The organism is Microbacterium wangyouchuni (genome assembly GCF_051546305.1).
Lineage (GTDB): Bacteria > Actinomycetota > Actinomycetes > Actinomycetales > Microbacteriaceae > Microbacterium.
The window spans coordinates 110,336-167,008 of sequence record NZ_JBPTMA010000005.1 but is presented as its reverse complement, the minus strand read 5'-3'; the positions used below and the strand labels follow the sequence as shown (position 1 = coordinate 167,008).

Sequence of the window (56,673 nt, the reverse complement as noted above, 5' to 3'; positions counted from 1 at the left end):
AGGTCGTCGTCTACGCCGCTCAGAACCGCGAGGAGAGCCGTGGCGGTCACATGCGCGACGACTTCCCCAAGCGTGACGACGAGAACTACATGAAGCACACCATGGCCTATCTGACGGGTGACCCGCACTCCTCGACGCCGGCCGATCACATCAAACTCGACTGGAAGCCGGTTGTCATCACCAACTACCAGCCGATGGAGAGGAAGTACTGACCATGTCGAACGCCGTCGCAGAATCTCCTGCCGCCGCAGAGCCGGCAATTCAGTCGTTCCTGGTCACGTTCATCGTGCGCCGCTTCGATCCTGAAAAGGACGCGGAGCCGCGCTGGGTCGATTATGACGTCGAGCTCTACGCGACCGACCGTGTGCTGGATGCCCTGCACAAGATCAAGTGGGAGGTCGATGGTTCGCTGTCATTCCGCCGCTCGTGCGCACACGGAATCTGCGGTTCGGATGCTATGCGCATTAACGGTCGCAACCGTCTCGCTTGCAAGACGCTGATCAAGGACCTCGACATCTCGAAGCCGATCTACGTCGAGGCCATCAAGGGCCTGCCCCTGGAGAAGGACCTCATCGTCGACATGGAGCCGTTCTTCGCCTCCTACCGCGAGGTTCAGCCGTTCCTGGTAGCAAGCTCGACGCCGGAGAAGGGCAAGGAGCGCGTGCAGTCGATCGCCGACCGCGCGATCTTCGACGACACCACCAAGTGCATCCTGTGCGCTGCGTGCACCTCGTCCTGCCCCGTGTTCTGGACCGACGGGCAGTACTTCGGCCCCGCCGCCATCGTGAACGCGCACCGCTTCATCTTCGACTCGCGTGACGACAACGCCGAGGTCCGCCTGGACATCCTCAACGACAAGGAGGGCGTCTGGCGTTGCCGCACGACCTTCAACTGCTCCGAGGCGTGCCCGCGTGGCATCGAGGTCACCAAGGCCATCGCCGAGGTCAAGCAGGCCGTGCTCCGCGGTCGCCGCTGACCGCTGGTCGCAGACATCGACACGCCCCCGCCCTGGATAGGGTGGGGGCGTGTCTGATTCCCCCGCCGGTACATCCGGAACCGATACCTCCGAGGCCCGGCGCCTCGATGCCGCAGTGGAACGTGCAACGGCACTGACCAAACGCACCCTGGAGCTCTTCCCGGTGCGCGTGTGGCGGCATTTCCTGCAGAACAACGGTTTTCTCCTGGCCGCTGGAGTGAGCTATCAGGCGCTGTTCGCGATCTTCGCGGCCATCTATGTGGCATTCGCCACCGCCGGGCTGTGGCTGGGCGGGAGCAAAGAGGCCGTCGACGCTCTGATCCGTGTCATCAACAGCTACATCCCCAGTCTCATCAGCGAAGATCACGGGCTGATCACCCCGGAGCAGGCGCACCACATCGCGCAGACCACGACCGGGGTGCTCACCATCACCGGTCTCATCGCCCTGATAGCGCTGATCTGGACCGCGATCGGATGGGTGACATTCTCGCGACGGGCTGTCCGCGACATTTTCGGCCTGCGTCCGGATCGCCGCAACTACCTGCTGCTAAAGGCGCGCGACCTGTTAGCCGCGGTCATCCTCGGCGTCGCGCTGATTCTGGGCTCGGCCCTGGCGTACGCGAGCGCGGCCGTGTTGAGCTGGGCGTTGCAGCTGCTCGGCTGGGATGCCGGATCGACCACGGTGAACGTGCTGATCCGGATCGGCACGATCGTCGTCTCGTTCGCGCTGATGTCATCGGCGCTGGCAGCGATGGTGCGGTTCCTGACCGGCACTTCCCTCCGCTGGCGCACGATCTGGCCCGGTGCCGTCCTCGGCGGCGGCGCCATGACGGTGCTGCAGTTCGGCGCGGGGTTCCTGCTGAGCTACACCCCGACCAACCCGCTGCTGGCCACGTTCGCGATCTTCATCGGACTGCTGCTGTGGTTCCGGATCAACGGTGTGGTCATGCTCGTCGCATCGGCGTGGATCGCGGTGACCGCGACCGATCGCGATGTGCCGTTCTTGGCGCAGACCGAACAGGAGCGGCGTCATGCGGCGCACGAGATGCTGCTGGAGGCAGCACGCATGCGTCTGCGCGATGCCGTCCGCGACCGTGAACAGGCGCCCTGGTATCAACGCTGGCTCAAGAATCGCGCGGTCAGAGCAGCCGCGACCGAACTCGCCAGCGTCAAGGCCGCGGCGCCGGACGTCGGAGGCTCTGGTTAGGCTTGAGATATGCCTCATCTGCGTATCGCATCGGTCAATGTCAACGGGATTCGAGCCGCCGCTCGCAACGGAATGAGCACCTGGCTCGACAGCGCAGAAGTTGACATTCTGACGCTGCAAGAGGTGCGCGGTCAGGACGAACACATCGAGTCGGCTCTGCCCGGCTGGCACTTCGTTCACGATGCCGCCACGGCCAAGGGCCGCGCGGGCGTCGCGATCGCCAGCCGCACGCCGGTGATCGCCAGCCGCACTGAATTCGGTCCGGACGAGTTCGATTCGAAGGGGCGCTGGATCGAAGGCGATTTCCTCCTCGGCGACCGCCCGCTGACCGTTGTGAGCGCCTATGTGCACTCCGGCGAGGCGGACTCCCCCAAGCAGGATGAGAAGTGGAAGTTTCTCGACGCCTTCGGCCCGCGTCTGCAGCAGCTTGGTGACAATGATGCCCTCGCCGTCGTCACCGGTGACCTCAACGTCGGTCACCGCGAGTTCGACATCAAGAACTGGCGCGGCAACCGCAAGAAATCCGGCTTCCTGCCCCGCGAGCGCGCCTACTTCGACCGTTTTCTCGGCGCAGCGGGCATCGACGTGACCGGCGTCGACGGCACCGTCGGCCCTGGCCTGGGCTGGATCGATGTCGGCCGGCGTTTCCATGGCGAGATCGATGGTCCCTACACCTGGTGGTCTGCGCGCGGTCAGGCTTTCGACAACGACACCGGGTGGCGCATCGACTATCACCTCACAACACCCGGGCTCGCGGAGCGGGTGCAGGCGTACAGCGTTGCGCGCGCGGCATCCTATGCCGAACGCTGGAGCGACCACGCCCCGGTCATCGTCGATTACTCGTACTGAGCCCCACGCCCACTCCCCGTAGGATTGATACGTGACCAAACCTCGCCTTTACTCCGGAATGCAGCCATCAGCCGACTCTCTTCAGATCGGTAACTACATCGGCGCGCTCCTGCAGTGGCGGGATCTGCAGAACTCCTATGACGCGTTTTTCTCCGTCGTCGACCTGCATGCCCTGACCGTCGCACAGAACCCGGCCGAGCTGCGTGAGAAGACCCGTCGCACGGCCGCGCAGTACATCGCCGCGGGCATCGAGCCGTCGCAGTCGACGCTGTACGTGCAGTCGCACGTGCGCGCTCACGCTGAGCTCGCGTGGATCCTGTCGACCTTCACCGGTTTCGGTGAGGCCGGGCGCATGACGCAGTTCAAGGACAAGTCCAGCCGCTACGGTGCTGACGCCACCAGCGTCGGCCTGTTCACCTACCCCGTGCTCATGGCCGCCGACATCCTGCTGTATCAGAGCGATGTCGTACCGGTCGGCGACGACCAGAAGCAGCATGTCGAACTCACGCGCGACCTCGCCGAGCGCTTCAACTCGCGTTTCGGTGAGACGTTCGTCGTTCCCCTGCCGGTGATTCAGAAGGACACCGCGCGCATCTACGACCTGCAGAACCCGACATCGAAGATGTCGAAATCTGCCGAGAGCGATGCCGGCGTGCTGTGGATGCTGGACGACCCGGCCAAATCGGCGAAGAAGATCATGCGCGCCGTCACCGACAACGAGGGCAGCGTGCGCTTCGATCGGGAGAACAAGCCGGGTGTCTCGAACCTGCTCACCATCTACGCAGCCCTCTCCGGGCGACAGGTCCCGGCAATCGAGGATGAGTATGCTGGCCGCGGCTACGGCGATTTCAAGAAGGGCCTGGCCGAGGTCGTCGTCGCAGAGTTCGAGCCGGTACGCGCTCGCGCTCTCGAGCTGCTCGATGACCCCGCCGAGCTCGACCGCATCCTCGCGGCGAACGCCGCCCGCGCCGACGAGGTCGCGGACGCGACCCTGACTGACGTCTACGACAAGGTCGGGCTGCTGCGTCGAGTCTGACGATCGGGTCGGTCACGCCCAATAGGATGGGGGCGTGACCGATCCGCAGTTTCCGCCGCCCGTCCCCCACGGCTCTGTGCCGCCGGTGCCGCCCGCACCGGGCTACCCGGCAGCGCCAGCGCCCGGATACGCGGCACCTGCGTACCAGCAGCCGTACGCCACACCTCCTGGCGCCTTTGCTGCTCCTGTCGGCGGCTACAGCGCACCTTCCAGTGGTTATCAGGCACCGCAGCCCACGCCACCGCAGTCCCCTCTCCTCGGCGTGATCGCTGTCGTGCTCTCATCCATCGCCGCGGTGGTCGCGCCGATCCTGGCCGGCACCGCCGGGTACCAGATCGGGGCCGGCCTACCTTCGATCATGATCGATATCGACAGCGCCGATGAGGATCTCTCCTTCCTGTCCCCCGTGCGCGATCAGGTGCTGTGGGGCGAGATCGGATTCTGGATCGGCACGCTTGCCGGCATCGCGGCGATCGTGCTCGGCATCATCGCGATCATCCAGCAGAAGGGACGAGGTTGGGGCATCGCAGCCGTAATCGTGAGCGTCATCGCTCCCGTGATCTTCTTCATCGTGCTCTTCATCGCACTCAGCGCCGGGGCTGCTGCCGGAGCAGTCTCGCTCTACGGCACCTAGGGACGCACCTAGCGCGGAGCGTGATGCTTCTGCTGCGCGGCAAGCAATCCCTCGGCGACGAGCAGCTCAACAGCATCCGCCGCATCCGAGACGAGAATGCCGAGCGTCTCGCGCTCCACCTTCCCGAAGGGTGAAAGCACCCAGTCAGCCGCGTCTTGGCGTCCGGGAGGACGCCCTATTCCGACGCGCACACGCGGGAAGTCTGCCGTGCTGATCGCCCGAGCGACATCGCGCACCCCGTTGTGGCCGCCGTGGCCGCCACCGACTTTGAGCTTGACTGTATCGAAGGGAATGTCGAGCTCGTCGTGCACGACGACCGTGCGCTCCGGCGGAACGGAGTAGAAGCGCGCCAGAGCCGCCACCGGAGTTCCGGAAACGTTCATGAACGAATTGGGCTTGGCCAGTACCAGTTTGTCGGCACCGGGACGCAGCCACGTCTCCACGACTCGTGCTCCGGCTTTGTGCTCACGGAAGCTCTCGTTGCGTCGCCCCGCCAACTCATCCGTGACGAGCTGGCCGATGTTGTGCCGCGTGGTCTCATAGCGGGGTCCGGGGTTACCGAGACCCACGATCAGCCAGGTATCAGCCATTTCCCTCTCGTTCCTCAACGGGCGTCAGCATACGACAGAGGGGACGCGATGTGCTCGCGTCCCCTCTGTGCACAGCGCTGGTGATTACTCGGCAGCAGGCGCTTCGGCGGGAGCTGCTGCCGCAGCTTCCTCGTCCTCAGCGGAAACTTCAGCAGCCGGGACCGAGACGGCGAGCAGCAGCAGCTCGGGCTCGTCAATCAGAGTCGCTCCCTTGGGCAGCACGACGTCGCCGGCCGTGATGTGAGCGCCCTCTTCGAGACCCTCAACCGAGACCTCGAGGCTCTGCGGAATGTGGGTGGCCTCGACCTCGAGCTTGATCGTGTTGAGCTCAACGGTCACGATCGTGCCCGAGAAGGACTCGCCGACGGTGTGCACCGGAACCTCAACCTGAACCTTCTCGCCCTTCTTCACGACGAGGAGGTCAATGTGCTCGATGATCTGGCGCACCGGGTCACGCTGCACGTCCTTGACCAGCGTGAGCTGGCCCGTGCCGTCGATGTCGAGATCGAGCAACGCGTTCGCGCGGCGGATGATGAGCGAGACCTGGTGGCCGGGCAGTGCCACGTGCACCGGCTCGGTGCCGTGACCGTAGATGACGGCGGGGATCTTGCCGGCAGCGCGCAGACGACGGGCGAAGCCCTTGCCGAACTGCTCGCGAACCTCTGCGTGGACCTTGGTGTCCTGAGACATGAATTCTCCTTCGGGGCACGCGACGAATTGCTCGTCGCGTGGTGGTCTAATGGTCAGATTCTCGGACGTCGACACACGAAAAAGCCGCGGAGCTCGATTCGCCGCGTCGATAACGGATGCGACGCACGCGAAGCATCCCTCGCCGAGGAACTCCTTTATCGTACCGGATGACCGGGTAGGCTGAAAGCCAGGCCCTCTTCCCCTCGCAGAATTTGGAGTCCGGCATGCTTGACGCCGCTTTTATCTCACACGCCATCTTCTGGCTCATCGGCGCGATGACGCTCGGCGCAACCGTTCTCACCATCGGGGCGCTGTTCGCGATGGGCCGTACCGGCTACCGCAAGGACTGACTGCTCGTAACCGGTAATGCGGGCCGGAGCTGCCCACACGCGGGACTAACCTGGAAGCGACCCGCACGCTTCTTTCACCTGCCGCGGGCTCTCCCTCACGGAAGGTGCATCAATGTCCTCTGCCGCTACGGCAAACATCGGAGTCGTCGGACTCGCAGTCATGGGTTCGAATCTCGCCCGCAACCTCGCCAGCCGCGAGGGCAACAGCGTGGCGATCTTCAACCGCAGCTACGAGAAGACACAGACCGTCCTGGATGAACACCCGGAGGCCGGTTTCGTTCCGGCATCCACCTATCAGGAATTCGCCGACTCCCTGCAGAAGCCGCGCACAGCGATCATCATGGTCAAAGCCGGCGGCCCGACCGATGCGGTCATCAACTCGCTTGTTGAGGTGTTCGAGCCCGGCGACATCATCGTCGATGGCGGCAATGCCTACTTCCCCGACACGATCCGCCGGGAGAAAGCGGTCCGTGAAACGGGTATCAACTTCGTCGGCGCCGGGATCTCCGGTGGCGAAGAGGGTGCGCTCCTCGGCCCGAGCATCATGCCCGGTGGCTCGAACGAGTCCTGGGTCACGCTCGGCCCGATCCTGCGCTCGATCGCCGCGGTAGCCGAGGGCGAGCCGTGCGTCACGCACGTCGGCCACGACGGCGCCGGGCACTTCGTGAAGATGGTGCACAACGGCATCGAGTACGCCGATATGCAGCTGATCGCCGAGGCCTACGACCTCATCCGCCGCGGCACCGGCAAGACGCCCGCTGAGATCGCCGAGATCTTCGCGGAATGGAACACGGGCGAGCTCGAGTCGTACCTGATCGAAATCACCGCCGAGGTACTGCGCCAGGTGGATGCTGAAACCGGCAAGCCGCTGGTGGATGTCATCCTCGACCAGGCCGGAGCCAAGGGCACCGGCGCATGGACGGTGCAGACCGCGCTCGCGCTGGGCGTTCCAGTCTCCGGTATCGCCGAGGCCACCTTCGCCCGCTCGCTCTCCTCTCACCCCGAGCAGCGCGCGGCCGCTGCGAACCTGCCCGGCCCGGAGACAGAGTTCGCGGTCACCGACCACGATGCGTTCATTGAAGACGTGCGTCTGGCCCTGTACGCATCGAAGATCGTCGCCTACTCGCAGGGGTTCGACGAGATCCGCGCCGGCGCCGAAGAGTACAACTGGAACATCGACCTCGGTGCGATCTCGAAGATCTGGCGCGGCGGCTGCATCATCCGCGCCCAGTTCCTCAACCGCATCGCCGACGCTTACGACGCAGCACCGGAGCTTCCCGCTCTGCTGACCGCGCCGTACTTCGCTGAGGCGCTCGGACGCGGCCAGGCCGCATGGCGCCGTGTCGTCATCGCCGCAGCACAGGCTGGGATCCCCGCTCCCGCGTTCTCGTCGTCGCTGTCGTACTACGACGGCATCCGGGCCGATCGCCTGCCCGCAGCCCTCGTGCAGGGTCAGCGCGACTTCTTCGGTGCGCACACTTACAAGCGCATCGACAAGGACGGCACCTTCCACACGCAGTGGTCGGGCGATCGCACCGAGATCGAAGCGGTCGACACGCACTGATCTGAACGACGAAGTCCCGGCCCCTGCGGCCGGGACTTCGTCGTTTCACATCAGCACGCATGAGCTCGGTCATCTCGTCACCAGTCGTGAACGGTGCCGTCGGCGAGTCGGTTATAAGGAAGGTAGGCGCGTTCGTACGGGTACTTGCCTGCCTCGTCGATGTCGAGGCTCACGCCGAGTCCCGGCTCGTCGCCAGGATGGAGCATTCCATCCGACCACGTGTAGGACTGCTGGAACACCGAGTCGGTCTGCGGCGAGTGCTGCATGTACTCCTGGATGCCGAAGTTGTGGATGCTGAGTCCCAGATGCATCGCGGCAGCCATGCCGACCGGCGAGATGTCGGTCGGTCCATGCATGCCCGATTTGATCTGGTACTGCGCGGCGTAGTCGAGCGTCTTCTTCAATGCCGTGATGCCGCCCATGTGGGTTACGGCGCCACGGACGTAGTCGATCAGCTGCTCGCGGACGAGATCCTTGAAGTCCCACACCGTGTTGAAGATCTCACCGATGGCCAGCGGCGTCGTGGTGTGCTGACGCACGAGCCGCAGCGCCTCCTGGTTCTCGGCCGGGGTGCAGTCCTCCAGCCAGAACAGGTCGTAGGGCTCCAGCGATTTACCCAGCTTCGCCGCCTGGATCGGCGTCATCCGGTGGTGTCCATCATGCAGGAGCGGCAGTGCGGGGCCGAACTCGTGGCGCACAGCCTCGAAGACGCCGGGCAAGTGCCGCAGATACGCGCGCGTGTCCCAGTCCTCCTGAACCGGCTGCGCGCCGCGCCGAGCCGGCTCGTGGTCGTAGCGGACGTCGCCGCCACCGGCATCCACCGCCTGCGATGCGATCCCGTAGATCGACTTGAGACCCGGCACGCCGGTCTGCACGCGAATCGCTTTGAACCCCTCCTCGAGATGGGCATGCACGCTGTCGAACAGCTCCGGCAGTTCCTTGCCCGACGCGTGCCCGTAGGCGAGCAGTCCGCTGCGCGAAGCGCCGCCCAGGAGCTGATATACCGGCATCCCCGCGGCCTTGCCCTTGATGTCCCACAGCGCCATGTCGACGGCGGCGATCGCGGCCATCGTCACGGGGCCACGGCGCCAATATGCCGAGCGGTACAGGAACTGCCAGGTGTCTTCGATGCGGTGCGCATCACGCCCCAGCAGCAGCGGCACCACGTGGTCCTTCAGATACGACACCACCGAGAGTTCGCGGCCGTTCAGCGTCGCATCGCCGAGGCCGACATGCCCGTCGCTGGTCGTCAGGCGCAGGGTGACGAAGTTGCGGCTGGGGCTGGTAACGATGACCTCTGCCTTGTCGATGATCACAGCGAGTGCTTCCTTTCGTGCGGTGAATGCTCGTCGATGACGGCGCGATAAGCGCCGGCGCGTGTGGCGAGCGCGGCCAGGTCGCCGCCGGGCCCTGCGGCGTCGCCCACCAGCGTGCCTCCGATGCCGAAGCCGAAGGCTCCCGCCGCGAGAAACGTCGGGATGGATTCCAGCGAGACTCCGCCGACCGGGATGATGCGTACGTCGGGGAGCGGGTCTCGAACGGCTTGGATGAATCCCGCGCCAAGAACGGATGCCGGAAACAGCTTCACTGCGGCAGAGCCGAGGTCCATCCCGCGTTGGATCTCGGTGGGAGTGAACACGCCCGGCAGAACTCCGATCCCCTGCGCGATCGCGTAGTCGACGGATGCCGTCAGCGTGGGGGTAACCATGAACTGCGCCCCGGCGGCGACGGCGCGGTCGACATCGCGCTCGGTGAGGACGGTTCCGGCGCCGACCAGCGCTTCATCCGGAGCATCCGACACGATCTGGGTGATCGCCTCTTCGGCGTCTGCCAGCGTGAGGGTGACCTCGAGCGTCGTGATGCCAGCGGCGATCAGGGTGCGCGCAGCGGCCACGGTGGCATCCACGTCCGTTCCGCGCAGAATCGCGATCAGGCGATCGGACGCGATCCGGTCACGGAGCTGTGCGTTGTCTACGGTGCTCATAATCTCCTCGTCACCACTGCGTCACCACTCCGCCATCGAACCATCGGCGTGCCGCCAGATGGGGTTCTGCCACGTCCGCCAGCGACCGGCGGCGGCACGCACGGCCTGCTCATCGATCTCGATACCCAAACCAGCCCCGGCCGGTCGCGCGAAACCGCCATCGACGAACTGCAGCGGGGTCGTGTCGAGAACGTAATCGAGCACCTCGGCGCCCTGGTTGTAGTGGATGCCGATCGACTGCTCCTGAATGAGATAGTTCGGCGTCGCAAATCCCACCTGCAGGCACGCGGCGAGCGCGAGCGGCCCCAGCGGGCAGTGCGGCGCAAGAGTGACATCGAAGGTCTCGGCGAGCGCGGCGATCCGGCGCACTTCAGAGATTCCGCCGGCGTGCGACAGATCAGGTTGCGCGATCGCGATCCCCGCTTGCAGCACCGGCAGGAACTCCTGTCTGCTGTAGAGTCGCTCCCCCGTCGCGATCGGAATGGTCGTGGCATCCACCATTCGCCCGATCACGTGCGAGTTCTCCGGGACGACCGGCTCCTCGATGAAGAAGGGATGCAGCGGCTCCAGCAGCGGCGCGAGCCGACGTGCGGTGGCCAGTGTGAACCGGCCGTGCAGATCGACGGCGACGTCCCGGTCTGGACCGAGCACTTCCCGCGCACTGGCGACGCGGTCCACCACGCCCTGCAGCTCGGCGACCGAGCCGTTGCGGCCCATCCGTCCCGAAGCGTTCATCTTCACCGCGGTCAATCCGACATCGAGCTGCGCGGCGATGTGGTCGGCCACCTCCAGCGGGTCGTCGCCGCCCACCCAGCCGTACGCACGGATGCTATCGCGAACGGCGCCGCCGAGCAGGTCGTGCACTGGCACCCCGAGGCGCTTGCCCTTGAGATCCCACAGCGCCTGATCGACGCCGGCCACGGCGCTGGCGAGCACCGCGCCGCCCCGGTAGAACTGCGATTTGGTGAGCACCTGCCAGTGGTCTTCGATGAGCCCTGGGTCGCGGCCGAGCAGGTACTGCGCGAACTGATCCACGGCTGCCCGCACGACATCGCCGTACCCTTCCAGAGAGGCCTCTCCCCAGCCGACCAAACCGTCGTCGGTCTCGATGCGCACGAACAGCCAACGCGGCGCTACCGGGAACGATTCGACCCTGCTGATGGTGGCGGTCACTGCATGGCCCCAATGCTCACGAGGTAGTCGGCGCAGATCTCGGCAACGATCTCGTCGGGTGCCGGAACCACGCTGACCCGGATCCCCTGCTCGTCATCTGCCAGCGGCTCGAGTGTCGCGTACTGCGACTCCAGCAGCTCCGGTGGCATGTACTCGTGGGATCGGGCCTGCACGCGCTCACGGATCAGTTCGATCGGCGCCCACGGGTCCACGAAGTAGGTCTGCGGTGCATGGGTGCGGATGAGATCGCGATAGCTGCGGCGCAGAGCTGAGCAGGCCACGACGACACCACCGGATGCGGCGTGCTCGATGAGGGTCTCCCCCACCTCGTGCAACCAGGGCTCGCGATCGGCGTCCGTGAGCGGTGTGCCGGATGCCATCAGGCTGATGTTGTCCGCGGAGTGCAGAGTATCCCCGTCGATGAACGGCACGTCCAGTCGTTCGGCCAGCAGACGTCCGATGGTGGATTTTCCGATTCCCTGCACGCCCATCACGATGATGGCAACGCTCGCAGTCACACGCATACTCAGCCTTTCGTGGCGCCGGCGGTCAGCCCGCTGACAATGTATCGCTGTGTGAACAGTGCGATCAGCATGATCGGTGTGGTCACGACGACGGATGCCGCCATGAGGGCTCCCCAGTCGATCGAGGCATACCCGATGAAGTCGAAGATCGCCACCGGCAGCGTCTTAGTGGAGTTGCCGGAGAGCACCAGAGCGAACATGAAGTTGTTCCACGAGAAGATGAACGACAGGATCGTCGCCGTGGCGATGCCGGGCACCGACAGCGGCAGGGTGATCCGGAAGAACGCCCCGATCGCGGTGAGGCCGTCCACCTGCGCGGACTCTTCGAGTTCCTCCGGCATCTGATCGAAGAACGACATCATGATGTAGAGGATCAGCGGCAACGACACGAACATGTGCGACAGGATCAGCGGCAGGTACCCGCCGGTCAGCTTCAACTGGGCGAAGATGAAGTACCAGGGCACCAGCAGGCTGACGCCGGGAATGATGCGCGCCAACAGCACGGCCATCGCGGATTTGTTCATCAGGAATCGGCTCATCGCGTATGCCGCCGGAAGGGCGAGCACCATGGACAGTGCGGTCGCCATGAATGCGACGAAGAACGAGTTCCAGATGTAGACGAGGTAGTTGCCGCGTCGCGGATCGAATACGGTGCCGTAATTGTCGAGCGTGGGATCGAAGATGAACGCCTTGCTCGCGTCGTAGATCTGCACGTTGTACTTGAAGCTGGCCAGCACCATCCAGACGATGGGCCCGAGGAAAGCCAGCACGATCACCACCAGGCCGATGATTCGTCCGACCGTGCCGATGCGGACCTTCTTGCGCCGGGTTCGCCCCGGCTTCTGGCCGTTCATGACGAGGGTGCGGGTGTCGGTCGTGGTGGTCATGAGTCCTTGACCTTTCGCTGCATCTGGATGACCCAGATCACGCCGAGGATGATGAGGAAGAACAGGATCAGGACGGCCGAGGCCAGGCCGTACTCGTTGTAGTCGAAGCTCAGACCGTAGGCGTAGATGTTGAGCGTCTCCACGTCGTGGAAGGCTCCACCGCCCTTACCCTTGGTGGCATAGAGCAGGTCGAAAGTCTTCAGCGCGTCGATACCGCGCAGGAGGACAGCCGCGACGATGACGCTGCGCATGAGCGGCACGATGACGTACCAGAACCGCTGCCAGCCGTTCGCCCCGTCGACCTTGGCCGCTTCCTGCGGCTCCTCGGAGAGGCTGGTGAGACCGGCCAGCAGGATGAGCGTGACCATCGGCGTCCACTGCCAGATATCGACGAACACCAGAGTCGCAAGCGATGTGGCCGGATCTGCCAGCCACGGCTGCGGCGGAATTCCGACCCAGCCGAGCATCTCGTTGACGAAGCCGATGTTCGGCTCGAACAGCAGCCGCCACATCATGCCGACCGCGACCGGGGTAGCCACCAGCGGCAGGAGAATGATCGTTCGCACAGCGCCCTGGCCACGGAACGGCTTCCACAGCAGCAGTGCGATGATCATGCCGAGGATCAGCTCGAAGAAGAGGGCGCCGCCGGTGAAGGCGAAGGTGCGCCACACCGCCGGCCAGAAACGCTCGGTGTCGGTGAGTACCTCGGCGTAGTTCTCGAGGCCGTTGAAGTCGAACTTGCGGCGCACCGATCGCTGGGCATCGGTGAAGCTGAGAAACAGTGTCCAGCCGAGCGGGATGACCAGCAGCAGCGTCGTGAACGCGATCGCGGGACCGGCGAACAGCCACTTGCGGTGCCGGTTGGCCCAGCGGCTGAAGCGCTCCTGCGTCCCGACCTGCTCGGGGCTCTGTAGTGCAGTCATGAGAGTTTCCGTGTTGGTTGGCCGTGCCCCGAAGCGTCGTTGCGGATGCTCCGGGGCACGGCGGACGGGAATGGTTACTCGGAGTCCTCGAGAAGGAACTCGTCGAAAGCGGTGTTCGATGAGTCCACGGCAGCATCCACATCGCCGCCAGCGATCGCGACGACAATCGGCTCACCGACGATCTCGCGGGCCTCGGACACCTGGATCACGAGCGGACGGTCCTGACCGATGCCGTTCTCGCCGTTGATCTTGATCGCCTCGACGAGCTCTTCGGGGTAATCCGCGGTCGCCTCAGGGTTCTCCCACACCGAGGTGCGGGCGCCGGAGACGCCGAGCTTCGCCATTTCCAGGGTGATGTCTTTCGACGTCGCCCACTGCACGAACTGCCAGGCGGCCGACGGGTTCGAAGCGGTTTCGTTGACCGCGAGGGCCCACGCCGCCACGTTGTACGGCTTGGATCCGGCCTCGCCCTCGGGGAACGGAGCAAAACCTACCTGCTCCGAGACCGTGGACTGTGTCGGGTCGGTCATGTTCTTGTAGAGGCTGTCGGCATCGGCGATGAAGGCTGCCTGCCCCTGCTGGAACACCGCGAACGCCTCGGCCCAGCTCATCTCGGGGTTGATCGTGGCGTCGGTGTGGTTGCGGATGAGGTCGCCGTAGTACTGGTAAGCACCACGAGCCTCATCACTGCCAATGGCCGAGGTGCCGTCGTCATTGATCCACTGTCCGCCGGAGCTGAACAGGAATGCGCTGAACTGAGTGACGGCAGCTGACTTTCCGGTGCGGCCGATGTAGCCGGCGACGTCGGGGTGCAGTTCATGAATGGCGGCAGCTGCCGCATCGAGCTCTTCCAGTGTGGTCGGAACCTCGAGGCCGGCCTCTTCGAGCAGGTCCTTGCGGTAGTACAGCACGGTGCGCTCGGTGATGATCGGAACGCCGACGATCTGGTCATCGTAGGTGGTCAGGGATGCCGGACCCGGCTGGAAGTCGGACCAGTCCCAGTCGGCGTCGGCCTCGGCCAGTTCGGTGAGGTCGGCGAGGTATCCGTTGCTGGCGAACAGCTTGTTCTCCTGCAGCGGTCGATACATCAGCACGTCGATCTCATCGGTGCCGGCGTTGAGCTTGACGTTGTACTGGTCGGAGAGCTGATCTTCGGCGAGCTGACTGATCTCGACCGTCGCGCCAGTCTCCTCCTCGAACTGCGGAATGAGTTCCTTGATGGTCTCGGTCCACACATGGTTGGCGAGGGTGACCCGAATCGTCTCGCCCTCGATGCCTTCGGTCTCGTCGATCTCCGAACCGGTGCCGCCGCTGCAGCTGACCAGCGCTCCGGCGACCACTGCTGTTGTTGCCGCCGCGAAGAAGCGGGCGGTCTTGGATCCGTACTTCACTGTGACTCTCCATCCTGAGACTCGCATCATCGCGGGGCTCGTGGCGCAGGTGCCCTGTTACATCTGCTCAATGGCCAAGTTATCTTCAATAAGTCATACTTTTCAACCCGTCGTGATGAAAAAGATAAGATCTAACCATGACCGCAGAGAATGTACTTGATCCCGCCTCTCCCGCCGTGGTCGTGCGAGGCGATCTGCGAAACCTCGTCCTCGACACGCTGGGGCGCGAAATCTGCTCGGGCGTGATCGGGCCGGAGACCACCTTCACCACGGAGTCGATCGAGTCGCGCTTCGAAGTCTCCCGCTCGGTGGTGCGTGAAGCGCTGCGTGCACTCGAGGCGCTGGGACTGGTGGCGCCCAAGCGACGGGTAGGCATGCGCGTGCTCCCCCTCACCCGGTGGAACGTGTACGACTTACAGGTCATCCGCTGGCGCCTCGCCGGCCCCAGCCGCGTGGCGCAGCTGCGTTCGCTGACGGAGTTGCGCGGTGCGATCGAACCCGCAGCAGCACGCCTGGCTGCGATGCGAGCCCCGCTGAATCAGGCCAGCGATCTCGTCGGCCTCGCCGGACGCCTGTGGGCCGCAGGAAAGGAGGGTGACACTGCTGGCTTCCTCGCGCTCGACAAGGAGTTCCACTCCCTCATCCTCACCATGAGCGGCAACGAGATGTTCGCGCAACTGCACCATCTGGTCGCCGAAGTGCTCACCGGACGAACCCAGTACAACCTGATGCCGAAGTTCCCAGCATCCGAGGCATTGCAGATGCACGTCGATATCGCCACGGCCATCCAGACCGGCAACGCGGACAAGGCCGCGTCGTCCATGATCGCGATCATGGACCGCACCCTCGACGAGATGAGTTCGATCTGGACGCAAGAACTCACAGGGAGCGCATAGCGGACTCCATAGATTCTTCATAGCTGATTCCACAGAATGGTCGTATGACCCACGATCTGCCTGAACTGCATCGCGCCGACGGCTCTGCACTGCGCATCCTGGCTGTCGACGACGAGCAGATGCTCACCGACCTGCTGGCGATGGCGTTGCGGATGGAGGGATGGGAGGTGCGAACGGCATCCTCCGGACTCGAAGCCCTCCAGGTCGCCCACGAGTTCGAACCCGACGCGCTGGTGCTCGATATCATGATGCCTGATCTGGATGGCATGAGCGTCCTGCGCCGTCTGCGTGAATCCGGCAACCTGGTTCCGGTGCTGTTCCTGACCGCGAAGGATGCCGTCGGCGACCGTATCGCCGGTCTCACCGCCGGTGGCGACGACTACGTCACCAAGCCCTTCAGTCTCGAAGAGGTGATCGCGCGCCTGCGTGCCATCATCCGCCGCACCGGCCTCGCCAGCAGCGACGAGGGACAGTCGATCCTGCGCGTCGGCGACCTCACCCTGAACGAGGACAGTCACGAGGTCGAACGCGCCGGCACCGAGATCGAACTGACCGCAACCGAGTTCGAACTGCTGCGCTATCTCATGCGCAATGAGCGCCGGGTGCTGTCGAAGGCGCAGATCCTCGACCGCGTGTGGAGCTACGACTTCGGCGGCAAGTCCTCGGTCGTCGAGCTGTACATCTCGTATCTGCGCAAGAAGATCGACGCCGGGCGCACTCCCCTGCTGCACACCGTGCGCGGCGTCGGATACATGATCAAGGCCCCGCAGTGACCTCACTGGGGCTGACGAGACCACTGACCCTGCAGACGCGCCTGCTGTGCGCCGTCATCGGGTTCGTGTCGCTCATCCTCATCATTGTCGCGGTCATCACGAGCGCGACGCTCGGGCGGGCGCTGGAGGGCAAGCTCCAGGAGCAGGTGAAGACGACCGCAGCCCAGACGACGTATCTGACGGCAGCACAGGCAGAGTCGTCCGCCGACTCTGGTGAACCGATCACCGCGCAGACGGTTCTGGCCGGCCAGCATTTCCCCTCGTCCGCCGTCCTGCTGGCCATAGCCTCAGCCGATGGAGCAAGCGGCGTCGTCGCCACAGCCGATGGCACGACCGTCCTCACTGACACACAGTTGATCGCGATCGACAGGGCCGTTCAGTCCTCGGGCAGCGCATCGATCAGGCTGGGCGATCTGGGCGCTTTCCGGGTCACAGTCACTCAGGTCGCCGATGCCCGCGGCAACGAAATCGCCATCGTCACCGGACTGCCGCCGGATGATCGAACCCTGGCGCAGCTGCTCACCGTGATCACACTGGCGACGTTGGGCGGGCTCATCCTGCTCGCGCTGACGACGGCCGTGACGATCCGCTTCAGCCTGGCGCCGCTTCGCGCCGTCGCCCGCACAGCCACGCGCGTCGCGAACCAACCGTTGGACCGCGGAGCGGTGACGATCACCGAGCGCGTTCCCGCAACGGAAGCCGATCCGCGCACCGAGATCGGCATCGTCGGCGCCTCGCTGAACACGCTGCTCGATCACGTCAACGACTCACTCGCCTCTCGTCAGCAGAACGAAGAGCGGATGCGACGCTTCGTCGCGGATGCCAGCCACGAACTGCGCACGCCGCTGGCTTCCATCCGCGGATACTCGGAGCTCTCATTGCGAGCGCTGCAGACCGAAACGCCGGGGGCTGCGCGCACCACCGAGGACACTCGGATGGCGCTGGAGCGCATTCAGGCGCAGTCGCTGCGAATGACCAGGCTGGTCGAAGATCTGCTGCTGCTGGCACGTCTAGATGAAGGGCAAGAGCTCGTCCACGGTACCGTCGATCTCACCCAGCTTGCGCTGGAGGGCCTCGCGGATGCGCGCCCCACCGGGCCGAATCACAGCTGGAGCATCGATGTTCCAGAAGAACCCGTCATCATGCCCGGTGATGCCGGACGCCTGCACCAGGTCGTTGCGAATCTGCTCGCGAACGCGCGCACCCACACTCCGGAGGGCACCGAGATCACCCTGGGCGTCGCGCGCGAGGGCGATGAAGCGCTCATCCGCGTGCACGATAACGGCCCCGGAATCGACCCGCATGTTCGTGAGGAGCTGTTCGCCCGATTCGCCCGGGGCGACGATTCCCGTACCCGTCAGACCGGGGGCACCGGTCTCGGGCTCGCCATAGCCAAGGCCATCGTGGAAGGCCACCGCGGCACGATCACGGTCGAAAGCGCTCCCGGCGATACGACGTTCACGGCACGGTTCCCCCTCCCGGCGGGGTCTGCGGCCGCCTAGCCCCGCACACTTGCAGGGCCAATGCCCAGTTGCAGGGGCATCCCACGGCGTTTCGCCCTGCATCTGTACGATCGCCCTGCATCCGGACCGGCACCAGGCACCAGGCACCAGGCACCAGGCCAGGGCATCAGACGAGTCTGGCGAGGGCGGCGAGGATCGCCGCTTCGACGATGGGCCAGTTGTACACGACCATCGCGTAGTCGAAGCGGAGCGTTTCGTATCCAACGGCGGATGCCGCGGCATCCCTCATGAGATCTCTGTGCCGTTCAGACTCGCCATCGTGATTCTCTTTCCCATCCGTCTCGAGAATCAGTCGGCCGTCGACGACGAAGTCCACCCGTCCGACAGTCGGTATCGAGACCTGACAGTCGAGCCGGATGCCGAGCAGCTCAAGACGCAGGCGCAGCAATGATTCCAGCCCGCTGTCAGCGTCGGAACGGGCAAGGTCGACCAACCATCGTGCGCCCACCGGGAGGCGCTGTCGGATTCGAGCTTTCGCAACGGCCTTGATCTTCCGCTGGCGCAGCGCCGATTCCAGCGCAGCGAAGAAGGCTTCATCGCCGTGGCAATGGTAGACATGCACCAGCACCACGTCCAGCGGCGCCAGTCCGAGCCTCATCGGTCCGGCGAAGAAATGGCCGACACACGAACAGGTTGAGGGATGATGCACTCTCCCGGTGCCGCCCAACCAGACGTGCACGGCCTCATCCTCGTTCAGGGTCCAGACACCGTGCAGGCGCAGCGCGCGAGCGCAGGTGACGGCGCCGCCGTGGCGTGCAGCCTCCACAAGGTCGGGATTCGTGTCGGGTAAGGCGAACACACCCGGGCGTAACCGCAGAATGTTACCGCCGCGCACAGCGTGCGACAGCATCCGACGGGAAAATCCGAACTCCTGCAATCGGACTCCACGGGCGATGCCGCCCTCGGACGCAATGATCTGAGCTGGTTGAAGCATCTGCCGATGATCCCGCATCCTCGGTGCCGGAATACGGTCCACACGACGAATGTGGAAGAATCCTGCATCCGTACGGAGTGTGCAGAACTAGTGAGGGCCGCACACTTGCAGGGCCGAAGCACGCCTGCAGTGGCATCCCACGGCGTTTCGCCCTGCATCTGTACGATCGCCCTGCATCCGGACCGAGGGCGGGTCTGGCGAGGGCGGGTCTGGCGGGCCTGGCGAGGGCGGGTCTGGCGAGGGCGGACGAGGACGAGTCAGTATCCGGCGAAGGCATCGGTCGTGAGTGACCGGGCCTTCTGCAGGGCCGGGGCGAGGTCGGCGAGCAGCCGCGGCGGCCCGGAGATGAACGCGTGCCGACTGGGCAGATCAGGCACGACTCGCTCAAGCCCAGCGGCATCCAGGCGCACGCCCTGTGCCCAGTGCCAGTGCTCCGGCAACGCCTGCGGGGCATCCCGAGTGAACACGATCGTGGGTACTCCGGTCGCTTCGAGTTCCGCGCGGAATGCCAGCTCCATCGCTTCGGCTGCGACATAGACGAGCACGACGTCGCGCTGCAGCCCGTCAGCCTGCAACTGCCGCAGCTGCGAGACGAACGGTGTCACGCCGATTCCGGCCGCCACCATCAGCACCGGCGCATCGCCGTGCGGCAGGACGAAGTCTCCCCACGTTCCGGTCACAGCCAGCGTCGCTCCCGGTTGCGCGGCCGCAAGCGCCCGTTTGTACGACGAGGGATGCTTCTGATCACCGTTCTTGTATGCAATGCGCAGGGTCGGAAGATCTGCCGGCGCAGAGACGATGCTGAACTCGCGGCGGGTGCCTCGCGCATCCGGGTGGTGATGCGGCACATCGAGCTCGAGGTACTGACCGGGGATGAACTTCAGCTTCCCCTGAGCTCGGAAGGTCAACTCCTGCGCGGTCGGGGTGATGAACTCGCGTTTCTGCAGTGTCAGCCGAACCGACCCGCGCAGTGCGAAGGCGACCGCGAGCAGATTGCCGATCAGCAGCGCCCGCTCCTGTCCGAGGGTGAACAATCCCCCGATGAGAATCGGCCAACCGGCGAGGAGCCCCACCAGCGCTGCGACAGCGAACTGCTGCCAGCGCCGGGGCGGACTGGTCAGCGGCTCGGACACCATGAACACCCCGAGGAACAGGAACGGCGACTGCAGCACCGCGAACTGCACAGCCGCAGACAGGTCGAACTCGATGCCGAGTTGCTGGGCCTGCACGGCCTGGCGCACGACCGCGGTGCCGACCGCGATCAGCACGAACACCAGCACGACCCGAATCTTCTCGGTGCGCCACAGCACGAGCAGTCCGAACAGCGCAACGGGAAGCGCGAGCGCCGCGTTACCCACCCACCACGATGCCGACGTTCCCAGCCATTCGAATGCGCCGAAGGATCCGATCAGCGTGACCACGGCTGCACCAAATGCCGCCGGATTGAGGATATGGCGGCCACGCCAGGCGATGACGTACTTCGACAGGCTCGCCACAGCGCCCGTCAGAGCGAGCCCGATGAGGGCCGCAGGGTCTGTGCCGGGACGCATCACGAACAGCAGGATCAGCGCGGTGACGAGCGAGGATTCCACGCGCCACGGCAGATGCAGCACCCGCTGGGCCGCGGCGTCGACGGCGGAGATCACCCCGGCCAGCACGACGAACGAGACCACGATCTCCACCGGGGTCGGCGACACGATCCCGCCGATCGCCGAAAGCAGTAGCGCGATGAGCGCGAGCGCCACGAGCGCGAAGAACACCAGCCGATACATCGACACGGCACCGAGGATCGAGAGCACCCGCTGCCGTACAGCGGTGAATGAAGACATCACAGGACCTCGGGCTTGCTGAGAGCGTGTGCTAGGCGTCGCCGCCGAACATGCTGGTGACCGATCCGTCCTGGAACACCTCATGGATCGCCCGGCCGAGCAGCGGAGCGATCGGCAGGATCGTGAGTCCATCCCACTGCCGCGAGGCGGACAGCGGGATCGTGTCGGTGACGACGACCTCATCGATCGACTCGTCCTGCAGACGCTCGGATGCCGGGTCGCTGAAGATCGCGTGCGTTGCTGCCACGATGACGCGGCGCGCACCAGCCGCCTTCAGTGCCTGCGCAGCCTTGACGATGGTGCCACCGGTATCGATCATGTCGTCGACCAGCAGACAGGTGCGGCCCTCGACCGCGCCGACGATCTCGTGCACGGAGACCTGGTTGGCAACCTTCGGGTCGCGACGCTTGTGGATGATCGCCAGCGGTGCATCCATGCTGTCCGACCAGGTGTCGGCAACGCGCACGCGGCCCATGTCCGGCGAGACGATCGTGAGCGTTTCACGGTCTTCAGCGGTCAGCGTCTCACGGAAGTGCTCGAGCAGCACGGGCTTGGCGAACAGGTGGTCGACCGGTCCGTCGAAGAAGCCCTGGATCTGCGCGGCGTGCAGGTCGACGCTCATGACACGGTCAGCACCCGCGGTCTTGAGCAGATCAGCGACCAGACGGGCGCTGATGGGCTCGCGCCCGCGGCCCTTCTTGTCTTGCCGCGAATACGGGTAGTAGGGGGCGACGACGGTGATGCGCTTGGCCGAGGCACGCTTAGCCGCGTCGATCATGATGAGCGTCTCCATGAGCCACTCGTTGACCGGTTCACCGAATGTCTGCACCAGGAACAGGTCGCAACCGCGGATCGACACCTCGAAGCGGGCGTAGATCTCCCCCGAAGCGAACGTGCGGTGCTCTACGGGCGCCGGCTGGATTCCGAGGCCGTTGGCCACCGCGGCTGTGAGCTCCGGGTGCGAACGGCCGCCGGCCACGACGAGCCGCTTCTTGTTCTTCGCGATGAGCCCGGGGGCCACGCCGTTGTCCCGATCCAGTTCAACGGTCTTTTTCTTGTGCCCCATGCCCTGCCTTACTCTGTGGCTGTGTTGGCCCGGGAGGCCGCTTGTGCAGCGCCCGTCCCGGCTCGATTCTTCTCGACCCACCCCTCGACGTTTCGTTGAGGGGCGACGCTCAAGGCCAGTGCACCAGCGGGGACGTCCTTGCGGACTACCGCTCCCGCTCCGGTCTTCGCTCCAGCACCAATCCTAACCGGCGCGACGAAGACGTTATGCGATCCGGTGTGCACCTCGTCACCGATCTCGGTGCGGTGCTTGGCGATGTCGTCATAGTTCGCGGTGATTGCACCAGCGCCGAGGTTCACACGCTCACCGATCGTCGCATCGCCGACGTAGGAGAGATGCGGCACTTTGCTGCCCTCGCCGATCTGCGAGTTCTTCGTCTCGACGAAGGTGCCGATCTTGCCGTTCGCGCCGAGGACGGTGCCCGGGCGAACATACGCGAAGGGCCCGACGTTCGCTCCGGCGCCGATGACAGCGAGTGTCGCGTCGGCTCGGCGCACAACAGCATCCGCACCGATCTCGCAGTCGACCAATGAGGTGTCCGGGCCGATCACTGCTCCGGCTTCAATGACGGTCGCGCCGGCGATGATCGTGTTCGGGAGGACCGTCACGTCGGGCGCGATCTTCACTTCGTCGTCGATCCAGGTTGTCGCCGGGTCGATGATGGTGACGCCCTCGCGCTGCCAGCCACGGACGATCCGCTGGTTGAGGAGTCGGCCGACCTCGGCCAGCTGCACGCGGTCGTTGACACCGTAGGTCACCGTGACATCTGAGACGACGGATGCCGCCACTCGGGCCCCAGCACGACGCAGCAGCTGCGGCACATCTGTCAGATACTTCTCCCCCTGGGCATTGTCGACACCGACCGTCGGGAGGTGCTCGCGCAGCGCGGAGGCACGGAAGACGTACATGCCGGCGTTGATCTCTCGGACAAGAACCTCGTCGGCGGAGGCATCCTTCTGCTCGACGATGCGATCGACGTCACCCTCGGCATTGCGGATGACGCGGCCGTAGCCAGTCGGATCGTCAAGGACCGCGGTCATGAGCGTTGCCGCAGCGTCGGCTGCACGATGCTCGGCGATGAACGATGTCAGCGTCGCAGCATCCGCCAGCGGGCAGTCGCCGGAGAGGATGAGAACATCGCCGTCGAAAGCGGGAATCGCCTCGAGCGCGACCTCTACAGCACGTCCGGTACCCGGAATCTCATCCTGGTCGACGATGATCGCGTTCGGATGCGCGGATGCGAGCGCCTGGACGAGTTGCTCGCGTTCGTGTCTCACCACGACCTCGACGGACTCCGCGCCGAGGCTATCCGCGGCCTTCAGCACATGCCCGATGAGCGAGCGTCCACCGATCGTGTGCAGCACCTTGGGCAACCGGGACTTCATCCGAGTGCCCTGCCCTGCAGCGAGCACGATGATCGCGAGTCTGTTCTCCGTCATGCTCCGCCGCCAGGACTCGAACCTGGACTTAACAGCTCCAAAGGCTGTCGTGCTGCCATTACACCACGGCGGACCACAGCCCCGAGAGGCCGCGTGACAATTCTGCCATGCTCACGGCGGCTGGTCTGCCGAAGGCATCCGATAATGGAGATATGAACGAGACAGACGAGGTCGATCGGATCGTCCGCGCGTGGAACGCCCAGCGCCCCGACCTCGACTTCTCCCCTTTGGAGGTCCTCTCCCGGATGGACCGGCTGTCGAAGCATCTCGACCGCGCCCGGCGTGATGTCTTCCGCCGTAGCGACATCGACTCCTGGGAATGGGACGTACTCTCAGCGCTGCGCCGGGCCGGTGATCCCTTTCAGCTCTCGCCGAAGCAGCTCATGCAGCAGACGCTCGTCTCCAGCGGCACGATGACGAACCGCATCGATCGTCTGGTCGGGCGCCGCTTTGTTCGGCGGCAGGCTGATCCCGGTGACGGCCGCAGCGTCCTGGTGACCCTGACGGACGACGGTCGCGTGCGCGTGGATGCCGCGATCACCCGCCTGGTCGATATCGAGGCCGAGCTGCTGCGCGCGCTTTCCCGAGCAGACCGCGACCGAATGGCCGCGCTCCTGCGCAAGCTCAGCCTGAGTTACGACGCCTGATGGGTCGTTTCTGATGGCGATGGCATCGCCGCTGCCCATGCGAGACGGTGTGGGGGCGACGCGTCTGCACCTGCCACACACCGGGCCGTGGCCGACAATCAGTGCGTACATGGTGGAGCGCTTCTTCCACCTGGATGAGCAGTTCCTGCTGGAGCGGTTCGATCGCGGCGAGATCGTCATGGCCAACGGCTCAGCGGTGAGTCGGGATGCTCCGCTGGATGCTGCGGAGTTCATCTGGTACTACCGGGAGCCGCCGGTTGAGACCGAGATTCCGTTTCACGCCGAGATCCTGCATCAGGACGATGATCTCGTCGTGATCGACAAGCCGCACTTCCTGCCCACCACCCCTGCCGGAAGATATGTGCAGAATTCGGCGCTGGTGCGACTGCGGCGACAGCTCGACAACCCCGATCTCGCACCGATTCACCGGCTGGATCGAGCCACTGCCGGGATTCTGATGTTCTCCGCCCGGGTGCAGACACGCGGCGCCTATCAGATGCTGTTTCAGCGCCGCGAGATCGAGAAGGTCTATGAAGCGGTGTCCTCCCGTCCTGAGCGCTGGGATCCTGACTCCCCCGCACTCGACGGGCAATCGTTCCCGCTGACGGTGCGCTGCCATATCGAAAAGCTTCGTGCGCAGGTGTGTGTCGAGGTCGATCACGTTCGTGAGCCGAACTCGGAAACCGTCGTCGAACTCATCGATTCCGACGACGACGTCATCCACACGCTGCTTCGTCCGCACACCGGAAAGATGCACCAGCTGCGGGTGCATCTCGCGTCGGTGGGCGCCGGCATCCTGCACGACAATCTCTATCCGGTACTCACCGACGAGAAGCCAGATGACCACCAGCGCCCGCTGCAGCTCCTCGCCAGAGAATTGCGCTTCATCGACCCGCTGTCGGGAAACGAGCGCGAATTCATGACGCGGCGCACTCTGCAGTACGCGCCGACATCACAACTCTCTCAGGGCGTCAGCTGAGCTGTTCACTGAGCTCGAGCCAGCGCAGCTCGTGCTCTTCGATCTCCGCTTCCAGCGCGCTGATCTGCTTCATCTTCTCGCCCAGCCCCGCGTAATCGGACTGGTCGTGCTCGACGAGTGCGTGCTTGGCCTTGTCGACCTGCTGAGTGAGTTTCTGAATCTTGCGCTCGGCCGCGGCTACTTCCTTCTGCGCGGTGCGCAGGGCCGCACCATCGAGCTTGGGCGTCTTTGCGGTTGCCGTTGCGGTTGCCGCTGGCGCGCCGCTCTGCTCAGCAGTGCGTAGGCGGAGATACTCGTCCACGCCTCCGGGCAGGTGACGCAGCCGCCCGCCCATCACGGCGTACTGCTGGTCGGTAACGCGTTCGAGGAAGTAGCGGTCGTGGCTGACAACGAGCAGGGTTCCCGGCCACGAGTCCAGCAGATCTTCGATCGCTGCCAGCATGTCGGTGTCCATGTCGTTGGTCGGTTCGTCAAGGATCAACACGTTGGGCTGGTCCAGCAGCACGAGCAGCAGCTGCAACCGGCGCTGTTGACCACCGGAGAGATCCTTCACCGGCGTCGAGAGCTGGGCGGAGGTGAAGCCGAGACGCTCCAGCAGCTGGCTGGGAGTGAGCGCCTGCGCCTTGGATCCGCTGCCGAAGGTGTACTCGGTGCGCAGATTCGCGATGACCGTGCGCACCGGATCGTTCCAGACGGCCCCGAGCTCATCGATGCGCTGGGTGAGCGTCTTCACCTTCACCGTAGTGCCGCGCTTGACCCGGCCGCTGGTGGGTTCGATGGTTCCGGCCACCAGTCCCAGGAGTGTCGATTTCCCGGCGCCGTTGACACCGAGGATGCCGGTGCGCTCCCCCGGCGCGATGCGCCATTCCACATCGCGCAGTACCTCGCGCGGGCCACCGAATTCGCCGGCAGGGTAGGTGACCCCGGCATCCAGCAGATCGACGACGTCCTTGCCGAGGCGGGAAACGGCCAGCGACTGCAGCGACACCGTGTCGCGGATCTCCGGCACGTCCTCGATGAGAGCGTTCGCGGCATCGATGCGAAACTTCGGCTTGGCCGTGCGTGCCGGCGCTCCCCGGCGCAGCCAGGCGAGCTCCTTGCGAGCGAGGTTCTGTCGCTTGGCTTCGGTGGCCGCGGCCATCCGATCACGCTCAACGCGCTGCAGAATGTATGCGGCGTAGCCGCCTTCGAACGCTTCGACGACGCGGTCGTGCACCTCCCAGGTCTCCGTGCACACCTCATCGAGGAACCACCGGTCGTGTGTGACCACGAGGAATGCGCCGGAGTTCGTCGACCAACGCTTCTTCAGATGCCCCGCAAGCCAGGTGATCGCCTCGACGTCAAGGTGGTTGGTGGGCTCATCGAGCGCGATGATGTCCCACTCCGAGACCAAGAGAGTCGCGAGCGCCACGCGGCGCCGCTGCCCACCGCTGAGGCTTCGCACCGGGGCATCCCAGTCCAGATCAGCAAGCAGTCCCTGGATGACGTCGCGCACACGTGCGTCGCCGGCCCACTCGTACTCGGGCATGTCGCCGACGACCGACTGTGCAACCGTGAGGGAGTCGTCGAGGGTGTCGGCCTGGTCAAGCACGCCGACCGTCGTGCCGGCGCGCATCGTGACGCGCCCACCATCGGGTTCCTTGCGCCCCGCGAGCATCGCGAGCAGGCTCGATTTTCCATCACCGTTGCGTCCGACGATACCGATCCGATCGCCCTCCTCGATGCCGAGGGTGATGGAGTCGAAAACGACCTTGGTGGGGTATTCCAGGTGGAGGCCTTCGGCCCCGAGAAGATGTGCCATGTCTTTACCAGGGTAGCCGCGATCCTACGGAACGAGCCGCCCGGGCGCGTGACGGCCGGGGTCGCGCAGCAGTTGCTCGAACGCGAGCTCAGCCGGGGCGATCTGCATGAGACGCGAACGCATCCGTGCACGCTCGAGTCGAACCTTGCGCCCTTCTGCTCCCACCGGGTGCAGTTGCACGGCGTTCGAAAGCCGTTCCCGGCTGGTCGCCAGCAGCACGGAGAGGTAGCCGGACAGCACCACCAGCTCTGGTGCGAAGGCGTTGACGAAGTTCGTCAACGCCACGGAAAGCAAGTCCACTTGTCTAGCGACCTCGTTGAGCACGGCGGGATCCTTGACGAGGCCCAACTCGATATCCAGTTCGTCCTCGTCCAGACCTCTCCGTCCGAGCAACTGGAGCACGCGCGTGGGGTCCACTTCCGCTTGCAAACACCCGCGCCGGCCGCATGCGCACGGTGTGCCGGCCGCATCGACGACTGTGTGCCCGAACTCGCCGGCGAAGCCGGAGGTTCCTCGCAGGAGGGTTCCATCCAGAACCAGGCCCCCACCGATGCCGCTGACGGAGCCACTGAGATAAAGCATGTTCGCTACACCCCGGCCGACGCCGAATCGGGTTTCGGCCAGCGCTCCCACGCTGGAATCGTTTCCGACGGTGACGTGCATCCCGAGCGCATCTCGCAACCGGTTCGCCAACTTCTCGCGCCGCCACCCCAGCGACGGAGCAAGCAGCACGACCCCTGTCTCGTCGACGAGTCCGGGCACTGCTACTCCGGCGCCGACGAGGCGGTAATGCCGTTCGATGTCTGCACGCATGCCATCGACGAGCGATGAGAGCAAGTGCGCAAACCGTCGCGGCGATGGCGCGCTGGCCAGATCATGTCGCACACGAGAATGCACGATGCCGCCCAGGCCGACGAGCGAGACGGTGACCGACAGCGCTTCCACGCTCACGCTCAGTGCGACGACGCGGTCATCGGCAGCAACACCGAGCGAAGGCCGACCGGCGCGACCGGTCGGCTTGACAGCAGTATCGGTGACCACGCCGAGATCGAGCAGCTCCTGCACCAGCGCGGTCACCGTTGATCGATTGACTCCGACGATCGCACCGATCTGGGATCTGGACAGCGTCCCTTCGGCGTGAACCAGACGCAGCACAGCGGAGAGGTTCTGCTGCCGAACATCTTCGTTCGTGGTTGCGGCGGTACGCTGCGGCATCGAAGGAAGCATTTCCTCGGCCGTTGACCCTAGTTTCTGGTTCATCGGTGTCACCTGCGCTCGACAACCATGTGGCGCATCAGCACTTCCTGGGTTGCTTCGCCTCGCGCCACCTCCGCAGTGATACGACCTTCTGCCATCGCATAGACGCGGTCCGACAGGCCGATCACCTCAGCCAGCTCAGACGAGATTATGATGATCGCCTTGCCCTGTGCGGCCAGTTCGTTGATGATGCCGTAAATCTCATATCTCGCTCCGACGTCGATGCCCCTGGTCGGCTCATCGAGGATCAACACGTCGGGATTAGTGAACATCCACTTCGACAGAACGACCTTCTGCTGATTTCCCCCCGACAGTGTCGCGGCCGCGGCCGCGATACTCGAGGTCTTGATGTTCATCTTGTCGCGATAAGCCTCAGCGATCTTACGTTCCCTGACCTCGTCGACCAGTCCGCGCTGTCCCAGTCGGCGCAGCGCTGCCGCCGAGATGTTCTCCTGGACAGTCGCGTGCAGGTTCAGGCCGTCATGTCGGCGATCCTCCGGTACGTAGACGACTCCGTTCGCGATCGCTGAGCGCACTGTCTGCAGGTCGACCACTTCGCCGCGCTTGTAGGCCGCACCGCTGAAGACCGACCCGTAGGCACGTCCAAAAACACTCATGGCCAACTCGGTCCGTCCCGCACCGATCAGCCCCGCCAGTCCGACGATCTCCCCCGCCCGAACGTGCAGATTGACGTCGTCGACCACCTTCCGTTCTGGGTCGCTGGGGTGTCCCACACTCCAGTTCTCGATCCGGAACAGCTCATCACCGAACACTGGTTCCCGGCGAGGAAAGAGGTCGTCCAGGGGCCGGCCGACCATCGCCCGGATGACGCGACTCTCGTTGGTCTCGGGATTATCCGTCCGCATCGTCTCGACCACCCCGCCGTCCCGGATGACGGTCACCCGATCGGCAATGCGCAGGACTTCGTCGATTTTGTGCGAGATGAGCACGCAGGTGATCCCCTGCGCTTGGAGCTGCCTGATCAGAGCGAGCAAACGATCGGAATCAGCCCGGCCCAACGCCGCGGTCGGCTCATCGAGGATGAGGAGCTTGACGTTCTTCGTCAATGCCTTGGCGATCTCGACAAGCTGTCGTTTGCCGACGCCGAGCTCCCCCATCGGGGTCGTGGGATTCTCGGAGAGCCCTACGCGTCGCAGGATTTCTTCGGTCGCGAGGTAAGACCCGGGAACATCGACGAGTCCGAACCTGGTCCGTTCGTGACCGAGGTGAACATTGTCGGCGATCGACAACTGCGGCACCGCCGAAAGCTCCTGGTGGACGATCACAATGCCTGCCGCCTCGCTGTCGGCGAGTGAGCGAAACCGCATCGCTCTGCCGTCGAAGTCGATACGTCCTTCGAACGAGGAATACGGATACACGCCGCTCAAAATCTGCATGAGCGTGGATTTGCCGGCGCCGTTCTCGCCGCAGATCGCGTGGACCTCGCCCCGGGCAACCTCGAAGGTGACATCGGCGAGGGCGGCGACCGGACCGAAGCGTTTGGTGACGTCGCTCATACGCAGGATGGGTTCGGACATGCTCACCGCCTTTGAGTATCGCGCTCTTGATCGTACCCAGGGAATCGATTTGTATGCAGCCTCAAAAGAATTATTTGTATGCAGGCCCGTCAATATGCCATGCTTCCAAAACGGAAGCGAACTGGAACGCTCCCACTGCACCGGACACGGCGGTCCGATGGCACGGTCATGGCCCGCCCCTCAAGGAAGAGAGATGCAATGAGAAAGAATTTTCTGCGCACGACAGCGGCCATCGGAGCTCTCGCACTCGGCGTGAGTCTCGCCGGTTGCGCCACCGGCGCCTCCGGAGGTGGCTCTGACGGAGGCGCCACTGCCGAAGCCGTCACTGTCGGAGTTGCGATGCCGACAGAGACATCAGAGCGCTGGATCGCCGACGGCGACGCGGTCAAGTCACAACTCGAAGAAGCCGGCTACGAAGTCGACCTGCAGTTCGCCAACGATGACATCCCTCGCCAGCAGCAACAGCTCGATCAGATGATCACGAACGGCGCGGACATCCTCATCGTCGCATCAATCGACGGCACCGCCTTGGCCGCACAACTGGCCAACGCTGCAGACAAAGGCATTCCGATCATCGCCTACGACCGGCTGATCAATGGCACCGAGGACGTCGACTTCTACGTCACCTTCGACAACTACACCGTCGGTGTGCAGCAGGCGCAATCACTGTTGCGCGGACTCGGTTTCCTCGACGAGAACAACGAGGAAACCGGCCAGACAGACCCGAAGGTCATCGAGATCTTCGCCGGGTCCCCGGACGATAACAACACCAAGTTCTTCTACCAGGGCGCGATCGACACCTTGCAACCGTTCCTCGACGACGGTCGTCTCACCATCCCGTCCGGCCAGGTCGACATGGACACGGTCTCCACGCTGCGTTGGGATCAGGCCACGGCACAGAAACGCATGGAGGACCTGCTGACGAGCACTTATGACGGTGGCGCGAAGCCGCTGGATGGTGTGCTCGCGCCATACGACGGGATCTCACGGGGAATCATCACAGCGCTCGAGAACGCTGGCTACGGCTCCACCATCGAAGCCGGCCTGCCGATTCTGTCGGGACAGGATGCCGAAATCGCCTCGGTGAAGATGATCAACGACGGCGTGCAGTACGCGACCATCTTCAAGGACACGCGCAAGCTCGCCGCCCAGGCTGTCGAAGCCGCCACTGCCTACGCCGAGGGAGAAGAACCCGAGGCGAACGACAGCGAGACGTACGACAACGGCGTGAAGGTCGTGCCGTCCTTCCTGCTGGAGTCCGACATCGTCGTGGCCGACAACATCTCGTCGCTGCTGATCGACTCGGGCTACTGGAGCGAAGAAGAGGTCGCTGCGGGCGTCGCCCAGTGATTCATGCTCCAGCCGAGCGGCGAAGGTCGCTCGGCTGGAGCAACCACCGTCCAGATACAGGAGCAACGATGTCCGATGCCATCCTCAAGATGCGCAGCATCACCAAAAACTTCCCGGGTGTGAAAGTGCTCGACGACGTCACCCTGACTGTCAGACGCGGCGAGATTCATGCGATCTGCGGCGAGAACGGTGCAGGCAAGTCCACGTTGATGAAAGTGTTGTCGGGCGTGTACCCGCACAACACCTTCACCGGCTCGATCATCTTCGACGATGAGCCGCAGCAGTTCAGCGCGATCAAAGATTCCGAGCGTGCCGGGATCGTCATCATCCATCAGGAACTGGCGCTCGTGCCGCACCTGTCGATCGCCGAGAACATCTTCCTCGGCAATGAAGTCATCCAGCACGGTCTGATCGATTGGCACGAGGCGAACGCGCGCGCAACGACGCTGCTGGACAGGGTCGGTCTTCGAGAGAACCCGACCACACCGGTCGGACAGCTCGGGGTCGGCAAGCAGCAGCTCGTCGAGATCGCGAAGGCACTGACCAAGAAAGTCAGGCTTCTGATCCTCGACGAACCCACGGCAGCACTCAACGACGATGATTCTGAGCATCTGCTCCAGCTGCTTCGCGAACTGCGTGATCAGGGCATCACCTGCATCATCATCAGTCACAAGCTGGGCGAAATCGTTGCCGTCGCAGATTCGACCACCATCATCCGTGACGGCCAGACCATCGAAACCATCGACATGCACGGGCCGGATGCCACACAGGATCGCATCATCCGCGGCATGGTCGGTCGATCTCTGGATAGCCGATTCCCCGAGCGCACTGCGCAGATCGGCGAGGAGATCTTCCGAATCGAGAACTGGACGGTGCTGCACCCGACTCAGCTCGGGCGAGTTCTCGTCGACGATGCGTCGCTGTCAGTCCGCGCGGGTGAGATCGTCGGCATCGCCGGTCTCATGGGCGCGGGTCGCACAGAGTTCATGATGAGCGTCTTCGGTCGCAGCTACGGTCGCGACGCGAGGGGCAAGGTCTTCCTGCGCGGCAAGGAGATCTCCACCCGCACGGTGAAAGATGCCATCGCGAACCGGATCGCCTATGTCTCCGAGGACCGCAAGCAGTATGGGCTCAACCTGATCGCAGATATCAAGTCCAACGTCACATCTGCTGCGCTCGGAAAGCTGACCCGATCGGTGTTCATCGACGGCAACCGCGAGATCGAGGTCGCGGAGCAGTACCGTCGTGATCTGAACATCAAGTCCCCCACCGTCGCGCAGATCGTGGGCAACCTGTCGGGCGGGAACCAGCAGAAGGTGGTTCTGTCCAAGTGGTTGTACACCGACCCTGAAGTGCTCATCCTGGATGAACCCACCCGGGGCATCGACGTAGGTGCGAAGTTCGAGATCTACGAGATCATCGGGGCGCTGGCTGCCGCAGGGAAAGCCGTGATCCTCGTCTCCAGCGAACTGCCCGAGCTACTCGGTCTATCAGACCGCGTCTACTCACTCGCCTACGGGCGAATCACCGGAGAGCTCCCGGCTTCTGAAGCAACGCAGGAAGCTCTCATGTCACTCATGACGATCGAACCCTCTGCAACGAAGGAGCCTGCGGCATGAACAACGTGTTCACCGAGGTCAAAAGCCTACTGACCCACAACCTGCGAACATCGGGCATCTACATCGCCTTCGTCGTCATCATTCTGCTGTTCACCTTCCTCACCGGGGGGACACTGCTGAGCCCGGAGAACGTCACCAACATCGTGCTGCAGAACGCGCACATCCTGATAATGGCGCTCGGCATGATCCTGGTGATTGTCGGCGGACACATCGACCTCTCTGTCGGTTCCGTGCTGGCATTCGCTTCTGCGGTCTCCGCTGTGCTCGTCATCCGCATGGGGATGCCGTGGTGGGTCGGAGTCATCGCTGCGGTCGTCACCGGCATCATCGTCGGTGTCTGGCAGGGGTTCTGGGTCGCGTATGTGGGTATTCCCGCCTTCATCGTCACGCTCGCCGGCATGCTCCTCTTCCGAGGCTTGACCTGGATGGTGCTCGACAACGTCTCACTGTCGCCGTTCCCCGCCCAATACCGTGAGGTGGCAAGCGGATTCCTCGATGGGCTGCTGGGGGTCATCACGATCGGTGAGGGCACCGGCCTCAAGAGCGTGCCGCAGACGGTGGACGTGTTTACACTGCTCATCGGCGTACTCGCCGTGGCCGGGATGGTCGTCGCATCGGTGCGCAACCGCCGCACGCGGCAGGGGTACAACCAGGAGGTCGAGTCACCCCTACTGTTCGTGCTGAAACTCGTGGTGGTCTCGGCATTGCTCCTCGCCTTCTCCTGGGCGCTGGCCTACAACCGTGGCTTCCCGATCGTGCTCGTCATCGTGGCGGTGCTGATCCTGATCTATCAGGTCCTGGCGAATCGGACGGCCTTTGGGCGTCACGTATACGCAGTCGGCGGAAATCTTTCAGCGGCGCGTCTATCCGGCGTCAACGTCCGCAGCGTGAACTTCTGGATCTTCGTCAATATGGGCTTGCTCACCGGCGTCGCCGCGGCTGTGTTTTCATCCCGCTCGAACGGAGCGCAACCCGGTATGGGGAACATGTTCGAACTCGACGTGATCGCTGCCTGTTTCATCGGTGGCGCATCGACGATGGGCGGAGTCGGCCGTGTCGGCGGCGCGCTCGTAGGCGGGTTGGTGATGGCTGTCATGACCAACGGGATGCAGTTGATGGGCGTGCCGCAATCGACCCAACAGATCGTGAAGGGACTTGTGTTGCTTCTGGCCGTGGCCTTCGACATCTACAACAAGCGCCGCGCCGGCGCCGTTCGCTGAGTGCCGCGATCCTACGCAGCGAGCCGCCCGGGCGCCAGGCCCGGACGGCTCGCACGTCCCCAGCGGAAGTCGTTACTTGTACGACTCCACAATCTCCAGCAGGCTCGGCACGTTGGCGTACGCCTCAGCGGCGTTGTCCTTCGTGACGATCAGCGGCTCGAGCAGGTACGCCGGAACGATCTTCGCGCCGTTGTCGTACTGCTCGGTGTCGTTGACCTCGGCGTCTTCGCCCTTCTGGAGCTGGCCGACCATCTTGATGGCCTGCTCCACGAGAAGTGCCGTGTCCTTGTTGATCGTGGAGTACTGCACGCCCTCCATGATCGACTTCACCGATTCGACCTCGGAGTCCTGACCGGTGACGACCGGGACGTCCTTACCGGCCTGCTGCACCGCGGTGAGGATGGCGCGGGCGAGGGTGTCGTTCGGCGAGAGCACACCGTCGATCACGGTGTCGCCACCGTAGGTGGAGGTGATGAGCGTGTCCATGCGGTTCTGCGCGTTCTCCGCCAGCCAGCCCTCTGTGGCGGTCTGTCCGATATCGGTCTGACCGGATGCGACGACGAGAGTTCCATCATCGATCTTCGGCTGAAGCACGTCCATCGCCCCCTCGAAGAAGACCTTCGAGTTCGCATCGTCCGGCGAGCCGGAGAACAGCTCAATGTTGTACGGGGCTTCGTGGCCGGCGTTCGCGTCGAGGCCTTCCAGCAGGGCGTTGCCCTGGAGCTGGCCGACCTTGAAGTTATCGAAGGCGACGTAGTAGTCGACTGCTTCGGTGTTCTCGATCAGTCGGTCGTACGCGATCACCTTGACACCAGCGTCCTGGGCCGCCTGCACCTGGGTCGCCAGCTGCTTGCCGTCCTTCGCACCGATGATGATGACCTTCGCACCGCCGATGACCATCGCCTGGATCTGGTTCTGCTGCTCGGCGACGGTGTTGCTGGCCGGTGCGTACTGCACGTCCGCCGTGAAGCCGGCCTCTTCCAGCCCGTCCTTGAACAGCTGACCGGCCAGGACCCAGTTCTCACTGGTCTTGTCCGGAAGTGCGACGCCGATGGTCGCATCGGCTGCAAAACCGGTGGTCTCTTCGCCGCCGGTGTTCTCGTCCGTGCCGCCGCCGCGCTCGGCGCCGGCACAGCCGGTCAATGCCAGTGCACCTGTGACGACCAACGCTGTCGCCGCTACTGCGATTTTCTTCATGCGATCACTTTCTCTCAAGGGGTCGGGGAACGAACGCGCTCAGCGCGAGCTCGTCCCCTTCTTCCCGTTCGCGCCGTCGGCGACGGGGGTCTGCAGGGTCGAGGAGCCGAAATCATCTGTCCGGGCTCGACGACGGGTGAGGAATCCGATGATGGAGGGGCGTCCCTGCTGCTTGTTCCAGACATCGATTCCGACGGCGAGCAGCAGCACGAGTCCCTTGACCATCGAGACGACGTCGGCGGAGAGCCCGAGCAGCGCCATGCCGTTGTTGAGGAAGGCCATCACCAATCCACCGATGATCGATCCGATCACCGTGCCGATACCGCCGGATACGGCCGCACCGCCGATGAAGACCGCGGCGATCGCGTCGAGCTCCCACATGTTGCCGTCACCGGGACCGGAGGCCTGGGACCGGGCGACGAAGATCATTCCGGCGAGGGCTGCCAGCACCGACATGTTCATGATGACGAAGAAGTCGACCCAGCGGTCTTTCACGCCCGACAAGCGCGCCGCCTGACGGTTGCCGCCGACCGCGTAGATGTGGCGTCCGAAAATGGTGTTGCGGGTGATGAAGGTGTAGAGGATCACCAGTGCGAGCAGGATCAGCCCGGAGATCGGGAAGCTGGTGCCGGGGCGGCCGGTGGCGAACAGCCAGCCGGCGCCGAGGATGATCACCGAAAGAACGATGATCTTCGTCGCGATCACCCAGACCGGTGCTGTTTCCGAGCCCATTCGGCGCTGAATGCGACGGGTGCGCAACTCGTAGAAGATCACCCAGGCCACCGCGATCACCGCGAGAATCATGGTCGGCACGTTGAAGTTCATGCCGGGGATCGGAATCTCCGGCATGTATCCGGCTCCGATGACGACGAACTCCTTCGGCACCGGCACGGTCGTGGACTGGCCGATGAACTGGTTCGCACCGCGGAAGAACAGCATGCCCGCCAGGGTCACGATGAACGCCGGCACCCCGACATAGGCCACCCAGAACCCTTGCCACGCTCCCACCAGAGCGCCCACGACCAGACCCAGCACGATCGCCAGCGGCCACGGGAGGTTCCAGTCGGTCATGGACTTGGCCACGATGATTCCGACGAACGCCGCGACCGACCCCACGGAGAGGTCGATGTGGCCCATGATGATCACCATCACCATTCCGATCGCGAGGATCAGGATGAAGGAATACTGATTGATGACGTTGATGAGGTTGTTCGGCGAAAGCGTCGCCCCGTTGGGATTGCGCATCATCGTTACGACCTGGAAGAACAGGACGATCGCCACCAGGCTCCCGAGGATGCCGAACTGGCGCAGCGACGAGGTGCCGTTACCTCCCAGCATCTTTCTGATGTCGCCGAAGTGGAAGCCGCGCTTCTCGGTCTCAGTCGTCGTGCTCATGCCGTTGCCTTCTGGTTCGTGGAGGTCATGCTGCGCATGAGCGCCTCCGGAGTTGCCTGGTCCGCGTCGATGCAGTCGGTGACGCGTCCCTCAAAAATCGTGTAAATGCGGTCGGAGATGCCCATCAGCTCCGGCAGTTCACTGGAGATGACGATGACGCCTTTCCCCGCTGCGGCCAGCTCGTTGATGATCGAGTAGATCTCGTACTTCGCGCCGACGTCGATGCCGCGGGTCGGCTCATCGAGGATGAGCAGGTCGGGGTCGGTGAACATCCACTTCGCCAGCACCACCTTCTGCTGGTTTCCGCCGGAGAGCTTTGAGACGCCCTCATCAACCGTGGGCGTCTTGATGCGCAGCGTCTTGCGATAGCGCTCCGAGACCGCATACTCCTCGCGGTCGTCGACAACCCCTCGACGCGCGATCTTCGACAGCTTCGCCGAGACGATGGCCCGCTTGATGGTGTCCAGCAGGTTCAGGCCCAGAGCCTTGCGGTCTTCGCTGACGTAGGCGAGGCCGTGGCGGATAGCGGATGCCACGTCCGGGAGGACGATCTCCTCGCCGTCTTTGACGAGTGTGCCGCCCAGATATGTGCCGTAGGAGCGGCCGAAGATGCTCATCGCGAATTCCGTGCGCCCGGCGCCCATGAGGCCGGCGATGCCGACCACTTCGCCGCGGCGGACATTGATGCTGGAGCCCTTGACGACCATGCGCTCGGAGACCGTCGGATGCTGCACGACCCAGTCCTTGACCTCGAAGAAGACTTCACCGAGCTCCGGAGTGCGATCCGGATAGCGGCTTTCGAGAGAACGACCGACCATGCCGCGGATGATGCGGTCCTCGTTGATCTCACCACGACTGATGTCGAGCGTCTCGACTGTGCGGCCGTCGCGGATGATGGTGATCTCGTCGGCGATCTGCTCGATCTCGTTGAGCTTGTGGCTGATCATGATCGAGGCGATGCCCTTGGCCTTCAGCCCGAGAATCAGATCCAGCAGCTGCTGGGAGTCATTCTCGTTGAGCGCCGCGGTCGGCTCGTCGAGAATGAGCAGGCGGACGTCTTTGTTCAGCGCCTTTGCGATCTCGATCAGCTGCTGCTTGCCGACGCCGAGGTGCTTGACCGCGACGTCGGGGTCTTCGTCGAGTCCGACGCGTGCCAGCAGCTCGATCGCCCGTGTCTTGGCCGCACGCCAGTCGATCGTGCCGAAATGGGCGATCTCGTTGCCCAGGAAGATGTTCTCGGTGATCGACAGTTCGGGGATGAGCGCAAGCTCCTGGTGGATGATGGCGATGCCCGCCTGCTCACTGGCGGCGATGTCTTTGAAACGCTGCTCTTGCCCGTAGATCAGAATGTCGCCGTCATAGGTCCCGAACGGGTAGACCCCGCTCAACACCTTCATCAGGGTTGATTTGCCTGCGCCGTTCTCTCCGCAGATGGCGTGGATCTCGCCGGTCTTGACGGTGATCGAAACGTCGGACAGAGCCTTCACGCCCGGGAACTCCTTGGTGATGTTGCGCATCTCCAAGATCGGCCCGGCCACCGCTGGCATCGTTGCTGTGCTGCTCACGAATCATCCTCGATACTTGACGGCCCACCTCAATGTGACCGTTCACATGAGACACAATATTGCGCCTGCCGGACGCCGCTGTCAAGCAGAGATTGTTTCTGCCCGCCTATCGAGATGCGGTCGTTACCGAGAAATGCTGGAGGCGCGCACCCGAAGCTCCGGCACGATCGGCGAGAACTCCGGTACTGCCGTCCCCCGGATCTCCGCCAGCAGCATGGCCACAGCTCGCTTCCCGAGCGCCGCGAAATCCTGATGCACGGTGGTCAAGGGCGGCCAGACGTGGGCTGCGACAGGGATGTCGTCGAAGCCGACCACACTGATCTGGCCGGGCACATCGAAACCGGCATCCCGGAACCCGTGCATCAGCCCGATCGCCATGAGATCGTTGGCGGCGAACACCGCGGTGAAATCCGGCCGACGAGCGAGTTCGGTGCCGGCGAAGTAGCCGAAATCCGCCGTCCAGTCACCGCGGATGGGGGGAAATGTCGGCAGATCCGCCTCGCGCAGCGCTTCGAGATAGCCGCGCATGCGCGACTCCGCCTCGATCCAGTCCTGCGGACCTGCCAGATGCAGGATGTCGGTGTGTCCCAACGAAATCAAGTGCTCAGTGACCGCGCGCGCACCGGCGACCTGGTCCGCCGACAGTTCGAAGCCCGCGGCACCGGAGGCCGCCTGCAGACTCACGATCGGGACCCCGGCCGCCATCCCGCGCAGCACGTTGAACACCCGCACCTGTGGGGCCAGGGCGACAACACCGCTGACCTGTTCGCGAGCGAGTTGGCGAATTGCTTCACCGATCGCTTCCGGAGTCGTATCGGGAAGATTCACGGTGGTCACCGAATAGCCCTCCGCACGCGCAGCATCCTCGATGCCGGCGATCGACGCGGTGGGGCCGAATTCTCCGATGGTGGCCGACAGGACACCGATGGTGCGCGACTTGCTGGTGACCAGCGCGCGGGCGGCGAGGTTCGGCTTGTAGTCGAGTACCTCGATCGCGTCCTGCACGCGCTTCTTCGTCTCCGGCCGGATGCTGGGGTGCTCGTTCAGAACGCGCGAAACAGTCTGATGGGACACGCCTGCGAGGCGCGCGACGTCGCGAATGCTCGGGATCCGTGCACGTTCGCCAGAGGCTGCCATCGCATCGCCTCCTTCAGCGTGTGCACGGTCACATACGTCACCCATTATGTCCCTTTGCACGCGAAGCGCGCATCTCTGCGACGGTTTGCGGGACGATCGCGGTGAGCGACGCGCCGGGAGCCGGGGACGATCCGAGGACGATCTCAGGAAGCGATGATGCGTGCCCCGGGCACCGGACCGTGCACATGCAGGGCCGTGTATCCCAGCCCCTGCAGCGAGTTCTGCACGTATTGGGCAGCCTCGGGAGTCTCGCACAGCAGGGCGACGGTCGGCCCTGAGCCGGAAACGATTCCGCTGAGCGCGCCGGCGTTCAATCCCGCTTTGATCGTGTCATCCAGCGCCGGACGCTCCAGCAGCGCCGGAACCTCCAGATCGTTATGCAGACACGCGGCGAGCTCCCGCGGATCTCCGGAGCGCAGCGCCTGCAGCACGAGGACCGGGACGTCGAGAGACAGGGGCGGGTCATCGGCGAGAGCACCCGTCTCCTCACGATGCTCGTCGAGCCGTGCGTAGATCGTCGGAGTCGACAGCCCCTCATCGCTGGTGACCAGCACCCAGTCGAAGCGCCCGCGCGCGAGCGCCGGATTCAGCTGATCGCCACGCCCGGTGCCGACTGCCGTTCCGCCATGCAACGCGAATGGCACGTCTGCCCCCAGCCGTGCTGCGAGCTCGTGCAGGCGCTGGGGCGATAGCCCCGTCTCCCACAGTGCGTCGCACGCGACGAGGGCGGCCGCGGCATCCGCTGAGCCTCCGCCCATGCCGCCGGCGACCGGTACGCTCTTTCGCAGCTCCAGGTGCACACCGCCGGCGTATCCGGTGGCGGCGGCCAGGACCTTGGCCGCGCGCATGGCAAGGTTGCGGTCATCCACCGGCACCGTGCTCGGGTCGTCCAGCCCCGATACGCTCAACGAGAAGTCATCGGCCGGGTAGGCGATCACGTCTTCGTACAGCGATACCGCCTGAAAAACCGTGGCGAGGGCGTGGTAACCGTCATCGTGTCGGCCGCCGACCCCGAGGTACACGTTGATCTTGCCCGGGGCACGCACGTGCACCTGTGCGGGGACGGCGGCGAGTGTCATGATCGGCTCACAGTGTGGAGGACACAGCCCACAGATCGACGTCGATGCCGTCGGAGAGCGCATCGATGCGGGCGAGCTCGTCGGCAGTGAACGCCGGGCCCTTGACCGCGGCAATGTTCTCGTCGAGCTGCTCAGGGCGCGACGCGCCGATCAGCGCCGAGACGACCACCGGGTCGCGCAGGGTCCACTGCAGCGCCATCTGCGCCAGCGACTGGCCGCGCTCCTGGGCAATGCCATTGAGTCCGCGCAGAATCTCCAGGCCCTCGGGCGAGAGCGGCTTTTCCGAAATAGAACCGCGCTTCTGCGCACGATCTGCGGTGCCGTCACCGAGGTACTTGTCGGTGAGCAGTCCCTGGGCAAGCGGGGTGAAGGCGATGGCCCCCAGGCCCTCCGTACGCAGGGTGTCGTTGAGCTCGGCCTCGGTCCAGCGGTTGAGAATCGAGTACGAGGGCTGGTGGATCACCAGCGGAGTGCCGAGTTCACGGGCGGCCTCGACCGCACGAGCGGTGCGCTCAGCGCTGTACGAGGAGATTCCCACGTAGAGAGCCTTGCCCTGGCGCACGAGCGTGTCCAGCGCTCCGACGGTCTCTTCGATCGGGGTCACCGGGTCGACCCGGTGCGAGTAGAAGATGTCGACGTAGTCGAGGTTCATGCTCGTCAGCGACTGCTCGGCGCTCGCGATGAGGTACTTGCGGCTGCCGAAGTTGCCGTAGGGGCCGGGCCACATGTCCCAGCCGGCCTTCGACGAGATGATCAGCTCGTCGCGGTACGGGCGGAAGTCCTCGCTGAAGATCCGACCGAAGTTCTTCTCGGCGGAGCCGTACGGCGGGCCGTAGTTGTTGGCCAGGTCGAAGTGGGTGATGCCGCGGTCGAAGGCGTGGCGCAGCAGAGCGCGCTGGTTGTCCAGCGGGATGTTATCGCCGAAGTTCCACCACAAGCCCAGCGAGATCGGCGGCAGGTACAGGCCCGAGGTACCGACCTGACGGTACTCGAACTGCTCGTAGCGGTCGTCCTTCGCCACGTACGGGCGGTGGATCTCGGGAACGTTGGTGTGGAAGCGCGGAGATTCAGTCACGCCTCCAGATTAGCCGTGAAGCGCCTCAGCGATGCGCACGAAATCGTCGATGCTCAGTTGCTCTCCGCGCGCGGTGGGCGCGACACCGGCTTTTTCCAAAACTGCGGATGCCTCGGCCGCTGTGCCGCCCAGAACCGCCGCCAGTGCCTGTCGCAGCATTTTGCGACGCTGCTGGAAGGCGGCGTCGACAATGCGGAAGGTGGCCCGGCGGAGGTCTTCGTCACCGCGCACGTCGTCTGACCGCTCGAAGGCGACCAGGACGCTGTCGACGTTCGGAACCGGCCAGAACACCTGCCGTGACACGGTGCCGGCCAGACGCCATTTCCCGTACCAGGCAGCTTTGACGCTCGGGACGCCATAGATCTTGTTTCCGGGATTGGCAGCGACGCGTTCGCCGACCTCAGCCTGCACCATGACAACGCCGCGCTGGAGCTGCGGGAAGGTCTCCATGAAGTGCAGCAGCACCGGCACCGAGACGTTGTACGGCAGGTTCGCGACGAGCACTGTGGGGTCGCCAGGAAGCTCCGTCACGCTCAGGGCATCGGCGTCGACGACGGTGAGAGCATCCGCGGGTACGCCGTGAGCTGCCACTGTTTCCGGGAGCCGCGCCGCCAGTCGGTGGTCGATTTCGACCGCGGTGACGGATGCTCCGGTCTCGAGAATCGCGAGCGTCAACGATCCGAGCCCCGGGCCGACTTCGACAACCCGCTCGCCCGCCTGCACGCCGCCCACCTGCACGATCTTGCGCACGGTGTTGGCATCGACGACGAAGTTCTGCCCCAGCTTCTTGGTCGGAGTGACATCGAGCTCAGCGGCGAGGCGGCGGATCTCGGTGGCGCCGAGCAGTGTGACAGTCATCCTGCCATTCTCCCCCATGCTGTGCGCCGACCCTGCGGGTACACCTGTCGGTCGAAAATCACGGGAGTCGGTCGAATCGAGGGGTCTCTGCATACAGGTGTAGAAATCAACCGACATCTGTACCGAGTTTGAGCGCGAAAACTCAGTCGGTGAAGGAGCCGTAGACCGCGAGGGTGTTCGCGGCAATTCGAGTGGCCAGTTCGTCGACGTCGAGCGCGAGCTCGGATGCCATGAACCGCAGCGTGTGCGCGATCAGGTACGGGGCGTTCGGACGGCCGCGCAGCGGCACCGGGGTCAGGAACGGCGCATCCGTCTCGATCAGGATCCGATCGATCGGGGTGACCTTGAGCGCATCGCGCAGGTTCTGCGCGTTCTTGAAGGTGAGGTTGCCGGCGAAGGACAGGTAGTACCCGGCATCCGCGCAGATCTTCGCCATCGCGTCATCGCCGGAGAAGCAGTGAAACACGGTCGTCTGCGGGGCCCCGACTCGAGCCAGGGTTTCGAGCACCGCATCGTGGGCATCCCGGTCGTGGATCTGCATCGCGATGCCGTGCTTCTTCGCGAGCGCGATGTGGGCTTCGAAGCTCTCGAACTGGGGCGCGTGACGATCGGCTTCGGTGCGGAAGAAGTCCAGGCCGGTCTCGCCGATGGCCCGCACACGGGGATGTGCTGCCAGCTCATCGATCACGCTGATCGCATGGTCGAGCTGGCCGGCTTCGGCGTATACCGGCGCGTCGTTCGGGTGGATCGCGATGGCCGCGAGCACGCGCGGGTCGGATGCCGCGGCATCCACCGCCCAGCGCGAAGACTCGATATCGCCGGATGCCTGAACTACGCCCATGACGCCGACTGCCTGTGCGCGATCAAGCTGCTCAGTCAGACTGAGCGGTTCGACTCCGTCCGTGATCTCCAAATGCGCATGGTTGTCGTACACACCCACGGTGAGCGCCTCCGGCGCCGCCGGATACCTGAGATCCTTGCGCCCTCCAGGCTCGCGAGACTTCACGTATGTCACTACTTCGGGCACTTTTGCAGACATAGGTGAAGTTTCGCGGGGTGGTTATGGGGTGGACTCTACGCGGGGGAACAAGGGAGCCAAGGTCTCGACCTTGGTTCCGGGGGTGAGTTGGCCCCAGGTACCGGCCTCTCGGACGGGCTGCTGCTGAAGAGCGCCCAGGCGCTCAGTGGCGCCGAGCGCCGACCAGAGCTTCTCGGTCGATTGCGGCATCACCGGCGACAGCAGCACGCTGAGCGCTCGCAGGCCCTCGGCACAGGTGTACAGCACTGTGCCCAGGCGTCCGCGCTGATCCTCATCACGGGCGAGCGCCCACGGCTCGTTCTCGGTGATGTAGCCGTTCAGGGCGTCGACGATCGTCCAGATGGAGTGGATCGCCTCGTCGATGCGGAACTGCTCGATAGCTGCGTCAGCTGCGGTAGCGGCGTCCGCCACGATCTTCTGGATCGCGAGGTCCTGCTCGGTGTACTCGGCGGCTTCGGGCACGATGCCCCCGAAGTACTTCTCGATCATCGCGACCGTGCGCGAGGCGAGGTTGCCGAAGCCGTTGGCGAGCTCTGCTTGATATCGAGCCGCGAGGTCTTCCCAGCTGAACGAGCCGTCCTGGCCGAACGCGATCGCGGAGAGGAAGTAGTAGCGGTACGCGTCGGAGCCGAAGACGTCGGTGATCTCCGTCGGTGCGATGCCGGTGAGCTTCGACTTGGACATCTTCTCTCCGCCGACCAGCAGCCAGCCGTGCGCGAAGACGCCCTTGGGCACCTCGACGCCGGCCGCCATCAGCAGCGCTGGCCAGATCACAGCGTGGAAGCGCAGGATGTCCTTGCCGACCACGTGATAGGCAGGCCAGCGGCGCTCGAACAGCGCCTCGGCCTCAGTTCCAGAAGCAGCGCCGTACCCGACGGCGGTGGCGTAGTTCAGCAGCGCGTCTACCCACACGTAGATGACGTGCGACTCGTCCCAGGGCAGCGGGATGCCCCAGTCGAAGGTGGAGCGGGAGATGGAGAGATCCTTCAGCCCCTGACTGACGAACGAGATGACCTCGTTGCGAGCCGAATGCGGGCGGACGAAATCAGGTTCGGTCTTGTACAGCTCGAGCAGTCGATCCTGGAACTCGCTGAGCTTGAAGAAATAGTTCTTCTCCTGCAGCAGCTCCAGCGGCTTGGAGTGGATCGCACAGACCTTCAGCCCCTCGAAGGGACCGGTGCCGTCGACGATCTCGCTGTCGGGCTTGAACTCCTCACAGCCGACGCAGTAGAGCGCCTCATACTCGCCGGCGTAGATGTACCCCGAGTCGTAGAGCCGCTGGAAGAACACCTGCACGTTGCGCTCATGCCGCTCCTGCGTGGTGCGGATGAAGTCGTCATTGGCGACGTCGAGCGTCTCCAGCAGCGGAAACCAGCTCTCCGTGACGAGTTTGTCGACCCACTGCTGAGGGGTGACGTTGTTCGCCGCGGCGGCACGAAGCATCTTCTGACCGTGCTCGTCGGTTCCGGTGAGCATCCAGGTGTCATCACCCGACTGGCGGTGCCAGCGCGCGAGCGTGTCGACCGCCACCGACGTGTACCCGTGGCCGATGTGGGGCACATCGGAGGGGTAGTAGATGGGCGTGGTGATATAGAAAGATTCGCCTGCGGGCATGCTCTCGATTCTAGGCCGGATCGACTGGGTGGTTACGTCGTATGGCGGCCGAGCTGCCCCAGCAGCACACGGGTGGATGCCCCGGTCTTGTCGTAGAGCGCGCCGACATGCGTCTTGACCGTGGTGATACCGATGTGCAGGCGGTCGGCGATCTGCTGATTCGTCAGCCCAACGGAGACCAGAGCGAGCACCTCGCTCTCGCGCGGGGTGAGATCGGGAAGTGGTGCTGCGGGCGCCGACTGCTGGTCGCTCCGCCGATTCAGCTGCGCGATGAGTCCGCCCGCGATCGCAGGATCGATGACATGACGGTCCGCGGCGACATGGTGCACGGACTGGATCAACTCCGCGCCGCGGGTCGTCTTCAGCAAATAGCCGTGCGCGCCGGCTGCCAGCGCAGCGGCGATGAGGTCGTCGGAATCAAAGGTGGTGAGCATCAGCACTCGTGTTCGGGTCGCGGCGGTGATCCGCTCCGTCGCCCAGATACCGTCGGTCCCCGGCATCCTCAGGTCCACGAGTGCGACGTCGGGTTGCTCGCGCAGGCACAGGTCGACGGCATCGAAGCCGTTCTCTGCCTCACCGACGATCTCGATACCCGGGTCCACCTGCAAGATGGCCGCGACACCCCTGCGGACTGCTTCATGGTCGTCGACGATGACAACGCGGATGCCGTCAGCCATATTGCTCCTCCTTCAGGGCAAGGCCCGCCCTCCAGCATCCGTCCCCCGTCGGCGCGGATTCGACACTCGCACCGATGCCGCCCAGCAGCAGGGTCGCACCCGAGATGCCGATGCCGGAGCCGGCGATGGCGGTGCGGGATGCACCCGGCGAGGCGATGCGGTTCTCGATCTGCACAGTGACCGGTCCGGACTCTCCCGCTCGCGTGCGCAGCACGATGTCGCCCTCGCCGTGTTTGACCGCGTTCACCACGAGTTCGTGGATGGCGCGCATCGCAACTCCGGCTGATCGCGGCGTTGCGGTCAGCGCGACGTCGAGGTCGGCGCCTTCGCGCACGAGAGTGCGGCCGATAGGCACAAGGTCGTCGATGTGCTGGATGCTGAGCGGCGCGGTCTCGTCGGCGAGGTCGTCGACCGTGGTGAGCACGGCGATGAGGCGGCGCAGCTGGCGGTGCGCCTCGTCGGTGCCGTGGGCTGCCTGTGTGAGGCTCTCCTCCGCCTCAGCAGATATCTCGGTCATCTGTCCCAAACGCAGCCGCGCAGCTTCGATATTGAGCCCTGCGACGGCGATCTGGTTGGCGACGAGGTCGTGCAGATCGTGGGCGATCTTCTGCCGCAGCTGCTGCGTGGCCTGCCGATGCTCCGCGCTCATCACCGTGCGGGTGCGTTGTCGTTCGCTGCGCACGTTCCAGCCCCACAGCGCACCGATCAGCACAATGAGCGCCCATTGGAGAACGACCGTGACGACCTGCACCGAGACCCCGGGCCAGAACAGGAGGGTCAGCGCCGTCGCCGCGATCGTCCCGACGATGGTCGCCAGCAGGGTCCGCACGCCACGATCGCCGCCGTAGCGGAAGGCGCAGTAGACGAAATCGGCGAACAGCAGCACGACCCCGAGACTGCCGCCGAGGAAGAAGTCGAACGCAGCGAGTGGCGTGCCGAGCACCAGGACGAGGAACGGGCGGGATGAGCGCAGGACCGCCAGCGCCGACATGAGGATCAACAGCAGCAGAAAGCCACTCCCTGTGCTCCACGGCCCCATCGCCGGGAAAGACAGAAGAGCCGCCCAGATACCGTACCCGCCGAACTGCAGCAGCAGGAGACCCAGCACCAGGTACGCGACGGCGACAATCATGTCGCGGGTACGAGGCCGGGCATTCACCTGATGAATGCCCCAGGCAAGGCGCGACCACAGCATATGTTCATCCTGCCCGATCTCCAGGCCTCCGACCTCCTTCGAACGGAGGAGACGATCCCGGCCGGTCGCAGGATCCGTGTCCGCGACATTTCGATCAGCGTGGAAGCATGAACATCTTCGCCGCCATCCTCGCCTGTGAGATCGGCTTCTGGGTCGTGCTGTTCGGCGGCCTCGCCGCCCGCTATCTGTTACGGATGAAACGACTATCCACGCTGTTGCTGCTCTGCGTGCCACTGCTCGACATCGCCCTGCTGAGCCTCATCGCATGGGATCTCACTGTCGCCGGCGCTACCGCCGACTTCACACATGGTCTCGGCGCCGTCTACCTCGGCTTCACCGTCGCGTTCGGGCATCGCGTCATTCACAGCGTCGACGTCTGGTTCGCCCACCGTTTCGCAAATGGTCCAGCACCGACGAAACTGCCAGCGCGCGGCCGCGCCCGAGTCCTGCACGAGTGGAAGGACTGGGGCCGAATGGTGCTGTGCGCGGTGATCGCCACCGTTGTACTCGGCGGCATCTCGTGGATTGCCGCAGACCCCACACGCACCGCTGAACTCACCAGTTGGATCTGGCGGGTGTGGCTCGTGACGGGTGTGTGGTTCATCGGCTGGCCGGTCTGGGTCAGCGTCGCTTCCCTCGTGCAGCCCGCGGGCCAGGAGGACGAGACTGCATCGGAGCGGTCATTGTGAGCGCGCGGCGAGCGCCTGCTGGTAGAGGTCGCGCGAAGACAGGCCCGTCGCCGCAGCGACTTCTGCGCAGGCGTCTTTCAATCGGATGCCGGAGGCCACGAGCTGCTGCACCTGGGCGACAGCATCCTCCGCCGAAGTCTCGACCCGTGCCCCGCCCTCAACGACGACGACGATCTCGCCCTTGACTCCGGCTTCGGCCCACTTGGCCAGCTCGGGGGCCGTGCCGCGCCGAACCTCTTCGTAGAACTTCGTCAGTTCACGGCAGACGGCGATGCGGCGATCCTCTCCGAAGGCCGCACCCATGTCGGTGAGCGCTGAGGCAAGGCGTGCGGGAGATTCGAAGAAGACCATGGTGCGAGGTTCTGCGGCAAGAGCACGCAGCGTCGAGCGTCGCTCCCCCGGCTTTCGCGGCAGGAACCCTTCGAATGTGAAGCGATCAGTCGGCAGGCCAGAGATCGCCAGAGCCATGAGAACAGCGCTGGGTCCGGGGATCGCGGTGACGGTGACCCCCTGTGCGACGGCTTCGGCCACCAGAGCGTAACCGGGATCGCTGACCGCGGGCATCCCGGCATCGCTGACGACGACGATGTCCTGCTCCGCTGCGAGCGCGACCAGTTCGGCGGCCTTGTGCTTCTCGTTGTGATCGTGCAGGGCTATCAGCCGCGGACGGTTCTCGATCTCGAGCGCCCGCAGCAGCCGCTGGGTGGTGCGAGTGTCTTCGGCCGCGACGATCTCGGCGTTCTCGAGCACCTCGATGAGTCGACGGGAAGCGTCTCCGAGGTTGCCGATCGGTGTCGCAGCAAGGATGATCACACGTTCAGCCTATGTGCGACGACTTAGGCTTATCCCGTGACCGCGCCTGTGCCCCTGCCTCCAGCATCGAGCGAGCGCCTGACGCGATGGGGCCGGGTGCGTGATCGTCTCCTGCTCGATCCGGAGTGGAACCGCGTCATCCGCTGGCTCGCCCCGCTGGTGATCACGGCACTGGCCGCAGCGCTGCGCCTATCGAACCTGGCGCATCCCTACGCTCTGGCATTCGACGAGACGTACTACGCCAAGGATGCCTGGTCGTTGTGGGCCCTCGGTTACGAAGGCACGTGGGGTGACGGCGCGAACGAGGCGTTCGTCACCGGAGACACGGGGACCCTCAGCGAGACCGGCAGCTATGTCGTGCACCCGCCTCTGGGCAAATGGCTCATCGCCCTGGGAATGGGGCTGTTCGGAGCGGGAAACAGCGCGGCATGGCGCCTGAGCACCGCAGTGATCGGCACCCTGACCGTGTTGCTCGTGTACCTGGTTGCCAAAGAACTGACCCGGTCGATCGTCGTTGCGAGCGTCGCCGGCCTCCTGCTCGCGATCGATGGCCTCAGCATCGTGATGAGTCGCATCGCACTGCTCGACGGTCCGCTGACGTTCTTCATCCTGCTGGGCTTCTTGTTCATCCTCTACGACCGCAGGCGAAACATACCCCCAGAGCTGCCATCCGATCACCACGATGACCGCGAGCGCCTGTGGGGCCGGATTCTCTGGCGCCGCCCCTGGGTGGTGGCTGCCGGTGTGGCGCTCGGCGCTGCGTCGGCGGTGAAGTGGTCGGGCCTGTACGCTCTGGCCGGCTTCGGGCTGTATCTCGTGATCTCCGATGCGCTCGCTCGCCGCCGCGCGGGGATCGTCTTCTGGCCGATGGATGCCGTTGGCCGGCAGGGTCCGGTCTCGTTCCTGTTGCTGGTGCCGGCGGCTCTGGTCACGTATCTGATCACCTGGTCCGGGTGGCTCGTGACGGCAGGGGGCTACGACCGGAGCAGTTCAGACAACCCACTGGTCGCCCTGTGGAACTATCACCAGTCGATCTATGGATTCCACGTCGGGCTCAGCACCGGGCATCCCTATGCCAGCGCTGCTTGGCAGTGGCCATTCCTGATTCGGCCGACAGCGGTGTGGGTAGGAGATGACCAGTCCTGTGGCACGGACCATTGCATCTCGGTCGTTTCAACTCTCCCCAATCCACTGATCTGGTGGGCCGGCGTCGCGGCGGCGGTGTTCCTGCTGTACCGGATCGTGCGCGGTCTCATCGTGCGCGAACCGGCGCCGTGGACATTCGCGATGCCGCTGGTGGGGCTGGCCGTCACGTATCTGCCGTGGCTGCTGTATCCGACCCGGACGATTTTCCAGTTCTACACCGTGGTGATGATGCCGTTCCTCGTGCTTGCGCTGGTGCTCGCACTGCGCGAAATCGCTGGAGGTCGAGATGACCGATTGCATCGCCGCCAGGCCGGCGAGCGCACCGTCATCGTCTTCCTCGTTGCCGCGGTGCTCGTCTCGGCGTTCTTCTATCCGGTGTGGACGGGAATGAACGTGCCATACGACTTCTGGTTGATCCACAACTGGATCCCCACCTGGATCTGACCCGGCTGGTCAGCGTCACTGGTCACTGGTCAGCGGTCAGACGGGTTGCCGCGCTTTCGGCCGACTTTTTCTGGCCGGCCACCAGCGCCTTTCGCGATCCCACCATGCCGGACCCCGAATCTCAGGCAGCCCGTTTCGCATTCGAACCTGCCAATGCGAAAGATGCAGCGTGCGATGGTGGAACCAGCACAGCAGTACCCCGTTATCGGTGTGGGTCGGGCCGCCGGCCGCGTGTTCCTGAACGTGGTGCACTTCGCACCAGGTCGCCGGGATCATGCATCCCGGAACCACGCATCCCCCATCGCGAATCACGATCGCCCGACGCTGCAGGGCGTTGAAGATCCGGGCGGAGGTTCCCAGCGACACGATGCGGCCATTCTCATCGAAGAGGACCCGCTGAATACCGCCAGCGCACGCGGTCTGGGCGGCGACGCTCATCGGCACGAGGTCTCCGGTGTTGACGACCGTTCCCCATCCGGTTCCGGTGGCGTAGTCCTCGGCGTTCGCTGTGACGATGAGTGTTGGCGCGGCTCCACCGAGATCGGAGACGTCTCCGGCCCGAGCAGCAACATTCACCATGCTCGCGAAGGCATCGTGCTGCTTCTGCGTGCGAGTGCGCGTGTCGACGTAGGTCGTGTCGGGGCATGAGCCGTCATCACCGAGCGCTTCGTCTTCAGAGGGAACAAAGTGCACGCCCAGATCTTGCGGGCCGTCAACCTGAGGATTCAACGAGCTGTCCATCAGCAGTTTCAGTTGAGCGGCGACCTCGGGCAGCAGGTTGCCGGCCACGCGAGCGGTGCCGTTGCGAACCCGCCCAATGGTGAAGCTGCGCTCGCGCTGTGCCACGTCGTCGGAGGGTTCGGCACCATCGGGGTCAAGGTAGGCAACGAGCACCGTCGCGAGCGCTCTGAGTTCTTCGGGAGTCGGCAAGGGGCCCTGCACCGCATCCGAACCTGAATCAAGATCGCTGTAGATCCCCCGAGCGAATGCCCCCAGCTGGCGGTCGGCCTCGATTCGCGCGCTGGCGGTGATCCGCTTGCCAGCGGCCTCGAGCGGTTCGGTCGCAGCGAGGAAGCCCTCCAGACCCAGGTCGCCCGAAATCATCGCGTCCCGCAGCATCGGGTAACGCGGCGGAAGAAAAACCCCATCGGTGATGCCGCGTACTCGCTGCACGAAGCCGGCTGCCTTCATCCGCTTGTTGGCGGAACGTGAATCGCTGAGCGTCAGCATCCGCACCATCTCGGTCGGACGCGCGCAGCCGTACGCCGTGGTGAGTCGCTCATCGCGAATGCCCTGGGAGCGTTCGCTCACCTGCACTGCTGCCTCTACCTGTAGTCCCTCGAGCCGTCGCTGCAGCTTTCCGGTCGCCACCAAAAGCGCCGCGATGTCTTCGCCCGCAAGATCGGGAATCGTCTCGGTTGCGAACATTTCGCGCACCGCGCTGGCGAGAGTCTCGTCGAGACTCTCGATCTGGGCGACAACGCTGTTCATACCTTCCATTTAATCGACCACCACCGACATTCGAACAAAGATTCGCCGCAAACCCTCAACCACGAGTTGAACCGAGTTTTTGCGGGCAGAATGGCGATCATGATCCGCGCCGTCCTCTTCGACCTCGACGGGGTTGTTCGACACTTCGCTTCAGCCGCTGTCGCCGACATCGAACAGCGCCACGGGGTCGACCCCGGCGCGCTCACCCACGCAGCATTCTCGACCGCGGCCCTCGATCAGGTCACGACGGGCAGAATCAGTCGCCAGGAATGGATCGGGCAGATTGCCGTCGACGTCGCTAATGAGGCCGCCGCCGAAGAGTGGGGCCGCCAGCGCCCCACCGTGGACCAGGCCGTCGTGACGCTCGCGAACGAACTCGCGCACCTAGGGCTCACCACCGCAATCCTCACGAACGGCACCGACACGATCCCCGAAGAGATGGTGGCGGCCGGGCTCACCGCGCACTTCGACCCGATCTTCAATTCCGCCACCATCGGCCACGCGAAACCTGACCAACGCGCATTCCAACACGTTCTCAACGTACTCGGGCTCACCGCCGGCCAGGTCTTCTTCACCGACGACTCGCCCGCAAAACTCACCGGGGCAGAAGCCCTCGGCATCCGCACCCACCATTTCGTCGGAATCGCAGAGCTGCGAGGCGTGCTCCGCACCCACGGCATTGCCGTGGGCTGAAGCGCTCAGCGCTCGAGCAGCAGCTCGCCAGCATCCGGAAGATCAGTCACCGAACCGGGCGACCAGGCGACCCGTCACCTCGCCATTCTTCAGGTTCTGAAGCCCCGTTCCGATCTCCTCGAACGAGATCTCCTCATAGACCGGCGTGATCTCTCCAGAGAGCATGAGGTCGAAGACCTCCTCGATGTCCTGCACCGTTCCGCCCAGAGAGCCGATGAGCTTCTTGCCGAGGAGCGTCGAGGTGACGACCGTGAAGGTCTGCTTGCCGAGTCCGACCTGCACGACGGTGCCACCACGCTTGACCGCGTTGATCGCCTTCTGTGTCGTCTCGAAACCGGCGTAGTCAACAATGAGGTCGAAACCGGATGCTGAATTGAGCGGGTCTCCGCCGGGCTCGACTGCCCATTCATCCGCATCCTTGACGCAACTGACGACACCGGCCGCGAGCGCAACCGGCCACACGTCCTTCTTACTCTCAGCGACGTGGACCTCGGCGCCGGCGAGTACCGCGGCGCGAGCACCGATCTGTCCGAGGCCGCCAAAGCCGATGACCCCGACCTTCATTCCTGCCTTCGCGCCGCCCTCCTTGATCATCGCGTGGTACGACGTCATGCCCGCATCCGTGGCGAGTGCGGCCAGTGAAACATCCAGGCCCGCGGGTACCCGTGCAAGATCGCGATAGTCCGCCGCGAGCTTGTCGGCGAAGCCACCGGGCGTGAACATTCCCAGAGGCGGCTGCACGCCGGAGGAGTTGACGCCGACGACATCGCCGATCCGGAACCCGACGACCTCGGAACCGATCGCGGAGATCACACCGGCGTTCTCGTGGCCCTGCGTCATAGGAAGAAAGGGCATCATCCCATCGCCCAGTGCCATGTAAAGCAGGTCAGAGTGGCAGAGCCCAGATGCTTTCACATCGATGATCACCTGCGTCGGTGACGGTTCCGGTGCTGCAACTTCATTCATCTGGATCGGCGCGCCGTCTCCCAGATACTGCCAAGCCCTCATGAATTGCTCCTTCTCGCCGTGCTCCGTACGTTGATTCCGTTCAGCGTAGTTACTTAATCGATTAAGTGGTAGCGTGCCCAGATGATTTCATCTCCCCGTAAGCCAACGATCCGGAATGTTGCGGATGCTGCCGGGGTCTCAGCTGCAACCGTGAGTTACGTGCTGAACGAGACTCGGGGACAAACCATCACCGAGCAGACCCGCAATCGCGTGCGAAGCGCAGCCTCCGAACTCGGCTATGTCCCGCACAGCGCAGCCCGAGCGCTCCGCGAAGGGATGTCCCGCATCGTGCTCCTGAAGGTCGGGGCCATGCTCGGCGGGCACAGCCTCGATCGATTCATCGTCGGCATGAATGAGGAGTTGCGTGCACATGAGCACGCGCTGCTCGTCACCGCTGGCCCCGACACCATCGATGGCGGCGCGCCGGCCGAAGCACTCGGAGCTCTGATGCCGCGTGCGGTGCTTGATCTGCCCGCCCTCCTCGCCGACGCTGATGCCAGCCATCCTCTGTTCGCCATCGTGGATGGATATCGGACGGGGCTCGCTTTTCACACGCTCACTCAACTCCGCCATCTCGCAGAAGGGGGACACCGCGAGATCGCGTTCGCCCTCCCGTTCACTCTCGGCAGAGCCCCAGCGATCTCCGTGGAAGAAGCCTCCCGAATCGCTGCGGATCTCAGAATCGAGCGAATTCATCCACTGCGCATCGCGCTGGGTGAGGACCCGCATCAACGCATCGCCGCGGTCCGCACCATCACCGAGAGCACATCGGTCACCGCAGTCGCTGCGAGCAGTGACGACGTGGCATTCGGGGTACTGAACGCAATGGAGAGTTTGGGGCTTCATGCGCCGAAGGATCTTGCGGTGATCGGTTTCGATGACGGGATGCACGGACAGCTCTGGCGGCCCGCGCTGACCACAGTGTCCATCGATGCCGAGTCCTTCGGCCGCCGCGCTGCGCTGCTCATGCTGGGCCGTGACCCCGGAGCGTGGGTACAGGCTCCATCACGGGTCATCGTGCGAGAAACGACGTGAGCGTGTGGCCTCAGCGCTCGAGCAGCAGCTCGCCAGCATCCGCGGTGGGTAACCGGCAGACGAACGCCCGGCAGTCGTACGCGAGCTCTACGGCCGCGTCCTTCCCCGCGAACAGCTCGAACCCGGCATCCGCGAAAGCGCCTGCCTGCGCGGGCGTCACGATGGCGATCACGTCCGCGTCGAGGCGGCGGGATGCCGCGGCGAGCGCACCCGCGCGATCCTCCGTCACCACGACCATCTGACGGGGCGGGGCGATGAGTGCTGCGGCGATTCCCAGCAGCGAGCCGTGCGCGAAGGGGTTCTGCAGAGCGGATGCCACCTGTGCTCGTACCTGTTCTTCGGCGGCTGCCCGGTACTTCTCACCCGCGCCCAGTCGCCAGGCCGCCAGCGAGGCACCCGCGACCGCTGCTGTTCCGGACGGCAGATCCCCGTCCGTCTGGTCCGGTGCCGCCGCCACATTCTGCGCTGCGAGCACGGGGTCGCCGTCCACGCCACCGTCGAGCACGTCATCCAGCAGCTCGCGCGCCGCCAACGCCCACCGCACTTCTCCGGTCGCCACCGCGAGCGCAAACAGCCCCTCCGCGAACAGGCCCACATCGGCGAGTGTCGCCACCGCCGTCGATGCCACCCCGTCCAGTGAGGCGCGCACGAGTCGACCATCCGGCGAACGGTTCACCGACAATACGAATGATGCGGCTTGCGCAGCAGCATCCGCCCACGAAGTCTCGTCCAACGCCGCGCCCGCTCGGGCGAGGGCTGCGATCGCGAGCCCGTTCCATCCGGTGATCACCTTGCCATCCACCGCTGGTGGCTCGAGTCCTTCACGAGAAGCGGCAAGATAGTAACCGCCTTCGCTGCGCTGCCCATCGATCCACGACTCCGAGTCCTGCGCAGCGCCGAACGCTCCACCATCCCGGCGCAGCACGTCAAGGAGGAACGCGACGATTCCGCGAGCCGTCGCGTCGTCGCCTGCGCGCACGGCGACATCCAGCAGTTGGGCGTTATCGGTCAGCATTCGCTCGTAGTGCGGCACGGTCCAATCGCGTTGGGTGGCGTACCGGAAGAAACCGCCCTCGAGACTGTCGCGAAGATCGGATGCCGCCATCGCAGCCAACGAACGTTCCGCCGAGGCTGCCGCATCCGGGGTCTCACGCCGAAGCAATGGCCGCTGGAGAAACCCGAGTGTCGTCGCCACGGGAAACTTCGGTGCACCGCCGAAACCGCCGAACATCGCGTCTTCCCGTGCGGCGATAGCCTCGGCAGCCACGGCCAGCGCCACCGTCGACGGCAGGTCGGATGGAGTAACGACCGCCGCCTGCGCCAGTGCTTCTGCCACGGCATCCGCCGACTCGATCGCCTGCTCACGGCGCAGCATCCATGCCTCGTGCACCGCGGCGAGCACATCACGAAACCCGGGCATCTGCGCACGCGCTTCTGGCGGCCAATAGGTCCCCGCGTAGAACGTGCGCCCCTGCGGCGTCGTGAACGCAGTCAGCGGCCACCCCAGATTCTGCGTGAACGCAGATGCCGCGGCCATATAGGCCGCGTCGACATCCGGATGCTCCTCGCGGTCGACCTTCACCGCCACGAAGTCCCGGTTGATGAGCCCTGCGATCTCGGGAGAGGAGAACGATTCCCGAGCCATCACATGGCACCAGTGACACGTGGAGTAGCCGATCGAGATGAGTATCGGAACATTCCGCCGCTGCGCCTCGGCGAACGCTTCCGGACCCCAGGCGAACCAGTCGACGGGGTTATCGGCGTGCGCCCGCAGGTAGGGGCTGAGCGTGTCGGCGAGGCGATTGACCATGCCCTCACGGTACGCCCCGGCCGGCGAGCCGAACAGCTCAGCTGACCAGCGACTCCACCGACCGTGACGCGGCATACCTGACCAGCGGCAACGCACGTTCGGCGGCGAGCGCGATGCGCCCCGCCAACACCTCGGAGTTGACTCGATACCCGTCGAAATCAGTGTTGCTCGCATACACCCCCAGCGGCAGCGTGAGCGCCTGGAAGAACGAGAACAGCGGTCGCAGTTGATGCTCGATCATCAGCGCGTGCCGCTCTCCCCCGCCGGTCGCCGCCAGCAGCACGGGCGTTCCGACGAGCGCATACTGCCCAACAAAGTCGAACAGATGCTTGAACAGGCCGGTGAAGGATGCCCGGTACACCGGACTGCCTACGATCAGCAGGTCAGCCTGCTCAATCGCGACCAACTGCTCCTCGATGTGCAACGGCAGATCATCGCGATGCAGGGCTCCGGCCAGCGCCGGCCCGACCGTGGTCAGTTCGATCAGCAGCACCTCGCAGTCCGCGCGCTCGGCGATGGCTGCGGAGATAGCGCGCAGCAGCGCGGTCGTCTTGCTGGGCTCGTGCAGTGAGCCGGAGACGGCGACGATGCGGAATGGCGTGGTCATGGCGACGACGCTAGCGACGACGACGCCCTGTGGCGCACGAAGCGACACAGGGCGTCATCCAACGCAATTATGCGTCTCAGTTGAACTCGTTCGGGTGGCTGCCGACGCGGCCGGATCCGTCGAGCGGGTCGAGTGCGTCGATCGCTGCGATCTCTGCATCTGTCAGTGTGAAATCGAACACGTCGAGGTTCTCGCGCAGGCGCTCGATGCGCACCGACTTCGGGAACACGATGTTCCCCTTCTGCAGGTGCCAGCCCAGCACGACCTGCGCAGGGCTCTTGCCGTGCGCGGCGGCGGCGTCGGCGACAGCGGGGGTGCCGAACAGGTCGTACTTGCCCTGGCCGAGCGGACCCCAGGCCTCGATGCGGATGCCGTGGTCAGCAGCCCACGCGACGACCTCGCGCTGCTGGTACGCCGGGTGCAGCTCGATCTGGTTCACCGCGGGGGTGACGCCGGT

53 protein-coding genes and 1 tRNA gene (2 of these 54 only partly in view) are annotated in these 56,673 nt (G+C 64.6%); 20 read left to right on the top strand and 34 right to left on the bottom strand.

The annotated features are described in order from the left end of the window. The 6 genes in view from sdhA to ACSS7Z_RS12185 are tightly spaced (at most 49 nt apart) and all read left to right on the top strand, a layout consistent with a single transcriptional unit that may run on beyond the window. Window positions 1-212, top strand: the end of a protein-coding gene (gene sdhA, locus ACSS7Z_RS12210) for a succinate dehydrogenase flavoprotein subunit (RefSeq protein ID WP_438255089.1). Its footprint begins 1,594 nt before the window's first position; only the last 212 of its 1,806 coding nucleotides appear in the window; its start codon lies beyond the left edge, outside the window; it ends in the stop codon at window positions 210-212. Window positions 213-214: 2 nt separating this feature from the next. Then, window positions 215-976 carry a succinate dehydrogenase iron-sulfur subunit gene (locus ACSS7Z_RS12205; protein WP_438255088.1) on the top strand — a complete coding sequence of 254 codons (762 nt, stop codon included), beginning with the start codon at window positions 215-217 and terminating at the stop codon, window positions 974-976. 49 nt (window positions 977-1,025) lie between these two features. Continuing rightward, window positions 1,026-2,183, top strand: coding sequence for a YihY/virulence factor BrkB family protein (locus ACSS7Z_RS12200; RefSeq protein ID WP_438255087.1), 1,158 nt, complete (start codon window positions 1,026-1,028; stop codon window positions 2,181-2,183). 9 nt (window positions 2,184-2,192) lie between these two features. Further along, window positions 2,193-3,032 carry an exodeoxyribonuclease III gene (locus tag ACSS7Z_RS12195; RefSeq protein WP_438255085.1) on the top strand — a complete coding sequence of 280 codons (840 nt, stop codon included), beginning with the start codon at window positions 2,193-2,195 and terminating at the stop codon, window positions 3,030-3,032. A 31-nt stretch (window positions 3,033-3,063) separates the two neighbouring features. Continuing rightward, entirely contained in the window at window positions 3,064-4,068 is a 1,005-nt protein-coding gene (gene trpS / locus ACSS7Z_RS12190) for a tryptophan--tRNA ligase (protein ID WP_438255084.1), read from the top strand. Window positions 4,069-4,102: 34 nt separating this feature from the next. Next, complete coding sequence (locus tag ACSS7Z_RS12185; protein WP_438255082.1) at window positions 4,103-4,702, top strand: hypothetical protein; 600 nt, start codon at window positions 4,103-4,105, stop codon at window positions 4,700-4,702. 8 nt (window positions 4,703-4,710) lie between these two features. Here ACSS7Z_RS12185 and pth read toward each other — a convergent pair whose 3' ends face one another. Together pth and ACSS7Z_RS12175 are read right to left on the bottom strand one after the other, a co-directional pair. Continuing rightward, on the bottom strand, window positions 4,711-5,292 hold the full coding sequence (gene pth, locus ACSS7Z_RS12180; RefSeq protein WP_438255081.1) for an aminoacyl-tRNA hydrolase: 582 nt from the start codon (window positions 5,290-5,292) through the stop codon (window positions 4,711-4,713). Window positions 5,293-5,376: 84 nt separating this feature from the next. Beyond that, window positions 5,377-5,982, bottom strand: a complete 606-nt coding sequence (locus tag ACSS7Z_RS12175) for a 50S ribosomal protein L25/general stress protein Ctc (protein ID WP_438255080.1) — start codon at window positions 5,980-5,982, stop codon at window positions 5,377-5,379. Between the two features lie 224 nt (window positions 5,983-6,206). Here ACSS7Z_RS12175 and ACSS7Z_RS12170 point away from each other — a divergent pair, with 224 nt between their 5' ends. Beyond that, complete coding sequence (locus ACSS7Z_RS12170; RefSeq protein ID WP_438255079.1) at window positions 6,207-6,332, top strand: hypothetical protein; 126 nt, start codon at window positions 6,207-6,209, stop codon at window positions 6,330-6,332. Window positions 6,333-6,444: 112 nt separating this feature from the next. Further along, the gene (gnd, locus tag ACSS7Z_RS12165; protein ID WP_438255078.1) at window positions 6,445-7,896 is read left to right on the top strand and encodes an NADP-dependent phosphogluconate dehydrogenase; all 1,452 of its coding nucleotides are present in this window, start codon (window positions 6,445-6,447) and stop codon (window positions 7,894-7,896) included. A gap of 77 nt (window positions 7,897-7,973) precedes the next feature. Here gnd and manD read toward each other — a convergent pair whose 3' ends face one another. The 7 genes from manD to ACSS7Z_RS12130 form a co-directional block, all read right to left on the bottom strand. After that, window positions 7,974-9,212 carry a D-mannonate dehydratase ManD gene (manD, locus tag ACSS7Z_RS12160; RefSeq protein WP_438255077.1) on the bottom strand — a complete coding sequence of 413 codons (1,239 nt, stop codon included), beginning with the start codon at window positions 9,210-9,212 and terminating at the stop codon, window positions 7,974-7,976. Continuing rightward, window positions 9,209-9,880, bottom strand: a complete 672-nt coding sequence (locus ACSS7Z_RS12155; RefSeq protein WP_438255076.1) for a bifunctional 4-hydroxy-2-oxoglutarate aldolase/2-dehydro-3-deoxy-phosphogluconate aldolase — start codon at window positions 9,878-9,880, stop codon at window positions 9,209-9,211. Before ACSS7Z_RS12155 ends, manD begins: the two co-directional genes overlap by 4 nt. A gap of 21 nt (window positions 9,881-9,901) precedes the next feature. Further along, a complete protein-coding gene (gene dgoD, locus ACSS7Z_RS12150; protein WP_438255074.1) occupies window positions 9,902-11,053 on the bottom strand; it encodes a galactonate dehydratase in 1,152 nt (383 codons plus the stop codon). Next, on the bottom strand, window positions 11,050-11,577 hold the full coding sequence (locus tag ACSS7Z_RS12145; protein ID WP_438255073.1) for a gluconokinase: 528 nt from the start codon (window positions 11,575-11,577) through the stop codon (window positions 11,050-11,052). Before ACSS7Z_RS12145 ends, dgoD begins: the two co-directional genes overlap by 4 nt. Window positions 11,578-11,579: 2 nt before the next feature. Next, window positions 11,580-12,464, bottom strand: a complete 885-nt coding sequence (locus ACSS7Z_RS12140) for a carbohydrate ABC transporter permease (protein WP_438255072.1) — start codon at window positions 12,462-12,464, stop codon at window positions 11,580-11,582. Further along, window positions 12,461-13,387 carry a carbohydrate ABC transporter permease gene (locus ACSS7Z_RS12135; RefSeq protein WP_438255070.1) on the bottom strand — a complete coding sequence of 309 codons (927 nt, stop codon included), beginning with the start codon at window positions 13,385-13,387 and terminating at the stop codon, window positions 12,461-12,463. Before ACSS7Z_RS12135 ends, ACSS7Z_RS12140 begins: the two co-directional genes overlap by 4 nt. Window positions 13,388-13,461: 74 nt before the next feature. Beyond that, window positions 13,462-14,778 carry an ABC transporter substrate-binding protein gene (locus tag ACSS7Z_RS12130; protein WP_438255069.1) on the bottom strand — a complete coding sequence of 439 codons (1,317 nt, stop codon included), beginning with the start codon at window positions 14,776-14,778 and terminating at the stop codon, window positions 13,462-13,464. 137 nt (window positions 14,779-14,915) lie between these two features. On the opposite strand from ACSS7Z_RS12130, the gene ACSS7Z_RS12125 reads away from it, so the two are divergent. From ACSS7Z_RS12125 to ACSS7Z_RS12115, 3 genes are read left to right on the top strand one after another with little or no spacing between them, the layout of a single operon-like run. Continuing rightward, window positions 14,916-15,674, top strand: coding sequence for a FadR/GntR family transcriptional regulator (locus tag ACSS7Z_RS12125; RefSeq protein ID WP_438255067.1), 759 nt, complete (start codon window positions 14,916-14,918; stop codon window positions 15,672-15,674). Between the two features lie 44 nt (window positions 15,675-15,718). Then, entirely contained in the window at window positions 15,719-16,447 is a 729-nt protein-coding gene (locus tag ACSS7Z_RS12120; protein ID WP_438255065.1) for a response regulator transcription factor, read from the top strand. Then, the gene (locus tag ACSS7Z_RS12115) at window positions 16,444-17,949 is read left to right on the top strand and encodes a sensor histidine kinase (RefSeq protein WP_438255064.1); all 1,506 of its coding nucleotides are present in this window, start codon (window positions 16,444-16,446) and stop codon (window positions 17,947-17,949) included. Before ACSS7Z_RS12120 ends, ACSS7Z_RS12115 begins: the two co-directional genes overlap by 4 nt. Window positions 17,950-18,076: 127 nt before the next feature. Here the strand turns inward: ACSS7Z_RS12115 and ACSS7Z_RS12110 are convergent, their stop codons facing one another. From ACSS7Z_RS12110 to ACSS7Z_RS12090, 5 genes are all read right to left on the bottom strand, one after another. Next, window positions 18,077-18,904 (bottom strand): DUF559 domain-containing protein, encoded by an 828-nt coding sequence (locus tag ACSS7Z_RS12110; protein WP_438255063.1) that lies wholly within the window; start codon window positions 18,902-18,904, stop codon window positions 18,077-18,079. 257 nt (window positions 18,905-19,161) lie between these two features. Next, window positions 19,162-20,733: an FAD-dependent oxidoreductase gene (locus tag ACSS7Z_RS12105; RefSeq protein WP_438255061.1), complete on the bottom strand. Its 1,572-nt coding sequence runs from the start codon at window positions 20,731-20,733 to the stop codon at window positions 19,162-19,164. Between the two features lie 31 nt (window positions 20,734-20,764). Beyond that, the gene (locus ACSS7Z_RS12100; protein WP_438255060.1) at window positions 20,765-21,799 is read right to left on the bottom strand and encodes a ribose-phosphate diphosphokinase; all 1,035 of its coding nucleotides are present in this window, start codon (window positions 21,797-21,799) and stop codon (window positions 20,765-20,767) included. Between the two features lie 8 nt (window positions 21,800-21,807). After that, window positions 21,808-23,238 carry a bifunctional UDP-N-acetylglucosamine diphosphorylase/glucosamine-1-phosphate N-acetyltransferase GlmU gene (gene glmU / locus ACSS7Z_RS12095; protein ID WP_438255058.1) on the bottom strand — a complete coding sequence of 477 codons (1,431 nt, stop codon included), beginning with the start codon at window positions 23,236-23,238 and terminating at the stop codon, window positions 21,808-21,810. Between the two features lies 1 nt (window position 23,239). Further along, a tRNA-Gln gene (locus ACSS7Z_RS12090) sits at window positions 23,240-23,311 on the bottom strand. Window positions 23,312-23,390: 79 nt separating this feature from the next. On the opposite strand from ACSS7Z_RS12090, the gene ACSS7Z_RS12085 reads away from it, so the two are divergent. Further along, the gene (locus ACSS7Z_RS12085) at window positions 23,391-23,885 is read left to right on the top strand and encodes a MarR family winged helix-turn-helix transcriptional regulator (RefSeq protein WP_438255056.1); all 495 of its coding nucleotides are present in this window, start codon (window positions 23,391-23,393) and stop codon (window positions 23,883-23,885) included. A 19-nt stretch (window positions 23,886-23,904) separates the two neighbouring features. Then, on the top strand, window positions 23,905-24,864 hold the full coding sequence (locus ACSS7Z_RS12080) for a pseudouridine synthase (protein WP_438255234.1): 960 nt from the start codon (window positions 23,905-23,907) through the stop codon (window positions 24,862-24,864). Here the strand turns inward: ACSS7Z_RS12080 and ACSS7Z_RS12075 are convergent. The 3 genes from ACSS7Z_RS12075 to ACSS7Z_RS12065 are packed head-to-tail and all read right to left on the bottom strand — an operon-like array spanning window position 24,857 to window position 29,460. Beyond that, window positions 24,857-26,665 (bottom strand): ABC-F family ATP-binding cassette domain-containing protein, encoded by a 1,809-nt coding sequence (locus tag ACSS7Z_RS12075; RefSeq protein WP_438255054.1) that lies wholly within the window; start codon window positions 26,663-26,665, stop codon window positions 24,857-24,859. The genes ACSS7Z_RS12080 and ACSS7Z_RS12075 overlap by 8 nt on opposite strands. A gap of 24 nt (window positions 26,666-26,689) precedes the next feature. Then, window positions 26,690-27,880, bottom strand: coding sequence for an ROK family transcriptional regulator (locus ACSS7Z_RS12070; RefSeq protein WP_438255052.1), 1,191 nt, complete (start codon window positions 27,878-27,880; stop codon window positions 26,690-26,692). Window positions 27,881-27,930: 50 nt separating this feature from the next. Beyond that, window positions 27,931-29,460 carry an ATP-binding cassette domain-containing protein gene (locus tag ACSS7Z_RS12065; RefSeq protein ID WP_438255050.1) on the bottom strand — a complete coding sequence of 510 codons (1,530 nt, stop codon included), beginning with the start codon at window positions 29,458-29,460 and terminating at the stop codon, window positions 27,931-27,933. A gap of 198 nt (window positions 29,461-29,658) precedes the next feature. Here ACSS7Z_RS12065 and chvE point away from each other — a divergent pair, with 198 nt between their 5' ends. The 3 genes from chvE to mmsB (ACSS7Z_RS12050) all read left to right on the top strand — a co-directional run bounded on the left by chvE (window position 29,659) and on the right by mmsB (ACSS7Z_RS12050) (window position 33,649). Beyond that, window positions 29,659-30,810, top strand: coding sequence for a multiple monosaccharide ABC transporter substrate-binding protein (chvE, locus tag ACSS7Z_RS12060; protein WP_438255049.1), 1,152 nt, complete (start codon window positions 29,659-29,661; stop codon window positions 30,808-30,810). 68 nt (window positions 30,811-30,878) lie between these two features. Next, entirely contained in the window at window positions 30,879-32,429 is a 1,551-nt protein-coding gene (gene mmsA / locus ACSS7Z_RS12055; RefSeq protein WP_438255048.1) for a multiple monosaccharide ABC transporter ATP-binding protein, read from the top strand. Then, on the top strand, window positions 32,426-33,649 hold the full coding sequence (gene mmsB, locus ACSS7Z_RS12050; protein ID WP_438255047.1) for a multiple monosaccharide ABC transporter permease: 1,224 nt from the start codon (window positions 32,426-32,428) through the stop codon (window positions 33,647-33,649). Before mmsA (ACSS7Z_RS12055) ends, mmsB (ACSS7Z_RS12050) begins: the two co-directional genes overlap by 4 nt. Before the next feature lie 72 nt (window positions 33,650-33,721). Here the strand turns inward: mmsB (ACSS7Z_RS12050) and ACSS7Z_RS12045 are convergent, their stop codons facing one another. The 11 genes from ACSS7Z_RS12045 to ACSS7Z_RS11995 all read right to left on the bottom strand — a co-directional run bounded on the left by ACSS7Z_RS12045 (window position 33,722) and on the right by ACSS7Z_RS11995 (window position 46,480). After that, window positions 33,722-34,846 (bottom strand): substrate-binding domain-containing protein, encoded by a 1,125-nt coding sequence (locus ACSS7Z_RS12045; protein WP_438255046.1) that lies wholly within the window; start codon window positions 34,844-34,846, stop codon window positions 33,722-33,724. A gap of 39 nt (window positions 34,847-34,885) precedes the next feature. Then, window positions 34,886-36,241, bottom strand: a complete 1,356-nt coding sequence (mmsB, locus tag ACSS7Z_RS12040) for a multiple monosaccharide ABC transporter permease (protein WP_438255044.1) — start codon at window positions 36,239-36,241, stop codon at window positions 34,886-34,888. Continuing rightward, on the bottom strand, window positions 36,238-37,788 hold the full coding sequence (gene mmsA, locus ACSS7Z_RS12035) for a multiple monosaccharide ABC transporter ATP-binding protein (protein ID WP_438255233.1): 1,551 nt from the start codon (window positions 37,786-37,788) through the stop codon (window positions 36,238-36,240). Before mmsA (ACSS7Z_RS12035) ends, mmsB (ACSS7Z_RS12040) begins: the two co-directional genes overlap by 4 nt. Before the next feature lie 141 nt (window positions 37,789-37,929). Continuing rightward, complete coding sequence (locus ACSS7Z_RS12030) at window positions 37,930-38,943, bottom strand: LacI family DNA-binding transcriptional regulator (protein ID WP_438255042.1); 1,014 nt, start codon at window positions 38,941-38,943, stop codon at window positions 37,930-37,932. A gap of 143 nt (window positions 38,944-39,086) precedes the next feature. Next, a complete protein-coding gene (locus tag ACSS7Z_RS12025; RefSeq protein ID WP_438255041.1) occupies window positions 39,087-40,022 on the bottom strand; it encodes a 4-(cytidine 5'-diphospho)-2-C-methyl-D-erythritol kinase in 936 nt (311 codons plus the stop codon). Between the two features lie 7 nt (window positions 40,023-40,029). Then, window positions 40,030-41,097 (bottom strand): L-glyceraldehyde 3-phosphate reductase, encoded by a 1,068-nt coding sequence (gene mgrA / locus ACSS7Z_RS12020; protein WP_438255039.1) that lies wholly within the window; start codon window positions 41,095-41,097, stop codon window positions 40,030-40,032. A 9-nt stretch (window positions 41,098-41,106) separates the two neighbouring features. After that, a complete protein-coding gene (rsmA, locus tag ACSS7Z_RS12015; RefSeq protein WP_438255037.1) occupies window positions 41,107-41,955 on the bottom strand; it encodes a 16S rRNA (adenine(1518)-N(6)/adenine(1519)-N(6))-dimethyltransferase RsmA in 849 nt (282 codons plus the stop codon). 142 nt (window positions 41,956-42,097) lie between these two features. Beyond that, on the bottom strand, window positions 42,098-42,994 hold the full coding sequence (locus ACSS7Z_RS12010; protein WP_438255036.1) for a TatD family hydrolase: 897 nt from the start codon (window positions 42,992-42,994) through the stop codon (window positions 42,098-42,100). Window positions 42,995-43,015: 21 nt separating this feature from the next. Next, window positions 43,016-44,608, bottom strand: a complete 1,593-nt coding sequence (gene metG / locus ACSS7Z_RS12005) for a methionine--tRNA ligase (protein WP_438255035.1) — start codon at window positions 44,606-44,608, stop codon at window positions 43,016-43,018. 32 nt (window positions 44,609-44,640) lie between these two features. Then, window positions 44,641-45,285, bottom strand: coding sequence for a response regulator (locus ACSS7Z_RS12000; RefSeq protein WP_438255033.1), 645 nt, complete (start codon window positions 45,283-45,285; stop codon window positions 44,641-44,643). Further along, window positions 45,278-46,480 carry a sensor histidine kinase gene (locus ACSS7Z_RS11995; protein WP_438255031.1) on the bottom strand — a complete coding sequence of 401 codons (1,203 nt, stop codon included), beginning with the start codon at window positions 46,478-46,480 and terminating at the stop codon, window positions 45,278-45,280. Before ACSS7Z_RS11995 ends, ACSS7Z_RS12000 begins: the two co-directional genes overlap by 8 nt. A gap of 107 nt (window positions 46,481-46,587) precedes the next feature. On the opposite strand from ACSS7Z_RS11995, the gene ACSS7Z_RS11990 reads away from it, so the two are divergent. Then, on the top strand, window positions 46,588-47,169 hold the full coding sequence (locus ACSS7Z_RS11990) for a hypothetical protein (protein WP_438255030.1): 582 nt from the start codon (window positions 46,588-46,590) through the stop codon (window positions 47,167-47,169). Here ACSS7Z_RS11990 and rsmI read toward each other — a convergent pair. After that, window positions 47,161-47,982 carry a 16S rRNA (cytidine(1402)-2'-O)-methyltransferase gene (gene rsmI / locus ACSS7Z_RS11985; protein ID WP_438255028.1) on the bottom strand — a complete coding sequence of 274 codons (822 nt, stop codon included), beginning with the start codon at window positions 47,980-47,982 and terminating at the stop codon, window positions 47,161-47,163. The two genes, ACSS7Z_RS11990 and rsmI, sit on opposite strands and share 9 nt — an antisense overlap. A 36-nt stretch (window positions 47,983-48,018) precedes the next feature. On the opposite strand from rsmI, the gene ACSS7Z_RS11980 reads away from it, so the two are divergent. Beyond that, complete coding sequence (locus ACSS7Z_RS11980) at window positions 48,019-49,572, top strand: dolichyl-phosphate-mannose--protein mannosyltransferase (RefSeq protein ID WP_438255027.1); 1,554 nt, start codon at window positions 48,019-48,021, stop codon at window positions 49,570-49,572. Between the two features lie 36 nt (window positions 49,573-49,608). On the opposite strand, the gene ACSS7Z_RS11975 is transcribed toward ACSS7Z_RS11980, so the two are convergent. Then, entirely contained in the window at window positions 49,609-51,063 is a 1,455-nt protein-coding gene (locus ACSS7Z_RS11975; RefSeq protein WP_438255025.1) for an HNH endonuclease signature motif containing protein, read from the bottom strand. Between the two features lie 99 nt (window positions 51,064-51,162). Here ACSS7Z_RS11975 and ACSS7Z_RS11970 point away from each other — a divergent pair, with 99 nt between their 5' ends. Next, window positions 51,163-51,756: an HAD-IA family hydrolase gene (locus ACSS7Z_RS11970; RefSeq protein WP_438255024.1), complete on the top strand. Its 594-nt coding sequence runs from the start codon at window positions 51,163-51,165 to the stop codon at window positions 51,754-51,756. Window positions 51,757-51,798: 42 nt separating this feature from the next. On the opposite strand, the gene ACSS7Z_RS11965 is transcribed toward ACSS7Z_RS11970, so the two are convergent. Continuing rightward, the gene (locus tag ACSS7Z_RS11965; protein ID WP_438255023.1) at window positions 51,799-52,764 is read right to left on the bottom strand and encodes a zinc-binding dehydrogenase; all 966 of its coding nucleotides are present in this window, start codon (window positions 52,762-52,764) and stop codon (window positions 51,799-51,801) included. An 81-nt stretch (window positions 52,765-52,845) separates the two neighbouring features. Between ACSS7Z_RS11965 and ACSS7Z_RS11960 the strand changes: the two genes are divergently transcribed. Then, entirely contained in the window at window positions 52,846-53,799 is a 954-nt protein-coding gene (locus ACSS7Z_RS11960) for a LacI family DNA-binding transcriptional regulator (RefSeq protein WP_438255022.1), read from the top strand. Window positions 53,800-53,809: 10 nt separating this feature from the next. Here ACSS7Z_RS11960 and ACSS7Z_RS11955 read toward each other — a convergent pair whose 3' ends face one another. The 3 genes from ACSS7Z_RS11955 to ACSS7Z_RS11945 all read right to left on the bottom strand — a co-directional run. Next, the gene (locus tag ACSS7Z_RS11955) at window positions 53,810-55,609 is read right to left on the bottom strand and encodes a thioredoxin domain-containing protein (RefSeq protein WP_438255020.1); all 1,800 of its coding nucleotides are present in this window, start codon (window positions 55,607-55,609) and stop codon (window positions 53,810-53,812) included. 37 nt (window positions 55,610-55,646) lie between these two features. Further along, the gene (msuE, locus tag ACSS7Z_RS11950; RefSeq protein ID WP_438255019.1) at window positions 55,647-56,216 is read right to left on the bottom strand and encodes an FMN reductase; all 570 of its coding nucleotides are present in this window, start codon (window positions 56,214-56,216) and stop codon (window positions 55,647-55,649) included. A 76-nt stretch (window positions 56,217-56,292) separates the two neighbouring features. Further along, window positions 56,293-56,673: the end of an aldo/keto reductase gene (locus ACSS7Z_RS11945; RefSeq protein ID WP_438255017.1), read on the bottom strand. 456 nt of this gene lie beyond the right edge of the window; only the last 381 of its 837 coding nucleotides appear in the window; the start codon falls outside the window, past its right edge; its stop codon occupies window positions 56,293-56,295.

Coding starts and splice junctions, on each gene's coding strand:
- mmsA (WP_438255233.1), bottom strand. CDS start 37,788: ATGCCAGCGGTGGCCGGGCCGATCTTGGAGATGCGCAACATCACCAAG.
- ACSS7Z_RS12195 (WP_438255085.1), top strand. CDS start 2,193: ATGCCTCATCTGCGTATCGCATCGGTCAATGTCAACGGGATTCGAGCC.
- ACSS7Z_RS12120 (WP_438255065.1), top strand. CDS start 15,719: ATGACCCACGATCTGCCTGAACTGCATCGCGCCGACGGCTCTGCACTG.
- mmsB (WP_438255047.1), top strand. CDS start 32,426: ATGAACAACGTGTTCACCGAGGTCAAAAGCCTACTGACCCACAACCTG.
- metG (WP_438255035.1), bottom strand. CDS start 44,608: ATGCCCGCAGGCGAATCTTTCTATATCACCACGCCCATCTACTACCCC.
- ACSS7Z_RS12145 (WP_438255073.1), bottom strand. CDS start 11,577: ATGCGTGTGACTGCGAGCGTTGCCATCATCGTGATGGGCGTGCAGGGA.
- ACSS7Z_RS12155 (WP_438255076.1), bottom strand. CDS start 9,880: ATGAGCACCGTAGACAACGCACAGCTCCGTGACCGGATCGCGTCCGAT.
- ACSS7Z_RS12075 (WP_438255054.1), bottom strand. CDS start 26,665: ATGGCACATCTTCTCGGGGCCGAAGGCCTCCACCTGGAATACCCCACC.
- ACSS7Z_RS11990 (WP_438255030.1), top strand. CDS start 46,588: ATGAACATCTTCGCCGCCATCCTCGCCTGTGAGATCGGCTTCTGGGTC.
- rsmA (WP_438255037.1), bottom strand. CDS start 41,955: ATGACTGTCACACTGCTCGGCGCCACCGAGATCCGCCGCCTCGCCGCT.
- ACSS7Z_RS12025 (WP_438255041.1), bottom strand. CDS start 40,022: ATGACACTCGCCGCCGTCCCCGCACAGGTGCACGTGCGTGCCCCGGGC.
- ACSS7Z_RS12070 (WP_438255052.1), bottom strand. CDS start 27,880: ATGCCGCAGCGTACCGCCGCAACCACGAACGAAGATGTTCGGCAGCAG.
- ACSS7Z_RS12080 (WP_438255234.1), top strand. CDS start 23,905: ATGGCATCGCCGCTGCCCATGCGAGACGGTGTGGGGGCGACGCGTCTG.
- gnd (WP_438255078.1), top strand. CDS start 6,445: ATGTCCTCTGCCGCTACGGCAAACATCGGAGTCGTCGGACTCGCAGTC.
- ACSS7Z_RS12000 (WP_438255033.1), bottom strand. CDS start 45,285: ATGGCTGACGGCATCCGCGTTGTCATCGTCGACGACCATGAAGCAGTC.
- msuE (WP_438255019.1), bottom strand. CDS start 56,216: ATGACCACGCCATTCCGCATCGTCGCCGTCTCCGGCTCACTGCACGAG.
- mmsB (WP_438255044.1), bottom strand. CDS start 36,241: ATGAGCACGACGACTGAGACCGAGAAGCGCGGCTTCCACTTCGGCGAC.
- ACSS7Z_RS12135 (WP_438255070.1), bottom strand. CDS start 13,387: ATGACTGCACTACAGAGCCCCGAGCAGGTCGGGACGCAGGAGCGCTTC.
- ACSS7Z_RS12030 (WP_438255042.1), bottom strand. CDS start 38,943: ATGGCAGCCTCTGGCGAACGTGCACGGATCCCGAGCATTCGCGACGTC.
- ACSS7Z_RS12175 (WP_438255080.1), bottom strand. CDS start 5,982: ATGTCTCAGGACACCAAGGTCCACGCAGAGGTTCGCGAGCAGTTCGGC.
- ACSS7Z_RS12140 (WP_438255072.1), bottom strand. CDS start 12,464: ATGACCACCACGACCGACACCCGCACCCTCGTCATGAACGGCCAGAAG.
- pth (WP_438255081.1), bottom strand. CDS start 5,292: ATGGCTGATACCTGGCTGATCGTGGGTCTCGGTAACCCCGGACCCCGC.
- ACSS7Z_RS12085 (WP_438255056.1), top strand. CDS start 23,391: ATGAACGAGACAGACGAGGTCGATCGGATCGTCCGCGCGTGGAACGCC.
- ACSS7Z_RS12100 (WP_438255060.1), bottom strand. CDS start 21,799: ATGGGGCACAAGAAAAAGACCGTTGAACTGGATCGGGACAACGGCGTG.
- ACSS7Z_RS11970 (WP_438255024.1), top strand. CDS start 51,163: ATGATCCGCGCCGTCCTCTTCGACCTCGACGGGGTTGTTCGACACTTC.
- ACSS7Z_RS12065 (WP_438255050.1), bottom strand. CDS start 29,460: ATGTCCGAACCCATCCTGCGTATGAGCGACGTCACCAAACGCTTCGGT.
- ACSS7Z_RS11975 (WP_438255025.1), bottom strand. CDS start 51,063: ATGAACAGCGTTGTCGCCCAGATCGAGAGTCTCGACGAGACTCTCGCC.
- ACSS7Z_RS12010 (WP_438255036.1), bottom strand. CDS start 42,994: ATGTCTGCAAAAGTGCCCGAAGTAGTGACATACGTGAAGTCTCGCGAG.
- ACSS7Z_RS12125 (WP_438255067.1), top strand. CDS start 14,916: ATGACCGCAGAGAATGTACTTGATCCCGCCTCTCCCGCCGTGGTCGTG.
- ACSS7Z_RS12045 (WP_438255046.1), bottom strand. CDS start 34,846: ATGAAGAAAATCGCAGTAGCGGCGACAGCGTTGGTCGTCACAGGTGCA.
- chvE (WP_438255049.1), top strand. CDS start 29,659: ATGAGAAAGAATTTTCTGCGCACGACAGCGGCCATCGGAGCTCTCGCA.
- ACSS7Z_RS12170 (WP_438255079.1), top strand. CDS start 6,207: ATGCTTGACGCCGCTTTTATCTCACACGCCATCTTCTGGCTCATCGGC.
- mmsA (WP_438255048.1), top strand. CDS start 30,879: ATGTCCGATGCCATCCTCAAGATGCGCAGCATCACCAAAAACTTCCCG.
- ACSS7Z_RS11965 (WP_438255023.1), bottom strand. CDS start 52,764: ATGAGGGCTTGGCAGTATCTGGGAGACGGCGCGCCGATCCAGATGAAT.
- ACSS7Z_RS12105 (WP_438255061.1), bottom strand. CDS start 20,733: ATGTCTTCATTCACCGCTGTACGGCAGCGGGTGCTCTCGATCCTCGGT.
- ACSS7Z_RS12110 (WP_438255063.1), bottom strand. CDS start 18,904: ATGCTTCAACCAGCTCAGATCATTGCGTCCGAGGGCGGCATCGCCCGT.
- ACSS7Z_RS11955 (WP_438255020.1), bottom strand. CDS start 55,609: ATGGTCAATCGCCTCGCCGACACGCTCAGCCCCTACCTGCGGGCGCAC.
- ACSS7Z_RS11960 (WP_438255022.1), top strand. CDS start 52,846: ATGATTTCATCTCCCCGTAAGCCAACGATCCGGAATGTTGCGGATGCT.
- ACSS7Z_RS11995 (WP_438255031.1), bottom strand. CDS start 46,480: ATGCTGTGGTCGCGCCTTGCCTGGGGCATTCATCAGGTGAATGCCCGG.
- glmU (WP_438255058.1), bottom strand. CDS start 23,238: ATGACGGAGAACAGACTCGCGATCATCGTGCTCGCTGCAGGGCAGGGC.
- ACSS7Z_RS12205 (WP_438255088.1), top strand. CDS start 215: ATGTCGAACGCCGTCGCAGAATCTCCTGCCGCCGCAGAGCCGGCAATT.